General features: G+C 55.9%; 62 protein-coding genes and 1 tRNA gene (2 of these 63 cut by a window edge). 31 read left to right on the forward strand and 32 right to left on the reverse strand.

The window, feature by feature from the left end; all coding sequences use genetic code 11:
- Window positions 1-741 carry the 3' portion of a serine/threonine protein kinase gene (locus BGP77_RS06865; protein ID WP_108163970.1) on the forward strand. It extends 234 nt beyond the left edge of the window, so 741 of the gene's 975 nt are visible here — the last part of the coding sequence; the start codon falls outside the window, past its left edge; its stop codon occupies window positions 739-741.
- Window positions 742-2657: 1916 nt separating this feature from the next.
- Here BGP77_RS06865 and BGP77_RS06875 read toward each other — a convergent pair.
- The 10 genes from BGP77_RS06875 to glyA form a co-directional block, all read right to left on the reverse strand.
- Complete coding sequence (locus tag BGP77_RS06875; RefSeq protein WP_108163971.1) at window positions 2658-4406, reverse strand: PPC domain-containing protein; 1749 nt, start codon at window positions 4404-4406, stop codon at window positions 2658-2660.
- 135 nt (window positions 4407-4541) lie between these two features.
- Window positions 4542-4991, reverse strand: coding sequence for a transcription antitermination factor NusB (gene nusB / locus BGP77_RS06880; protein WP_108163972.1), 450 nt, complete (start codon window positions 4989-4991; stop codon window positions 4542-4544).
- Entirely contained in the window at window positions 4988-5482 is a 495-nt protein-coding gene (ribE, locus tag BGP77_RS06885) for a 6,7-dimethyl-8-ribityllumazine synthase (protein ID WP_108163973.1), read from the reverse strand. Before ribE ends, nusB begins: the two co-directional genes overlap by 4 nt.
- Before the next feature lie 53 nt (window positions 5483-5535).
- Window positions 5536-6657 carry a bifunctional 3,4-dihydroxy-2-butanone-4-phosphate synthase/GTP cyclohydrolase II gene (gene ribBA / locus BGP77_RS06890; protein WP_108163974.1) on the reverse strand — a complete coding sequence of 374 codons (1122 nt, stop codon included), beginning with the start codon at window positions 6655-6657 and terminating at the stop codon, window positions 5536-5538.
- Window positions 6658-6709: 52 nt separating this feature from the next.
- Window positions 6710-7831: a bifunctional diaminohydroxyphosphoribosylaminopyrimidine deaminase/5-amino-6-(5-phosphoribosylamino)uracil reductase RibD gene (gene ribD, locus BGP77_RS06895; RefSeq protein WP_233252319.1), complete on the reverse strand. Its 1122-nt coding sequence runs from the start codon at window positions 7829-7831 to the stop codon at window positions 6710-6712.
- Between the two features lie 2 nt (window positions 7832-7833).
- Window positions 7834-8292, reverse strand: coding sequence for a transcriptional regulator NrdR (gene nrdR / locus BGP77_RS06900; RefSeq protein WP_108163976.1), 459 nt, complete (start codon window positions 8290-8292; stop codon window positions 7834-7836).
- Window positions 8293-8701: 409 nt separating this feature from the next.
- Entirely contained in the window at window positions 8702-9022 is a 321-nt protein-coding gene (locus tag BGP77_RS06910) for a cytochrome c (RefSeq protein WP_108163978.1), read from the reverse strand.
- Between the two features lie 53 nt (window positions 9023-9075).
- A complete protein-coding gene (locus BGP77_RS06915) occupies window positions 9076-10461 on the reverse strand; it encodes an L-serine ammonia-lyase (RefSeq protein WP_108163979.1) in 1386 nt (461 codons plus the stop codon).
- A 108-nt stretch (window positions 10462-10569) separates the two neighbouring features.
- Window positions 10570-11487, reverse strand: a complete 918-nt coding sequence (locus BGP77_RS06920; protein ID WP_108163980.1) for a DMT family transporter — start codon at window positions 11485-11487, stop codon at window positions 10570-10572.
- A gap of 83 nt (window positions 11488-11570) precedes the next feature.
- Window positions 11571-12833, reverse strand: a complete 1263-nt coding sequence (gene glyA, locus BGP77_RS06925; protein ID WP_108163981.1) for a serine hydroxymethyltransferase — start codon at window positions 12831-12833, stop codon at window positions 11571-11573.
- A 302-nt stretch (window positions 12834-13135) separates the two neighbouring features.
- On the opposite strand from glyA, the gene ettA reads away from it, so the two are divergent.
- The 3 genes from ettA (at window position 13136) to BGP77_RS06940 (ending at window position 17454) form a co-directional block, all read left to right on the forward strand.
- A complete protein-coding gene (ettA, locus tag BGP77_RS06930; protein ID WP_108164388.1) occupies window positions 13136-14791 on the forward strand; it encodes an energy-dependent translational throttle protein EttA in 1656 nt (551 codons plus the stop codon).
- A gap of 17 nt (window positions 14792-14808) precedes the next feature.
- Window positions 14809-16731, forward strand: a complete 1923-nt coding sequence (locus BGP77_RS06935; protein ID WP_108163982.1) for a bifunctional diguanylate cyclase/phosphodiesterase — start codon at window positions 14809-14811, stop codon at window positions 16729-16731.
- Between the two features lie 300 nt (window positions 16732-17031).
- The gene (locus BGP77_RS06940; RefSeq protein ID WP_108163983.1) at window positions 17032-17454 is read left to right on the forward strand and encodes a BLUF domain-containing protein; all 423 of its coding nucleotides are present in this window, start codon (window positions 17032-17034) and stop codon (window positions 17452-17454) included.
- A 136-nt stretch (window positions 17455-17590) separates the two neighbouring features.
- Here BGP77_RS06940 and BGP77_RS06945 read toward each other — a convergent pair whose 3' ends face one another.
- Window positions 17591-18097: a lysozyme inhibitor LprI family protein gene (locus BGP77_RS06945; RefSeq protein ID WP_108163984.1), complete on the reverse strand. Its 507-nt coding sequence runs from the start codon at window positions 18095-18097 to the stop codon at window positions 17591-17593.
- 57 nt (window positions 18098-18154) lie between these two features.
- Here BGP77_RS06945 and BGP77_RS06950 point away from each other — a divergent pair, with 57 nt between their 5' ends.
- The 5 genes from BGP77_RS06950 (at window position 18155) to BGP77_RS06970 (ending at window position 21639) form a co-directional block, all read left to right on the forward strand.
- Window positions 18155-18730: an SMI1/KNR4 family protein gene (locus BGP77_RS06950; protein ID WP_158269300.1), complete on the forward strand. Its 576-nt coding sequence runs from the start codon at window positions 18155-18157 to the stop codon at window positions 18728-18730.
- Window positions 18731-18823: 93 nt separating this feature from the next.
- Window positions 18824-18908: transfer RNA gene (locus tag BGP77_RS06955), tRNA-Leu, on the forward strand.
- A gap of 127 nt (window positions 18909-19035) precedes the next feature.
- On the forward strand, window positions 19036-20115 hold the full coding sequence (locus BGP77_RS06960; RefSeq protein WP_108163986.1) for a carbohydrate kinase: 1080 nt from the start codon (window positions 19036-19038) through the stop codon (window positions 20113-20115).
- On the forward strand, window positions 20112-21026 hold the full coding sequence (locus BGP77_RS06965; protein WP_108163987.1) for a pseudouridine-5'-phosphate glycosidase: 915 nt from the start codon (window positions 20112-20114) through the stop codon (window positions 21024-21026). Before BGP77_RS06960 ends, BGP77_RS06965 begins: the two co-directional genes overlap by 4 nt.
- A 64-nt stretch (window positions 21027-21090) precedes the next feature.
- Window positions 21091-21639, forward strand: coding sequence for a hypothetical protein (locus tag BGP77_RS06970; RefSeq protein ID WP_108163988.1), 549 nt, complete (start codon window positions 21091-21093; stop codon window positions 21637-21639).
- A gap of 75 nt (window positions 21640-21714) precedes the next feature.
- Here BGP77_RS06970 and BGP77_RS06975 read toward each other — a convergent pair whose 3' ends face one another.
- From BGP77_RS06975 to BGP77_RS07000, 6 genes are all read right to left on the reverse strand, one after another.
- Window positions 21715-22299, reverse strand: a complete 585-nt coding sequence (locus BGP77_RS06975) for an outer membrane beta-barrel protein (RefSeq protein WP_158269301.1) — start codon at window positions 22297-22299, stop codon at window positions 21715-21717.
- Between the two features lie 460 nt (window positions 22300-22759).
- On the reverse strand, window positions 22760-23206 hold the full coding sequence (locus BGP77_RS06980) for a hypothetical protein (protein ID WP_108163990.1): 447 nt from the start codon (window positions 23204-23206) through the stop codon (window positions 22760-22762).
- A 120-nt stretch (window positions 23207-23326) separates the two neighbouring features.
- A complete protein-coding gene (locus BGP77_RS06985; RefSeq protein ID WP_108163991.1) occupies window positions 23327-23989 on the reverse strand; it encodes an aminodeoxychorismate/anthranilate synthase component II in 663 nt (220 codons plus the stop codon).
- A complete protein-coding gene (locus BGP77_RS06990) occupies window positions 23986-25377 on the reverse strand; it encodes an anthranilate synthase component I family protein (protein WP_108163992.1) in 1392 nt (463 codons plus the stop codon). Before BGP77_RS06990 ends, BGP77_RS06985 begins: the two co-directional genes overlap by 4 nt.
- Window positions 25378-25399: 22 nt before the next feature.
- The gene (locus BGP77_RS06995; RefSeq protein WP_108163993.1) at window positions 25400-25648 is read right to left on the reverse strand and encodes a Trp family transcriptional regulator; all 249 of its coding nucleotides are present in this window, start codon (window positions 25646-25648) and stop codon (window positions 25400-25402) included.
- Window positions 25649-25710: 62 nt separating this feature from the next.
- Entirely contained in the window at window positions 25711-26160 is a 450-nt protein-coding gene (locus BGP77_RS07000) for a GtrA family protein (RefSeq protein ID WP_158269302.1), read from the reverse strand.
- Between BGP77_RS07000 and BGP77_RS18045 the strand changes: the two genes are divergently transcribed.
- Together BGP77_RS18045 and BGP77_RS07005 are read left to right on the forward strand one after the other, a co-directional pair.
- Window positions 26159-26527 (forward strand): hypothetical protein, encoded by a 369-nt coding sequence (locus tag BGP77_RS18045; protein ID WP_158269303.1) that lies wholly within the window; start codon window positions 26159-26161, stop codon window positions 26525-26527. The genes BGP77_RS07000 and BGP77_RS18045 overlap by 2 nt on opposite strands.
- A 209-nt stretch (window positions 26528-26736) precedes the next feature.
- A complete protein-coding gene (locus BGP77_RS07005; protein WP_108163995.1) occupies window positions 26737-27141 on the forward strand; it encodes a cupin domain-containing protein in 405 nt (134 codons plus the stop codon).
- A gap of 11 nt (window positions 27142-27152) precedes the next feature.
- Here BGP77_RS07005 and BGP77_RS07010 read toward each other — a convergent pair whose 3' ends face one another.
- Complete coding sequence (locus tag BGP77_RS07010; protein WP_146171210.1) at window positions 27153-27929, reverse strand: MipA/OmpV family protein; 777 nt, start codon at window positions 27927-27929, stop codon at window positions 27153-27155.
- Window positions 27930-28187: 258 nt separating this feature from the next.
- Window positions 28188-28853: a TetR/AcrR family transcriptional regulator gene (locus BGP77_RS07015; protein ID WP_108163997.1), complete on the reverse strand. Its 666-nt coding sequence runs from the start codon at window positions 28851-28853 to the stop codon at window positions 28188-28190.
- A 75-nt stretch (window positions 28854-28928) separates the two neighbouring features.
- Here BGP77_RS07015 and BGP77_RS07020 point away from each other — a divergent pair, with 75 nt between their 5' ends.
- From BGP77_RS07020 to BGP77_RS07030, 3 genes are all read left to right on the forward strand, one after another.
- Window positions 28929-29852, forward strand: coding sequence for an SDR family NAD(P)-dependent oxidoreductase (locus tag BGP77_RS07020; protein ID WP_108163998.1), 924 nt, complete (start codon window positions 28929-28931; stop codon window positions 29850-29852).
- 28 nt (window positions 29853-29880) lie between these two features.
- Window positions 29881-30231 (forward strand): VOC family protein, encoded by a 351-nt coding sequence (locus tag BGP77_RS07025; protein WP_108163999.1) that lies wholly within the window; start codon window positions 29881-29883, stop codon window positions 30229-30231.
- 74 nt (window positions 30232-30305) lie between these two features.
- On the forward strand, window positions 30306-30851 hold the full coding sequence (locus BGP77_RS07030; protein ID WP_108164000.1) for a hypothetical protein: 546 nt from the start codon (window positions 30306-30308) through the stop codon (window positions 30849-30851).
- A gap of 4 nt (window positions 30852-30855) precedes the next feature.
- On the opposite strand, the gene BGP77_RS07035 is transcribed toward BGP77_RS07030, so the two are convergent.
- Window positions 30856-31845, reverse strand: coding sequence for an LLM class flavin-dependent oxidoreductase (locus BGP77_RS07035; RefSeq protein WP_108164001.1), 990 nt, complete (start codon window positions 31843-31845; stop codon window positions 30856-30858).
- Between the two features lie 139 nt (window positions 31846-31984).
- Here BGP77_RS07035 and BGP77_RS07040 point away from each other — a divergent pair, with 139 nt between their 5' ends.
- Window positions 31985-32605 (forward strand): LysE family translocator, encoded by a 621-nt coding sequence (locus tag BGP77_RS07040; RefSeq protein WP_370446830.1) that lies wholly within the window; start codon window positions 31985-31987, stop codon window positions 32603-32605.
- 12 nt (window positions 32606-32617) lie between these two features.
- Here the strand turns inward: BGP77_RS07040 and BGP77_RS07045 are convergent, their stop codons facing one another.
- Window positions 32618-33163 (reverse strand): thioredoxin, encoded by a 546-nt coding sequence (locus BGP77_RS07045; protein ID WP_108164002.1) that lies wholly within the window; start codon window positions 33161-33163, stop codon window positions 32618-32620.
- A 129-nt stretch (window positions 33164-33292) separates the two neighbouring features.
- Between BGP77_RS07045 and BGP77_RS07050 the strand changes: the two genes are divergently transcribed.
- Both BGP77_RS07050 and BGP77_RS07055 read left to right on the forward strand, forming a co-directional pair.
- Window positions 33293-33751 (forward strand): GNAT family N-acetyltransferase, encoded by a 459-nt coding sequence (locus BGP77_RS07050; RefSeq protein ID WP_158269304.1) that lies wholly within the window; start codon window positions 33293-33295, stop codon window positions 33749-33751.
- A 28-nt stretch (window positions 33752-33779) separates the two neighbouring features.
- Complete coding sequence (locus BGP77_RS07055; RefSeq protein WP_108164004.1) at window positions 33780-34049, forward strand: hypothetical protein; 270 nt, start codon at window positions 33780-33782, stop codon at window positions 34047-34049.
- A gap of 5 nt (window positions 34050-34054) precedes the next feature.
- On the opposite strand, the gene BGP77_RS07060 is transcribed toward BGP77_RS07055, so the two are convergent.
- Complete coding sequence (locus tag BGP77_RS07060) at window positions 34055-34471, reverse strand: DUF1761 domain-containing protein (protein ID WP_108164005.1); 417 nt, start codon at window positions 34469-34471, stop codon at window positions 34055-34057.
- Window positions 34472-34544: 73 nt separating this feature from the next.
- Window positions 34545-34946 (reverse strand): GFA family protein, encoded by a 402-nt coding sequence (locus BGP77_RS07065; protein WP_108164006.1) that lies wholly within the window; start codon window positions 34944-34946, stop codon window positions 34545-34547.
- A gap of 105 nt (window positions 34947-35051) precedes the next feature.
- Between BGP77_RS07065 and BGP77_RS07070 the strand changes: the two genes are divergently transcribed.
- The 9 genes from BGP77_RS07070 to BGP77_RS07110 all read left to right on the forward strand — a co-directional run bounded on the left by BGP77_RS07070 (window position 35052) and on the right by BGP77_RS07110 (window position 43388).
- Window positions 35052-36020, forward strand: a complete 969-nt coding sequence (locus BGP77_RS07070) for a YafY family protein (RefSeq protein WP_108164007.1) — start codon at window positions 35052-35054, stop codon at window positions 36018-36020.
- Window positions 36021-36257: 237 nt separating this feature from the next.
- Window positions 36258-37274: an isopenicillin N synthase family oxygenase gene (locus tag BGP77_RS07075; protein ID WP_108164008.1), complete on the forward strand. Its 1017-nt coding sequence runs from the start codon at window positions 36258-36260 to the stop codon at window positions 37272-37274.
- The gene (locus tag BGP77_RS07080; protein WP_108164009.1) at window positions 37275-37661 is read left to right on the forward strand and encodes a VOC family protein; all 387 of its coding nucleotides are present in this window, start codon (window positions 37275-37277) and stop codon (window positions 37659-37661) included.
- 31 nt (window positions 37662-37692) lie between these two features.
- Window positions 37693-38781: a BMP family ABC transporter substrate-binding protein gene (locus BGP77_RS07085; RefSeq protein WP_108164010.1), complete on the forward strand. Its 1089-nt coding sequence runs from the start codon at window positions 37693-37695 to the stop codon at window positions 38779-38781.
- A complete protein-coding gene (locus BGP77_RS07090) occupies window positions 38778-40304 on the forward strand; it encodes an ABC transporter ATP-binding protein (RefSeq protein WP_108164011.1) in 1527 nt (508 codons plus the stop codon). The genes BGP77_RS07085 and BGP77_RS07090 overlap by 4 nt, the downstream gene beginning before the upstream one ends.
- Entirely contained in the window at window positions 40297-41388 is a 1092-nt protein-coding gene (locus BGP77_RS07095; protein WP_108164012.1) for an ABC transporter permease, read from the forward strand. The genes BGP77_RS07090 and BGP77_RS07095 overlap by 8 nt, the downstream gene beginning before the upstream one ends.
- Window position 41389: 1 nt before the next feature.
- Complete coding sequence (locus tag BGP77_RS07100; protein ID WP_108164013.1) at window positions 41390-42316, forward strand: ABC transporter permease; 927 nt, start codon at window positions 41390-41392, stop codon at window positions 42314-42316.
- A 15-nt stretch (window positions 42317-42331) separates the two neighbouring features.
- Entirely contained in the window at window positions 42332-42967 is a 636-nt protein-coding gene (locus tag BGP77_RS07105; protein ID WP_108164014.1) for a cysteine hydrolase family protein, read from the forward strand.
- An 82-nt stretch (window positions 42968-43049) separates the two neighbouring features.
- Window positions 43050-43388, forward strand: a complete 339-nt coding sequence (locus tag BGP77_RS07110; RefSeq protein WP_108164015.1) for a zinc ribbon domain-containing protein YjdM — start codon at window positions 43050-43052, stop codon at window positions 43386-43388.
- Window positions 43389-43421: 33 nt separating this feature from the next.
- Here BGP77_RS07110 and BGP77_RS07115 read toward each other — a convergent pair whose 3' ends face one another.
- The 6 genes from BGP77_RS07115 to BGP77_RS07140 are packed head-to-tail and all read right to left on the reverse strand — an operon-like array spanning window position 43422 to window position 49222.
- Window positions 43422-43784 carry a Na+/H+ antiporter subunit G gene (locus BGP77_RS07115; protein WP_108164016.1) on the reverse strand — a complete coding sequence of 121 codons (363 nt, stop codon included), beginning with the start codon at window positions 43782-43784 and terminating at the stop codon, window positions 43422-43424.
- 21 nt (window positions 43785-43805) lie between these two features.
- Window positions 43806-44075: a K+/H+ antiporter subunit F gene (locus BGP77_RS07120; RefSeq protein WP_108164017.1), complete on the reverse strand. Its 270-nt coding sequence runs from the start codon at window positions 44073-44075 to the stop codon at window positions 43806-43808.
- Window positions 44069-44557 carry a Na+/H+ antiporter subunit E gene (locus tag BGP77_RS07125; protein WP_108164018.1) on the reverse strand — a complete coding sequence of 163 codons (489 nt, stop codon included), beginning with the start codon at window positions 44555-44557 and terminating at the stop codon, window positions 44069-44071. The genes BGP77_RS07120 and BGP77_RS07125 overlap by 7 nt, the downstream gene beginning before the upstream one ends.
- Entirely contained in the window at window positions 44557-46059 is a 1503-nt protein-coding gene (locus BGP77_RS07130) for a monovalent cation/H+ antiporter subunit D (protein WP_108164019.1), read from the reverse strand. Before BGP77_RS07130 ends, BGP77_RS07125 begins: the two co-directional genes overlap by 1 nt.
- On the reverse strand, window positions 46059-46424 hold the full coding sequence (locus BGP77_RS07135) for a Na+/H+ antiporter subunit C (RefSeq protein ID WP_108164020.1): 366 nt from the start codon (window positions 46422-46424) through the stop codon (window positions 46059-46061). The genes BGP77_RS07130 and BGP77_RS07135 overlap by 1 nt, the downstream gene beginning before the upstream one ends.
- Window positions 46424-49222, reverse strand: a complete 2799-nt coding sequence (locus BGP77_RS07140) for a monovalent cation/H+ antiporter subunit A (RefSeq protein WP_108164021.1) — start codon at window positions 49220-49222, stop codon at window positions 46424-46426. Before BGP77_RS07140 ends, BGP77_RS07135 begins: the two co-directional genes overlap by 1 nt.
- A 450-nt stretch (window positions 49223-49672) precedes the next feature.
- On the opposite strand from BGP77_RS07140, the gene BGP77_RS07145 reads away from it, so the two are divergent.
- The 4 genes from BGP77_RS07145 to eutC all read left to right on the forward strand — a co-directional run bounded on the left by BGP77_RS07145 (window position 49673) and on the right by eutC (window position 53457).
- Entirely contained in the window at window positions 49673-51010 is a 1338-nt protein-coding gene (locus BGP77_RS07145; RefSeq protein WP_199224209.1) for an ammonium transporter, read from the forward strand.
- Between the two features lie 11 nt (window positions 51011-51021).
- A complete protein-coding gene (locus BGP77_RS18050; RefSeq protein ID WP_158269305.1) occupies window positions 51022-51189 on the forward strand; it encodes a hypothetical protein in 168 nt (55 codons plus the stop codon).
- 64 nt (window positions 51190-51253) lie between these two features.
- On the forward strand, window positions 51254-52645 hold the full coding sequence (locus BGP77_RS07150) for an ethanolamine ammonia-lyase subunit EutB (protein WP_108164022.1): 1392 nt from the start codon (window positions 51254-51256) through the stop codon (window positions 52643-52645).
- Window positions 52645-53457 (forward strand): ethanolamine ammonia-lyase subunit EutC, encoded by an 813-nt coding sequence (eutC, locus tag BGP77_RS07155; RefSeq protein WP_108164023.1) that lies wholly within the window; start codon window positions 52645-52647, stop codon window positions 53455-53457. The genes BGP77_RS07150 and eutC overlap by 1 nt, the downstream gene beginning before the upstream one ends.
- Window positions 53458-53466: 9 nt before the next feature.
- Here eutC and BGP77_RS07160 read toward each other — a convergent pair whose 3' ends face one another.
- Both BGP77_RS07160 and BGP77_RS07165 read right to left on the reverse strand, forming a co-directional pair.
- Window positions 53467-53691 carry a DUF2798 domain-containing protein gene (locus tag BGP77_RS07160; protein ID WP_199224210.1) on the reverse strand — a complete coding sequence of 75 codons (225 nt, stop codon included), beginning with the start codon at window positions 53689-53691 and terminating at the stop codon, window positions 53467-53469.
- Between the two features lie 10 nt (window positions 53692-53701).
- Window positions 53702-54202 carry a DUF2938 domain-containing protein gene (locus tag BGP77_RS07165; protein ID WP_108164024.1) on the reverse strand — a complete coding sequence of 167 codons (501 nt, stop codon included), beginning with the start codon at window positions 54200-54202 and terminating at the stop codon, window positions 53702-53704.
- Window positions 54203-54273: 71 nt separating this feature from the next.
- Between BGP77_RS07165 and BGP77_RS07170 the strand changes: the two genes are divergently transcribed.
- A complete protein-coding gene (locus tag BGP77_RS07170) occupies window positions 54274-54705 on the forward strand; it encodes a helix-turn-helix domain-containing protein (RefSeq protein ID WP_108164025.1) in 432 nt (143 codons plus the stop codon).
- Here BGP77_RS07170 and BGP77_RS07175 read toward each other — a convergent pair whose 3' ends face one another.
- Window positions 54706-54933, reverse strand: the final stretch of a protein-coding gene (locus tag BGP77_RS07175; RefSeq protein ID WP_108164026.1) for an NADH:flavin oxidoreductase. Its footprint extends 1809 nt past the window's final position; only the last 228 of its 2037 coding nucleotides appear in the window; its start codon lies beyond the right edge, outside the window; it ends in the stop codon at window positions 54706-54708.

The following is a 54933-nucleotide window of genomic DNA, read 5'->3' on the forward strand; positions in this document are numbered from 1 at the left end:
GTGGCCGATGTGCCGGTGGTACCGGCGTTGAACATTGCAGGCGATGTCCTGCACGAGCGCGATGGGTTTTACTTTGCCTGCTTTCCAATGCGTGCCGGCCACGCCTTTGAATTGGATAATCCGGATCAGTTGTATCGCATCGGCCAGCATCTGGGACGCTTGCATAATGTTGGCGTGGTAGAGGCATTTGAGCATCGACCTCGGTTATCGCTGTTGGATCCACTGCAGCAGGCGCAGACCTTCTTTGCGGACAGTCCCTTGTTACCGGACGATTTGCGCGCCAACTACCTGGCCACGCTGGAGCCGCTGATCCGCCTGATACAGGATCGCTTCGAGCCGATTTACCGCGATATACCGGTCCACCGCATCCACGGTGATTTCCACGCGGGCAATATTCTCAGTCGCGGTGATCAATTGTTGATTGTCGACCTGGACGACACCGTGATGGGACCGGCGGCTCAGGATATTTGGAAGTTGTTGTCCGGCGACGTCAACGAGCAGCGGCTGCAATTGAGTGAGCTTGAAGAAGGGTACGAACAGTTCCGGCCATTTCCCAAATCGGATCTGGCGCTATTGGAGCCGTTGCGCACGGTGCACATGGTGCGGCATACCTTATGGATTGCGCAGCGCTGGCAAGACCCGGCGTTTCCGCGTGCCTTTTCCTGGTTCGACAGTGCGCGCTTTTGGAGTGACCACTTACTGGCGTTGCGCGAGCAGTGGTCCCTGTTGCAAGAAGCGTAAGAGTGACAGGCAGCGTAGGCGTTATCAGCAGGGCGACATGAGTCGCCCTTTTTTATGCGGCTTAGTCGTCCGCCAGAATTTCGATCAAGATAATGCCACTGTTGTGGTCGCTGCCCCATTCGCTGACTTCCAGCGTGAAGGTGCCCGGAATCAGGTCGACCTCAATCATCGAATGGGTACTGCCACCGTGATCATCGTTTTCCAGAACCAGACCGCGACCGCTGAGCCTTAAAATGGTATCGAGCGTATGCGAGCTGGCGCGGATGCGCACTGAGGCTGGGTCGTCGGCCACCAGCCAGTATTGCAAGGTTTGGCCGCGCTCGAATTCACCGTAGAACCGGTCGCCTGGCGTGACGATACCGTCGTTCTGAATGCGAATGGTATCAGCGCTGTTGGCGACGCTGATGGTATAGCGGCCATTACCACGATCGGCGGCCGATACGTCGAGTTGATAAGTGCCTGGCGCCAGATGCTCGCTGATGCGGGCACCGTTGCCCAGGCCACTGTCCGCATCCGTGCGGTTGATGACGCTGTTGCTCAGCGTCAGTTCCGGATCAAAATCGTCAGAAGTGACATCGACTGTCATTTCCGCCGGCTGTTCCAGAATCAGGTTGTAATGGTGGCTGGTCGAGTTCAGCTGACCCTCGATACGATCGCCGAGGTGAATCTCGCCGGGTTGCTCAAGTAAGGCATTTTTGACAGGGTGGGTTTCCATCCACAACTGGTAGCGCCCTGCGCGATACAAAGCGCCGAAATCGCGCGCCACCAGTTGGTAGTCACCGGCCGGTAACGTCGTGGTGATACTGGCGTCGCTGCCCGAACCGCTGTCGTCGTCGCGCACATCGACATCCGGTCCGGTGAGCACCAGATAGGCGTCGAAGTCGCTGCTGCGCAGGTCAATTTGTACCGAACTCGGTCTAGCCAGCGAGAAGTGATAAGCATCGTGGCTGCCTTGTGTCAGCAGGCCATTGATCACCTCGCGTTCCGGCAATTCACCGCCACTGCGGCTGCCAGCTGGCAGAGCGATGGTCTGGCTGTGGAGGTGGACTGCCTGGCCGGGGTTGCTGGTGAAGTCGGCGCAGTCGCTGCGGGCGCGCATGGCGTTAGGCCGTTCGTTGGGCAGCAGGACCAGCTGGTAATTGCCAGCGGCAAGGTAGGCGTGCAGTTGCAGTTCACTGCCTTCGCACGCCACGGCATCGGCTAAATCGCGCTGCTCTCCATCCCCGATAAAGGCGGTAAAACTGCCGCTGGTGTCGAACAGAGTCAGATCCAATTCCAGGCTTTCAGGAATGGGCAATTCAAACCGGTAGGCCAGGCTTGGATCCAGCTGTGATAGATACTCGGTATTCAGTATCAGGGTGTCATCCATTGCCAGCGGCTGGATATTCACCGGCTCCAACCGATAAGGGCCGTAGGCGTTGTCGGTGGCACCACTGACAATCACCGTCAGACAAGCATCGTCGGGTAATTGCACCAGCAGCAGGCCGTTATCGGTGTGGCGTTGACTGGAACCCAGCAGGTCGGATTCGATGCTGGTAACCGACAGCCGCGCTTTGAACGGGCCGTTAAAGCGATACAGCCCAACCTTGCCGGCATCGCCTTCACATATCAGATGGCGGTAGTAGCGCGTACCGTCGTTCTGATTGACCGGGCTGTGCGAGGTCAGTTCGCCACGCAAAACATCGCCCAGATGTTCCTGGGTTTCGGCCTGAACGGACGCCAGCACCAGGCTCAGTATCAACCATGGCAGGGAACGAGCCAGACGCCCGAACCGGAAGGCAGAAAAACGCTTCATGGAATGCATTTCCTTAACTCGGTTTGCGACCTAAGTGGACCGGCCGCACTGCAAACTGCGAATAGGAAGAGAGACAGCGGGAATAAAAAAGGCGGCCGAAGCCGCCTTTTTATCGAATGGCTTAAGAGGTAACAGCCGTTGCCTGAGTGATTTCCAGACGAATGGTGCCGTTGCTGCTGTTGCCAAAGTCGCGGACCTGGATGGTGTATTCACCCGGTGTCAGGAACTGCTCGATCAGCGAGTTGGTGCCGTCGCCGCCGTCATCATCTTCCAGGTTTAAACCGCCACCGCTCAGCGTCAGCACGGTATCGGCTGAGCCAGAGCTGGCGCTGATGCTGACGGTACGGGCGCTGTCGACGTTCAGGCGGTAGGTCAGCGGCTGGCCGTTGGTCATCTGACCGTAGACCACATCACCCGGTGCCACATCGCCGCTGTCTTGCAAACGGCCGACCGCTTCGGCCTGAGTCACGCTGATATCGAAGACGCCGCCAGACTCGCCGTAGGCCGATACCTGAATGCTGTAAGTACCCGGCTCCAGCAGGGTTTCGATGCGGGAGTTGGTGCCGTCGCCGCCATCGTCGTCGCTGAGGTTGACGTTGTTGCCAACCAGAGTGAGCAGAGTGTCAAAGTTGTCTGAACCAACATTGATGGTAATTTCGGAGCGCTCTTCAACCGTCAGGCTGTAGGTGTTGTCGGTGCCGCTGTGCAAGCCGGTCAACTGTTCGCCCGGAGCAATGTCACCTTCGTTGGTGAGGTCGCCGCTGAACGGTTCGATGCGTGCGCGCAGGTCGTATTGACCGCCGCTGCCAGAACCGAAGGATTGCACCAGTACGCGGTAGTCACCCGGACGCATGATGGAATCGATTTCGGAGTTGGTGCCGTTACCGGAGTCGTCGTTGCGCTGTTCACCATCGGGACCCTGAATTTCCAGGACGGTGTCGAAGTCAGATGACGCCAGGTTGATGGTCACTTGAGCCAGCTCGTCGATTGTTAAGCGGTACTCGTTATCGCGACCGTTACCCAGCACGCCGATGATTTCGTCGCCATTGGACAGCGGACCGCCATTGCGCATGCCTTCGGGCATTAAGCTGGCCGTGGTCTTCAAGAAGAACGCCTGGCCATTGGTGGTGGCAACGGCAGCACACTCGTCCACAGGCAGATCGCTCGACGGGCGCTGGCCGGGAATCAACGAGACTTCATAATCGCCCGGTTCAAGGTAGGTGGTCATGCGCAATTCATTATCGCCACAGGCTAACGCCTGATCGCGGAAGTCGTCGTTGCTGATGCTCAGACCAAGACGGCCGCTGGCGTCGACCAGTTGCATCTCCAGCTCGGTGGCATCGTCAACGCTCAGCGGGAAACTCAGGCGCTTATTGGCATCGGTTGCAGCCAGAATGGACTGGCCAGGTTCCAGGCGACGGGTAGAGCTTTCAGCGCTGACGGCATTCAATTGGTAAGGGCCATAAGCATTGCTGTTCTGGCCGCTGACAATCAGCGTCACGCATTGATCCGCCGGCGGGTCGATCAGTACCAGACCGCCGTCGCCGCTGGTGGCTTTATTGCCCGCACCAATCAGGCTGTAATTTTCATCGATCAGTGACAGGCGAGCGCTGAACGGACCCTGAAACTCATACAAGGCAATGTCATCGCCATTGCCAGCACAGAAACGGTGGCTGGAATAACGGGTGCCATCGTTCAGGTTGACCGGGCTTGCCGAGGTCAGTTCACCGCGCAGGTTTTCGCCCAGCGCTGAGACCGGAACGTCTTCAGCAAATGCCTGGGAAGCAAAGGCGCTCAGAGTGGCGACCAGACTCAGACGGGTTAAAGGGCGAAGCGCCCTGAGGTGAGCTGCGCTCAGACGGCTGATCATGAATTACATCTCCTTCGGGGGTAGGTCGCAGCCAGGTCCGACCTGGCTACACAGCAAGCAAGCGACTATAGGGAGCCCGTCATGTTAGGTAAAGTCGGACATTGCGCTTCGTGAGCGGGATCAGACTTTTGGTTTTTAATGCTTGCGTCCGGCCTGAACTTCCGGTTGGCGTAAATGCTGTGCGAGCTTGTCCAGTACGCCATTCACATAGCGATGCCCTTCACTGGCTCCAAAGACTTTGGACAGCTCAACACCTTCATTAATGATCACCTTGTACGGTACGTCCAACCGGTGAACCATTTCATAGCTGCCCATTCGCAGTATAGCCAGTTCTACCGGAGTCATTTCCCGGGTGGGGCGATCGGTAAAACGTTCGATCTGGGAATCGAGTTCCGCCTTGGTGGTGGCGACACCGCGCAGGATTTCAGTGAAGTATTCACCGTCGACCTTAGTCATATCGTGGTCGGTGTTGAACTCGGCTTCGATCTGGTTGATCGGCGATGACGACACCTGCCATTGATACAACGCCTGTACCGCCAGTCGACGGGCTTTGCGGCGAGCCGCCATGGATGGACGATCGCTCATTCGCTGACCTCGATCTGCTTGAACAGGTTCACCATTTCCAGCGCCACCTGAGCGGCTTCGGCGCCTTTGTTGCCGGCTTTGGTGCCAGCGCGTTCAATGGCTTGCTCGATGGAATCGACGGTCAGTACACCGAAGATGACCGGCACGTCAGTGGTCAGGGAAACCGAGCTCAAACCACCAGCGGCTTCGCCAGCCACGAAATCGAAGTGCGGTGTGCCGCCGCGAATCACGGCGCCGAGTGCGACGATGGCGTCGTAGCGGTCGGTTGCTGCCAGCTTCTGACAGACCAGCGGCAGTTCATAAGCGCCCGGGGCGCGCACGATGGTGATCTGATCGTCTTTAATGCCGTGGCGTTTCAATGCATCGACGGCGCCGTCGAGCAGGCTTTCGACCACGAAGCTGTTCCAGCGGCCGACGACAATGGCGTATTGCGCGGCGTTGGGCGAAAAGTCGCCTTCCAGAGTTTTGAGCGAAGAGGTGAGTGTCGACATCGTCCTATCCTGTTGGTGGAGCCGTGGCTCCAGGCAAAAATTAACGTGGCCGGTCAGTCGCCGGCCGCAGCGATATATTCTGTCACTTCCAGATCGAAGCCGGAAATGCCACCGAATTTGATGGGCGAACTCAGCAAGCGCATCTTGCCGATGCCCAGCTCGCGCAGAATCTGCGAGCCGGTACCGATGGTGTTGTAGGTCCCGTATTTATCCACTTTGGGGTTGCGACGACTGGGCTCGCCTTTGCATTGTGCTAACTCGGTCAGCACATCCGGCGCCTGTTGGACGTCCAGCAAGACCACGCAGCCAGCGCCTTCTTCGGCGACGCGCTTGAGCGACGCATCCAGCGTCCAGCCGTGGCCACGCGGTGGTGCGACCCCCAATAAGTCGCGCAGTGTCTGGGCCACGTGCACCCGCACCAGCGTCGGTTCGTTGGGATCGAACGGGCCACCCAGCGTCAGTGCTAAATGCGTACCGCCGGTCACGCCATCGCGAAACACCTGAACCTCAAATGGACCGTTACGGGTTTCCAGACGATTGGTTTCAACGCGCTCGATGGTGCGCTCGTTCAGTATTCGGTAGTGGATCAGATCGGCGATGGTACCGATGCGCAGACCGTGTTCTTTGGCGAACACTTCCAGGTCGGGACGGCGCGCCATCTCGCCATCCTCTTTCATGATTTCGACGATGGCCGCAGCGGGAATCAAACCGGCCATGCGCGCCAGATCGCAGCCGGCTTCGGTATGACCGGCGCGGCTCAATACACCGCCGGGCTGGGCGCGTAATGGAAAGATATGGCCCGGTTGAACGATGTCTTCCGCTTTGCTGTTCGGGTCGACCGCAACACGAATGGTGCGTGCCCGGTCAGCGGCGGAGATGCCAGTGGTGACACCCTGCGCGGCTTCGATGGAAATGGTGAAGGGCGTGCCAAAGGCTGAGCCGTTGTCCTTTTTCACCATGGGTTCCAGCCCGAGGAAATCGCAGCGCTCACCCGAGAGCGTCAGGCAAATCAGACCGCGCGCTTTGGAGGCCATAAAGTTGATGATCTCGGGCGTCACTTTTTCCGCCGCGACGATCAGGTCACCTTCGTTTTCACGATCTTCATCATCCATCAGGATGACCGGTTTTCCCTGGCGAATGTCGTCGATGATGTCTGCAATACTGTCCAGTGCCACAGCGGGACCTCGTCGTTGTAAAAGAGCGACCGCCGTGCGGCCAAACTCGCTGTCAAGTTAGGGTAGCGCTCGGGCTTTTCAAGCGCGGTTGCAGCCGCCAGCACAGGTCAGTGCCGAGGCTGAGTCGTTCGATGACGTTAAATTGCTGGCCATCGCTCAATTGCGTTAAAGCGGTGGCGTATAAAGGGCGGATGGCCGAGCCCAGAAAAACCGGCGCCTGATACAACCGCACTTCATCGACCCAGCCCCCATCGAGCAAGCTGGCGGCCAAAGTGGCACCCGCTTCGGTCCAGATTTCATTGTAGCTTTGTTCGCCCAGCCAGGTCATAACCGCATTGAGGTCGAGCTGGCCGTGATGGTTTAAGGGTATTTCGTGCAGCCGGGCACCCGCATCGAGCAGTGCTTGTTGCGCGGCCTGATTATCGTTCGGGCCGTGCAGCAGCCAGGTTTTGCCTTCGAGACTGAGCATCTTCGCGGTGCTTGGTGTGCGCAGGTGAGTGTCGAGCACAATGCGGTCAGGCTGGCGCGGGTGGTTGTCCAGACGCACGGTCAGCGACGGGTCGTCGGCCAGGACGGTGCCGATGCCGGTGAGGATAGCGCAGCTGCGCGCTCGCCCGTGTTGGACGTGAGTACGCGATTCTGCGCTGGTAATCCATTGGCTGGCGCCGTTGGCCAGAGCTGTTGCGCCATCAAGGCTGGCGGCTAATTTCAGGGTCAGCCAGGGTTGCCCGGTCCGCATGCGTTTGAGAAAGCCAAGGTTCAGCGCTTCGGCGTCGGCCGCCAGTACATCGCTGCGGGTCTCAATGCCCGTGGCTTCCAAGCGTGCCAGACCACGGCCGGCAACATTCGGATTCGGATCTTGCATTGCGGCAACGACCCGGCTGACGCCTGCCTTGATTAACGCATCGGCGCAGGGTGGCGTACGACCTTGATGACTGCAGGGTTCGAGCGTGACATAAGCCGTAGCGCCGCGCGCTTTATCGCCAGCAGCAGCCAGTGCATGAACCTCGGCGTGCGGCTCCCCCGCCCGTTGATGAAACCCTTCGCCGACCACTTCGCCATCGCGCACCAGCACACAGCCGACGCGTGGATTGGGGCTGGTGGTGGTCAGGCCGTGTGCGGCAAGTTGCAGAGCGCGGGCCATCCAAAGGGTGTCATGACGATAATCGGGCACGGTCAGGGCTTCTTGCTTTCCAGCCGGTCGATCTCACTGCGAAACTCGCTGAGATCTTGAAAGGAACGATACACAGAGGCGAAGCGTACATAGGCGACCTGATCGATATCGCGCAGTTCATCCATCACCGCTTCACCGACGCGACGCGACGGCAGTTCGCGCTCACCGGTCGCGCGTAAGGCCTGCTTAATACGGGCAATGGCGGCTTCCACGTCTTCGACACTGACGGGGCGCTTTTCCAGCGCGCGCTGCAGGCCGGCGCGCAGTTTGATTTCATCAAAGGCTTCGCGGTTGCCGTTCTGCTTGATCAAGCGCGGCATTAACAATTCAGCACTTTCATAGGTGGTGTAGCGCTCGCCGCATTCCAGGCATTCACGACGCCGACGCACTTGCTCGCCTTCGGCGACCAGACGCGAATCGATCACCTTGGTGTCTTGGGCTTTACAGAAAGGGCAATGCATGGCGGTAGCGCTGACTCAAATACGTGAATTAGGGGGCAGACTTTAGAACGGCGTCAGTGTACTGGGAATGCACAGTTTTGGCGATCAATTCACCCCTTTTACCGTCTTGACTTTTGCCAAGTCCGCCAGGAATCGGGCTTGGCGGCTGATGATTATTCACATGGCGGGCGTGCACCGTCTCAGTGCTTATCGGTGGTTGCCGATGGGTCGATCAAAGTATGAGCAATTCAGCAACTCTATGATTTCATTGGCTTTTTTATTGCTGTTCATTTTTTGATCAATAAATTGCAACAACAGTGTCATGCCGATAAGGCGTTGCTATAAAGAGGCTGTGCACAATTTTATCCACAGATTCTGTGGATGGATGCAGCCAAGCGGCATCCCAAGCGGAGTCGTCGGCTGAAGACGGTCAGCGACCAGGATTCAGGCTGGCGTAGTAGGCGGCCAGGTTGCGGATGTCAGCCTCAGACAGCCCCGCCGCCAGACTCCACATAACGGCGGCGTTGCCACCCTGTCGGTCGCGGCTTTTATACGCCTCCAGTGCGGACACCAGATAGGCTTCTTTCTGACCTGCGAGGTTGGGGTAGACCGGGGCATTGGAAATACCGGCAACACCGTGGCACCCCACGCATAACCGCGATTTATCGCGTCCGGCATCGATATCACCGTCTGCCAGGGCGGCCTGAGCGAACAAAACGAAGCAAAGGATAGACAGAATACGAGCGATCATGAGGATTCCTGGCGCGGTGGAGGACGGCGTTAAGCTTAATGCTCGAACGCCATTCAGCAAACCACCACGTTCACCGCCAGGCCGCCGAGGGCGGTTTCTTTGTATTTGGCGGTCATGTCCTCACCGGTCTGGCGCATGGTTTCGATGACCTGATCCAGCGACACCCGGTGGTCGCCCGGTTCGCGCAAAGCCAGACGCGCGGCCTGAATCGCTTTAACAGCGCCAAAGGCGTTGCGCTCAATACACGGCACTTGTACCAGACCGCCCACCGGGTCACAGGTCATGCCCAGATGATGCTCCATGGCAATTTCCGCGGCGTGTTCGGCTTGTGCCGGGCTGCCACCGAGCACCGCCGCCAACCCGGCTGCAGCCATGGAAGACGCGACGCCAATCTCGCCTTGGCAGCCCATCTCAGCGGCTGAAATAGAAGCATTGCGTTTGTAAAGCCAGCCGATGGCCGCGCAGGTCAGCAGGAAGTCGGTTTCCGCTGGTCGATCGAGCGTGGGCAGATGGAAACGGATATAAGCCAGCACGGCGGGAATAACACCCGCCGAACCGTTGGTTGGCGCGGTCACGACACGTCCCCCGGCGGCGTTTTCTTCATTGACTGCCAGGGCGTAAACGCTGACCCAATCGATTAACGCCAGCTCATCGGTGGCGGGTGTTTCCTGCAGCGCTTTCACCATGCGAGCGGCGCGGCGTTGCACGTCCAGGCCGCCTGGGAGGGTGCCGGTCAGCGTCATGCCTCGGTCGAGACAGGCGAACATGGCCTCAACGATCAGCTCGCACCAGCCAGCCAGATCGGTGTCACTGCCGCCCAAACCGAGTTCGTTATCACGCACCAATTGCGCAATGCTCAGTTGATGCTGATCGCACTGAGCCAGCAATTCGGTGGCATTGAAAAAGGGGTAGGGCCGGCTGTCCGGGAATTCTTCGAGCAAATCACGGTGCGCCGAATCGCGTGCCAGTTCATTGGCAATGGCACCGCCGCCGACCGAATACCAGGTTTCGCTGAGCAGTACGATGCCGTTGGCGTCTTCGGCCGTGAAGCGCATGCCGTTGGGGTGTTCGGGCAGGAAGACTTCTTTAAACAGACGCACGCTCTCATCGAGATCGAAACGCACATCGTGCTGACCGGCCAGTGGCAGGCGTTGTTCGGTGCGCACTGTCAGGAAGGTCTGATCGGCGTCTTGCGGATCGACGGTAGCCGCATCCAGACCACAGAAACCCAGGACCACGGCCTTATCAGTCGCGTGACCAACTCCGGTCAGCGCCAGCGAACCGTAGAGGTCGGCGCGCAGTTGTTGGACCTGGTCCAGCAAGCCTTTTTCCTGCAGGTGCAAGACAAAGCGCTCGGCCGCACGCATGGGCCCGAGGGTATGCGACGACGATGGGCCGAGCCCGACCTTGAACAGATCTTGTACGGAATAGGGTTGCATCAGCGGCATCCGTGAGACGGTGATGCCTATTGTTGATGGCGCTGCCGGACTTGTCGATTCGCAGGCTCACCGCAAAGCGAACCGCGAGTGTAGCGTTGGCTTGCCAGTTCAGCCGGTGATCGGTGGCGGCGCTTCGGGCGGGACTGATCGCTGGCGTTTTTCCTGACTGAGATACACACCGAGGAAGACCAGCGCAATGGCGAACCATTGCCAGAGATTGACGCGTTCGCCGAGCAGTAGCATCGAAAACAGCAGAGTGAAGGCGGGGAGCAAATTGGTGTAACCGGCCGAGACGGAGGCTTTCAAGTAGGTCAGCGAGTAATTGTACAAGCCATAAGCGCCCAGCGTGGCGACCAGCCCGAGGTAGACAATAGTGCCAAAGGTGGACAGAGAAATGGTTTCCGGCCAGTCGGCCAGCAATGCCAGTGGCAGGAAAAACACCGCACCGACACACGCCTGGAAGGCGGTAATAAAGAAGGCGGAATAGCGTTTGGTCAGATGCTTGACCATCAGGGTGTACCCCACCGCCGCCACCATGGCGAGCAACTCCAACGTATTGCCGAGCACGGCATTGGGCGCCTGATCATCGTCCTCACCCGCCAGCGTCATTAACACCACGCCAACGACGGCAATGGCAAAGCCGATCCATTGCCGGGGCGAGGTGCGCTCTTTCAACAAAAAATAAGCCGCCACGGCGACCATCAATGGCAGCATGGCGGTGATCATGCCGGCCTGGCCGGCGCTGGTGTATTGCAGCGCCTGAGCTTCGAAAATGAAGTACAGGCAAGGCTCGAACAGCGCCATACCGGCGAGCAGTTTCCAGTCGCCTTTTTGATAATGAAAGCCGTGGCGTAACCAGGGCCAGACCACCAAAAATGCCAAGGCGCCAACGCACATGCGCAGGAAGACGACGATCATCGGCGACAACTCGGTGACCGCCAGTTTCAGCGCAATAAAGGAAGAGCCCCACAGCAGCATGGCGAGCAACAACGCCAGGTGAGCGCGCAGAGTGACATTATCCGGCATGGCACGACCTCATTTTTGACCCTGTTAAACAACAAAACCCCCTGCCGCAGCGCGACAGGGGGCTGGCGCTAATCCTGCCTTGCTCAGCGGTAAACCGGCAGCTTGGCGCAGATGCCCAGTACTTTCTGTTTGACCGCTTCGATCACGCTGTCGCTGTCGCCGTTTTCCAGCGAATCCAGCACGTCGCAAATCCAGCCGGCCAGTTCACTCGATTCGGCTTCGGTGAAACCGCGACGGGTGATCGCCGGGGTGCCGATGCGCAAGCCAGAAGTGACAAAGGGTGAACGCGGATCGTTCGGTACCGCGTTTTTGTTGACCGTGATGTTGGCACGACCCAAAGCCGCATCAGCGTCTTTACCGGTGTATTCCTTGCCGATCAGATCGACCAGGAACAAGTGATCGTCGGTGCCGCCGGAAACAATGTTGATGCCGCGTTCGATAAAGCTCGCCGCCATTGCTTGAGCGTTTTTCACCACTTGGGTTTGGTACGCCTTGAAGTTCGGATCCATGGCTTCTTTAAAGCACACGGCCTTGGCGGCGATGACGTGCATCAGCGGGCCGCCCTGGCTTTCCGGGAAGACCGCGAAATTGAGCTTTTTGTTCAGCTCTTCATTTTCTTCGGCCAGGATCAGACCACCACGCGGACCGCCCAGGGTTTTGTGAGTGGTGGTGGTGGTGACGTGCGCGTGCGGCACCGGGCTTGGGTAAACGCCCGCAGCAATCAGACCGGCGACGTGCGCCATATCGACCAGCAGGTAAGCGCCCACTTCGTCGGCAATCTTCCGAAAACGCGCCCAGTCGACCACGCGCGAATACGCGGAGAAACCAGCGACGATCATCTTCGGTTTGTGCTCGCGCGCCAGTTGTTCAACCTGCTCGTAATCGATTTCGCCGGTTTCTGGGTTCAGACCGTATTGCACGGCGTTATAGATGCGGCCAGAGAACGACACCGAAGCACCGTGGGTCAGGTGACCACCGTGCGCCAGGCTCATGCCCAGAACGGTATCGCCGGGTTCGCACAGCGCCATGTAAACGGCGGCATTGGCCTGGGAGCCGGAATGCGGTTGAACGTTAGCGTAACCGGCACCGAACAGCTTCTTGGCGCGTTCGATGGCCAGATTTTCGACCACATCAACGTGCTCGCACCCGCCGTAATAGCGCTTGCCCGGATACCCTTCGGCGTACTTATTGGTCAGCTGAGAACCCTGCGCCTGCATCACGCGCGGTGAGGTGTAGTTCTCGGAGGCGATCAGTTCAATGTGCTCTTCCTGACGCGCGCGCTCAGCTTCCATTGCCGCCCACAGGTCGGCATCGTAATCGGCGATGTTTTGAGTCTTCTCGAACATGGGCAAATTCCTCAGGCAGGTTGGCGTTGGCCAGCTAACGAAATGGGATCAATGCTGTTGACCGAAACTGACCGCAAGATCAGCTTTGGCTCAGCCGCAGCGGGCATTTCGCGAAGGGGCGTTATTGTACATAACAGACGCCGTTTTCCCACCGCCAAAACGCGGCCAGCCTTCCCATAGTCAGGGCTTTTCTCTACCCTAGTCGCTCATTATGGATACCCCGGCGAGCCGCTGTTCAATTCGCTCGCTGTTTGGCATCCGCCGCACTTCCTCATTTATTACATCAAGGCAAAGGTGCACTGGTGGCTCAATACGTATTTACCATGAACCGCGTGGGCAAGGTGGTTCCGCCCAAAACTGAAATTCTGAAGGACATTTCACTGTCCTTCTTTCCTGGCGCCAAAATCGGTGTGCTCGGTCTTAACGGTGCCGGTAAGTCGACGCTGCTGCGCATCATGGCCGGTGTCGACAAAGACTACATCGGTGAAGCCCGGCCTCAGCCGGATCTGAACATCGGCTATCTGCCGCAGGAGCCGGAACTGGACGACAGCAAAACCGTGCGCGAAAGCGTTGAAGAAGCGTTGTCGCATCTGTCCGAAGCACAGGCCAAGCTGGAGCAAATCTACGCCGCTTACGCCGAGCCGGATGCCGATTTCGACAAGCTCGCCGCCGAACAGCAGGAACTGGAAAATCTGCTCGCCGCGGCGGATGGCCATAACCTGGAAAACCGTTTGGAGCAGGCCGCCGATGCGCTGCGGCTGCCACCCTGGGATGCCAAGGTTGAACATCTGTCCGGTGGTGAACGCCGCCGGGTGGCGCTGTGTCGTTTGCTGCTGTCGAACCCCGATATGCTGTTGCTCGACGAACCGACCAACCATTTGGATGCCGAATCCGTCGCCTGGCTCGAACGCTTCCTGCACGAATTCTCCGGCACCGTGGTGGCCATTACCCACGATCGCTACTTCCTCGATAACGTCGCCGGCTGGATTCTGGAACTCGACCGCGGCCACGGCATTCCGTTCGAAGGCAACTACAGCAACTGGCTGGAGCAGAAAGAAAAACGCCTGGAGATGGAAGCCAAGCAACAGCAATCGCACGAAAAAGCCATCAAGGCGGAGCTGGAATGGGTGCGCCAGAATGCCAAAGGGCGTCAGGCTAAATCCAAGGCGCGTCTGCGTCAGTTCGACGAGATGAATTCGCGCGAATTCCAGGAACGCAACGAGACCAACGAAATCTACATCCCACCGGGCCCGCGTCTGGGCGATGTGGTGATTCAGGCCGACGGCGTGTCCAAGTCGTTCAACGGCACCTTGTTGTATGAAGATTTGAGTTTCTCGTTACCGCCGGGCGCCATTGTCGGCATCATCGGGGGTAACGGTGCCGGTAAGTCGACGCTGTTTAAAATGATCGCCGGTATGGAACAGCCGGACGCCGGTTCGATCAAAGTCGGTGAGACGGTTGATCTGGCTTACGTCGGTCAGATGCGCGAACTGGATGGTTCCAAAACGGTCTGGGAGGAAGTCTCCGACGGTCAGGATATTCTCAGTGTTAACGGTTATGAAATTCCGTCGCGCGCCTACATTGGCCGCTTCAATTTCAAAGGCTCGTCGCAGCAGAAATACGTTAAGCAACTGTCCGGTGGTGAGCGCAACCGACTCAACCTGGCCAAGCTGCTGAAAGAAGGCGGCAACGTCCTGATGCTCGACGAACCGACCAACGATCTGGATGTTGAAACCTTGCGTGCACTGGAAGAAGCCTTGCTGGCCTTCCCGGGTGCGGCGATGGTGATTTCGCACGATCGCTGGTTCCTCGACCGGGTGGCGACGCACATATTGGCGTTTGAAGGCGACTCCAAAGCCGTCTTCTTCGAAGGCAACTTCACCGAGTACGATGCGGATTATCGCAAGCGGACCGGCAACGAAGGTCCTAAGCGCATTAAATACAAACGCATTCAGTAACGGGGTGGCGCGTCCGAATGACGTCCGAAGGTAAGGCCGATCGAGAACAGCGTCGCGCTCTAGTGCAGCGAATGAGAAAACTCAGTCTGTTGGCGTTTGCCGCCGGTCTGGCGGTGGCCTTGGGACTGTGTTTTTTTACGCTGCGACAGGATCTGATCGCCACCGCCGCGGGTGTTGTGGTGTTGCTGTTGGCGATCGCCGCCGTCTCTCAGGTTCGAACCTTATTGGATTCATCCAGGCTGGATAATGTGGCCGCGACAAACCCAGCGGCGTCATTGTCTTTGCAAACCTTTGAATGGCTGCCTTATCCCGCCTGGTTGAAAGATCGGGCGGGGCGTTATCTGGCGGCGAATGCCGCATTCCGCACGAACTGGTGCAACGGCGCCGACCCGAGCGGGCGCAGCGATGCCGATGTTTTGCACAGCGCCTTGGTTGAGGTGTTTGAAGACAGCGACGCGGCTGTCTGGGCCAATCGGCAGGTTCAGTTGAACGAGCTGAAAATGGAAGCCCCGAATCAGGGTGTGCATTGGTTTCGGCTGGAGTGGCACCCCTGGCTGGATGCCGAGGGTGAAACCGTGGCGGTACTGGGGGTTGCCTTCGACATCACGCCTTACAAGATGGCGGATGCGCAATTGCGCGCTGATCAGTGGCTCGATCCGCTGACGGGCTTTGCCAATCAGCCGGGGTTGCGCAGCTTTATGGAGCAGCTTGACGATGAAGAGGCAACCAACCTCTGGTGCCTGCACATCGACATCGATCATTTCAAAGTGCTGAACGATTCCATGGGCGGTGAAGCCGGCGATCAATTGTTGCGACAGTTGGGCGCGCGTTTGTCGGAACAAAGTGATCAGGGCGATTTCCTGGCGCGTGTCGCCGCCGATGAATTTGTCGTCTTCTGGCAAGGCCCGCATCAGGACGATCAAGGCGAAGACAACCGAGAGCAACGCCTTAGCGATCTACATGTACAACTGACGCAGCCGTTCAATCTCGGTGGCGCCAGCTATTCGTTTACGGTGTCGATCGGCGTAGCGCGTTCGCCGCGTCATGGTGACAGTGCAGGCGAGTTGCATCGTAATGCCGGAGTGGCGTTGTTCAATGCCAAGAAACTCGGTCGCAATCAGGTGCACTGGTATCATGCTGGTTATGAAGACCAGGCGCAGCGCCGATTGAACAAAGCGCAGACGTTAACGCGTGCCTTGCAGCAGCACGATATGGAAATCCATTTGCAGCCGCGCATCGATTGCCGTACCGGTGAGATTCAGGCGCTGGAAAGTCTGGTGCGGCTGCAAAACGAAGGCGGCGATCTGATTTACCCTGGCCACTTTATCGACCTGGCCGAACACAACGGTTCCATCCGTGAACTCGACCGCTGGGTGCTGGAACAGACCTTGATGTTAATCGCCCGCCAACTGGGCGAGGGTGCGCAGCCGGTCACGCTAGGCGTTAATTTCAGCGTGCAGAGCGTTAACCGCGACACGCTGCATTATTTACGCGCCTGGCATGAACGGCATCCGGAAGTGTTGCGTTATCTGGAAGTGGAAGTCACTGAACATCAGCTGCCGGACCAGAACGCCGATTTCCGCGAACTACTGGAAGCCTTCTGTGAGCTGGGTATTACTCTGGCGCTGGATGATTTCGGTACCGGCTACGCTAATTTATCGCGCCTGCCCGACCTGCCGTTCCAGGTGGTCAAACTCGACCGCACCTTTATTCACGACCTGCCGCAATCCGATAAACAAATGGCCGTGGTGCGTGCCGTGGTCGATCTGTGTCAGTCGTTATCGATACAGGTCGTCGCCGAAGGTGTGGAAACCGAAGCTGAACTCAATGCCGTAACCGGTCTGGGTTGTAACCTGATTCAGGGTTTTGTTTATGCCCGCCCGCGGCCGCTGGGTGAAGCGATTGAATGGTTTGAGCAACGGCGCTTATCGCGACAGTAATTCAATGACCTGATACCGCTTACTGCCCATTGGCTGTGACCCAGGTGCAGCCGCAACGGTTGTGATTGTCTACACTGTTACTGTGAAAGAGTTGCTGCGATGGCCGCGAGCCTCTGGCTAGAGATAAACGACCGTACGACGGCGCTATCGGATTCGTCCCGAATCTTAATGGGAATCCGTAAAAAAGAGACCAAAAGATACGATTAATCCGAGTCACTGCGATATGTCGGTTGTGCCTAAAACCGATGCACAGCGGCCGTGGGAAATTCTATTTCAATCAATTAACAGGGAGGCCACACTATGCTGTACGAATTACTGTATACAAGCATCGCACCAGCCGGTTTATCTGAAACTGAACTTTTTCAAATATTAGAAAAAGCCAGAGCTAAAAACCAAGCTGCCGGGATAACAGGCATGCTGGTTTATCACAATCGAGAAATAATGCAGATTTTAGAGGGCGAAGAAATGGCAATTAAAGCCCTTTTTGACGCTGTCTTTAAGGACGAGCGGCATACCAGTGTCGAAGTTTTTTATCAGGGATATATTGATCAAAGAGCTTTTTCGGATTGGTCTATGGCATTCAAAATGCTTGATGAAGACACCGTTAAAGAACTGTTCGTTGGGTATGAAGATTTTGATCCCGGCAAAACCCCGTTAAATGTGATTGCTTCCAGCCTCAATCGAGGTAAGAAAACGTTTTTAGACCTGCGTAACTCACTATAGATAACGATTTTCTACGGTTTGTGTCCACGATCGGCATCACCGATATCGAATGAACGCCGCTAAGCGGCGTGAAAGATCAGTCAGCGATGTCTAACCCGACATGCGATAGAACGTATGACTGTTATATTGCCAGTGGTTATTGAGGCTCTGGTAATACGGGCGGCGTACTGTCGGCAAACGTTAAATAATTCTCCCAAAGCTCATGAGTTCTTTGTTCCGTGAGCCGAATTCCGCAGCTGATTGCCATGGCGTCTCTGATGGTGCCACGCCGCCATTTTGTATGAACAGCGTCGCAGTTCGATGTTCGATAGGTGTCCCAATCTTTTTGCGCCACATTAATTGATTGAATCAACTCTGGGTCATGGGCGTAGCGATCTAAGCTGGCTTGAAGATAGTTGTTCATTTCCGTGCGGGCGACCGTAAAGTTGCTCGACAGACATTCGTTCATATCAATGGTGTTAATAGCATCGCTGCAATCTTCAGCAAGGGTGACTGCTGATACGGTGAGTAATAAACCAGCTAAAACGGCGGTGAAAAGATTGTTCATAATTTCCTCAAAAAACACAGGATGCTCTACTGTAGGTGCCTTTTTCATAAGCGTTCTGCGCGATGGCAAGGGCGGACTGATGATGGCCGGTAACAAGCCCGGTTGCTCCTTGAATAACAACGCTTTATCCGGAAAAGAGTAGTAAGAAGTTCTTTGACCTTGATCCAGAATAAAGCACAGCAGGCCGTTTTTCTTGGCGAGGCCGCCGATATACCGGCACAGAACGCCAAGCTTAAAGACTTGTATTTTTTAGCCAATGACGAGCGTCCGGATGCTGCGGCATTCACAGCTCTTGAAACAAAGCTGGGGCATCGGTTTCCTGAGCTGTTTCTCGATTTTATTAGTCAATGTGGAGGCTTTAATGCAGGGCATGATTTCAGCTACCCCTGTGCCTTAAACGACATGAGAAAATCGTTGCGGCTAATCTTTGATGTCGCTGCTGTCAGAGAATTAGGAAAGGTTACATTCACTCTGTTTGACGGCATGTACCTGCCAGCAACACGAAGCGGTAACAGCGAGATGAACACGCTGCGGGATTGCTTTTCTAGGGGCGATTATGACAACGCACTGGAGGGACGTGACTGGGAGAAGCAGGTTCCCTTCGCCAGTGATAATAGTGACCTGCTTTGTCTTGATTTTAATGCCCCGGCAGAGCCCTCAGTCGTTTATTTGAGCTACGATGGTGTTGAAATTCTGCCCGCCCCTTTTCCAGCTTCAGTGAGCTGTTGATCGCGCTGGACTATTGAGGCGGCCTGATACGGCGGGCATAAAACGACAGTTGCCCCGGGCGCCGGAAATCATTAGTATCCTCCGTCCTTCCATGCGGACGTGGTGGAATTGGTAGACACGCCAGATTTAGGTTCTGGTGCCGCAAGGTGTGAGAGTTCGAGTCTCTCCGTCCGCACCATCTGATCGAATCCCTCCTTCTCTTCACCAACAGTGGTTGTTGCTCAGTGCTGGTTATCCTGTGCTTGTCAGTCGTGCGCCTATGAGGCAGACTTAACAAAAGTTATAAGATAAACAGATGTTAGTTTATGACGCCATCCATCGAAACCCGTTTGCTCGATGCCATTCGCCAGAACCCGCTGGCCAGTCAGCAACAGCTGGCCGATCAACTGGGGCTCAGCCGCGAGTCGGTCGCCGGCCATATCATGCGTCTGACGCGCCAGGGCAAGATATTGGGCAAGGGCTATCTGCTGCCGGAAGGCGAGCAGATGGTCGTTCTGGGCGGTGCCAATGTTGATCTGACCGGTCAATCGAGTGCGGCTTTTCTACCCGCCGATTCCAACCCGGGTTCACTGCGTCAGAGTGCTGGTGGCGTGGGGCGGAACATCGCTGAGAATCTGGCCCGGCTCGGGCACAACGTCAGTTTGATCAGTCTGATTGGCCGTGATCCGGGGGGCGACTGGCTGAGTGAACGCATTCGTCTGGCGGGCATAGGCATCGATGGTCTGCTGCGTGATCCGGATTTACCGACCAGCACCTATCTGGCGATGAACGATGCCAACGGCCAGTTGGTTGGCGCTATTGCCGATATGGGCATTATTGATGCGCTGACGCCACAGCGTCTGGCACCGCTGCAATCGCGGCTGGTGGCTGCCGATACTCTGGTGGTTGAAGCCAATCTGTCGGCCGAGACGCTGGCTTGGGTCGGTACCCTGCCATTGCGTGGCCGACTCTATGCTGACGCGGTTTCCGCCACGAAAGCGCCGCGGCTGCGGCCGTTGTTGTCAAAGTTGCGCGCGTTAAAGGTGAACCGCAGTGAAGCGGCCGCCATTCTGAATGCAACCAATCTGGATGATGATCAACTGCTGTCCCGACTGCATGAGGCCGGTGTGGATCAACTGGTACTGAGCCTGGGGAGTGATGGTGTGCTGTTATCGCGCGCCGAAGATCGACATCAACAGGCGCCCTATCGAGTCGAGCTTCACAATGATACCGGCGCCGGTGATGCTCTCTTTGCCGGCATTCTGCACGCTGCATTAAGCGGCGGTGATCTGGCCGCTCAGGCCGCCTTTGGTCTGGGTTGCGCTGGCCTGACGTTGGAAACCGATGGCGCCAATCATCCCGATTTAACCGAAACCTCTGTCCAACAATGGATCGAAAACCGATGAATTCTTATCTTGATATCAGCCCTGAAGTCGCGGCCGCTCTGGCCGATGGCAAGCCCGTCGTCGCGCTGGAAAGCACCATCATCTCGCACGGCATGCCGTGGCCGCAGAACTACGAAACCGCCTGTCAGGTGGAGCAGATTATTCGCGATGCCGGGGCTGTTCCGGCCACCATCGCCATTCTTGATGGCCGTTTGAAAGCGGGGCTGTCGGACGCTGAAATTCAGGTGCTGGCGAAAGCGGGTCAGGACGTTGCGAAATGCTCGCGGCGTGATTTGCCCTACGTCATTGCCCGTGGACAGCACGGCGCCACGACCGTCGCTGCAACCATGATTATCGCCGACCTCGCCGGTATTCGTGTCTTCGCCACAGGTGGTATTGGTGGTGTGCATCGCGGTGCGCAACAGAGCTTCGATATTTCCGCCGACTTACAAGAGCTGGCGCATACCTCGGTCGCGGTGATTTGTGCCGGCGCCAAATCCATTCTGGATCTGGCACTGACGCGCGAGTATCTGGAAACCCAGGGCGTACCAGTGCTTGGTTACCAGACCGAAACGCTGCCGGCGTTCTATACCCGTGACAGTGATGAAACAGTCGACTACCGGCTCGACAGCGATGCTGAGATCGCCGATTTCCTGGCGGCGAAATGGGCGCTGGGGCTCGATGGCGGCGTGGTCATCGCCAACCCCATTCCGTCCGAGTTTGCCATGGAGAAATCGGCCATCGATGCCGCCATCGAGCAGGCGTTGAGCGAAGCTCAGGAGCAGGGCATTGCCGGTAAAGCCTCCACTCCCTTCCTGCTGGCGCGGGTGGCGGAACTGACCGGCGGGGACAGCCTGGCCAGCAACATTCAGCTGGTGTTTAACAACGCTCGCCTGGCTGCTGGCATCGCCCGACAATTGTCCAACCGATAGAACTTTCGTCTTTGCTGCCACTCCCTATACTGAGTTGACTGAATTTGGATAGGGAGCAGGCAGCATGAAAAAACGTTGGATTGGATTGGGCTTGATCAGCCTGTTGATGACCGGTTGCGCCAGTTTGGGTTCAAGCCCGGTCAGCGAACCCAGTATCACCATGCCGCTGTTTCCTGGCTGGTTCGATGACCGCAAGGTGTATTACATCACTACCGACGCCTCGCCGGTCGCGGCCGCCATCGACAAGAACGCCAACTTCGCCCCTCGATTGAACGATGCGTTACCACCTCGCCCCAAACCGCCGGAACTCAAGACGGTCATCGAGCGCATTTACGGTTTTCCTGAGGGCGACCAGCCCGCTATTTTACCGTCAGCGCCTGATCCTATTGGTGCCACCAGCGTCAACCGACCCTACAGTCCTATTTGGCAGATTTATGAAGTGCGCTGGATCGCAACATCTGAACGCCGCGAGCTGACATCAGAATCGGCTCTTTTTGACGCCGAAGCCAATGGTTGGGTTAGCATTACAGCTACTGAGATGGTGGTGAACTGCGCCGTGGTGGCCGATGCCGAGGGCAATCATTTGCCGGGCAGTATGATTCAAGGTTTATAGATTTGGTCGCGTCAGTTTTTCGCACTGAACAATAAAAAACGGGAGCCATCTGGCTCCCGTTTTTTATGATGCGGATTAAAGTTTCAGTTCAACTTTCAGCCCCAGAGAGCTGGTGGTGTAAGTGGTGTCGCTGTCATCATCATCTTCGGTTTCAGCCATGGTATAAACCGCACCCATTTGCAGGTGCTTGTTGAATTCATAGCCAGCGCCGACGAGGATGCCTTTACCACTGGACTCAATATCGAAGCTGTTATCTTCCACATTGAAACCGGCCATACCGGCAGTCACTTCAAAGTAGGGTGAGCCTGCGGTTGGACTGGTGTAATGGGTGTAACCCAGGCCGATCAGTGTGGTCTGCGCGTCTTCAAACTCGATGTTCGTATCTTCCGTTTCATAGTCAAAATCGGAAGAGCGTGCGTGCACGTACAGAGCGTTTCGATCGTTTAACATAAAGCCCGCTTTCAGAGAGCGCAGCAAGCCGGACGTCGCCTCAGTTTCAACCTCGCCCAGAGAACCATCGGACGTTAAATTATTGGCGCCAATACCGGCACCGCCAGACAAATAGAGCGGGGTACGATCAGCCAGTGCAATACCGCTAGTTCCTAAAAGAACTGTTGCCAAACCGGCTGTACAAATTTTCTGGGTCTTGGTCTGTGTCATGATCATTATCCCTTTCTGTAGTCTCAATCACTTCGACATGAAGCGATCATGGAGCGAGACGGTACAGACCGAATTAGGGGGTACACAGTGAAGTAGATCACAGGAAGTCTGAATTAGACGCGGGATGTGATGGGGTTGCCGGTAAAGTTTGCTGACATTACGGACAATAGAATGACTGACTACAGTTTCTTTACTGTTTATTGCTTCAGCTTTTGATGCCTATTCGACACTGAAGAGTAGGTGCTATTGATGTATTTCTTAATGATGAGCCATACACGCTTAATGGCTGAATCAAAAAATGTGTTTCAAAACATCGATTGCTACTGGATCTTAAGCTCAAATTTGACAGCGACAGTCACGTGATGAAGATCCCAATTTGAACGGTCATTGCTATAGTTATAGTAGTTTTCCAGTGTCACCCCTGCCTGCATAAAATTATTGAACTCGTATCCAGCTCCGACTAAAAAGTACTGCCCTGGGCAGCTTGCATAAAAGGAGAATTGTTGTTGCTTGTGCTTGCTGATTCGATTGCAACGAAAGCTGCTCTACCAATACTTGCTTCTATATAAGGGGAGCCGATAGTTGGGTTGGCAAAGTAGGTATATCCTAAACCGCTGAATCCTGTAAATGCTGCGAACTCATCTCTTGATGAGGTTTCCTGGAAACTAAAAAGTGAGTTTTGGAAGTGTAGATAGACGGCATGTTGATGGCTAATGATGCCACCTAGCTTTAGCTGAAAGGCTCCGCCCCAACTGGCATCCAAATCAACATTTTCTTCTTCGTTAACGTAAATTAGTTTGTTTCCCCCAAGACCAAAGCCGGCGCTTAAGAGAATTCCGTCGCGGTCAGCATAGGCAAGTCCAGAGGTCATCAGGATCGCTACAGCAACCAAGATTTTTTTTCTCATAGGGATTTCCAGAAATATACAATTCGGGGTGAATTGAATGCAGTTACAAAGTTATAAGAAAAAATATGTGTCAGCAATCATTGACGATTTGATAAGTGTCATATCTGTCCGCCATCGGTGTCAGGCGGACAGAATAAAGTTCTCCAGCATTTCCTTGCCACCCTCGGTCGCAAACGATTCAGGATGAAACTGAATGCCGTGGATCGGGTAGTCGCGATGTTGCACACCCATCAATTCGAAGTCGCCGGCTTGTTGCAATGCACTGCGATCCTCAAACTGATCTGCTGTTAAATCACCAACCGCAGCGGTCACTCGTAAACATTCGGGCAAAGATGCTGCTTCTGCAATCAACGAGTGATAGCGCATTACCGCCAGCTGGTCGGGGACATTTGCAAAAACCGATTCGCCGGCATGAGTCACCGGGCTGATTTTGCCGTGCATAGGCAGCGGGGCGAGCACCACTTTGCCGCCGAAGCAATGCACGATGCCTTGCATGCCTAAACAGACTCCCAGCAGTGGAATCGTTGGACCCAGTTCGGTAATCACTGAAGCACAAACACCAAAATATTTTTCGTCATCCGGTGAACCCGGCCCGGGAGAAATTATGATGCGGTCCGGATTCAGGTCACGCACTTCGGCCAGGCTGATTTCATCATTGCGCTTAACCAGCACTTCGAACGCATCCAGCCGACCACGACGCTTCGCCGTGGAGAGAATTTCACCGATGTATTGATACAGATTGTAGGTGAAGGAGTCGTAGTTATCGATGATCAAAACCTTCATTCGAGTTCTCCTTCCATAAAAGGCGCCAACGCCATTCGGGTGCCGGCAAATTTGCGGCGAATTTCTTCGTATTCATCTTCAGCATTGCTGTCGTAAACATTGCCGCCACAGGTCTGAACATAGGCACGGCTGCCATTGGCAAATACGGTGCGAATTGGAATGGCAAAGGTGCAGTCGCCGTTAAACGAGAAATGTCCTACGCCGCCGCCGTAAGGTCCGCGGCCGTCGGTTTCCAGCTCGTCGATGATTTTCATGGCTTCAATTTTAGGCGCACCGGTTAAAGTGCCGGCTGGGAAGTTGCTGGCGAGCGCGCTGAACATATCCTCGTCTTCATCAATGATGCCGACGATCTCGCTGGCAATATGTTGTACATGGCTGAAGCGTTTGATGTCCATTAGCGAACGGACTTTAACCGTGCCAAAGCGAGCAACGCGACCGATGTCATTGCGGTGCAGGTCAACGATCATATTGTGCTCGGCAATTTCTTTCGGATCGTTTAACAAGGTCCTTGCAAACTGGGTGTCTTCCTGTTCGGTTTCGCCGCGCTTAGTGGTGCCGGCCAATGGAAAAGTCTCCATTTCACCCTGGCGCAGTCGGAACAGCATTTCAGGGCTGGCGCCGATGAGTTTCTGTTCGCCAAATTTCACATAGTACATTTGCGGAGAGGGATTCACCTCACGCAGTTTCTCGTAAATATTGATGGTGTCGCCATCAAGTTTTAGGCGTTTTTTGAAACCGACTTCGCATTGGAAAATTTTGCCATTGATGATGTCGTTCTTAACTTTCGCAACGGCTTTGGCGTGTTCGGACTGGCTCATGGTGTCGCCTTCGAACTCGATCCGCAGTGGTCCATTGCCTTCATAATCGGTGTCGATTAAGGCCTCGAGAAAACCGATGCGACTATCGCCGTAATGAAAGTAGATAACCTCACCGGTCATCTTGTCGAGAATTAAGCCGTCTTTATAAAGGCCAAAGCGGAAGGTATCGAAATCGTCGTTGTGTTTTAGCGACAGGCTGGGTTCAAAATACTGCATGGCATCGTAACCCAGATAGCCCGTCAGGCCACCCGCGTAGCGCCGAGAGATTATGTTCTGCGGCATGATGTCGCGCAGTAACTGGTAGGGGTTGTCGCTGTCGTAGTCTTGGCGCTGACCGTCACGCTCTTCAATGGTCAGTGTTCTGCCGTTGGCGTAGATCACAAATTCCGGATCGAAACCGATGGTTGAGTAGCGTGAGATATGGCTGTCTTCACCCAGGGATTCGAGCATGTAACAAATGTCGAATCGCTTTTCTAACTTCTTGAACAATTCAAAAAAATCGCAGTCAGCTGCCAGCTTCACATAGTGAGGTTTGCGCGGCAGCCGAAACGGTTGAGGGCGCTCGGACATAATGGGAATTCCTGGTCTGTGTTCAGTGAGTGTCGTCGTTCAGCGCGCGGGCGCCGCGAGAGACAGTGGCGATGCCGACACCCAGTGTTTCGGCAATCTTGCGTTGAGGCACACCGGCGCGCAGCATTTTGAAGATCTGCAGTCGTTTGCTGATCTCAATGTATTCTGCCGGTGTAAGCAGACTGTCCAGGGCCGCGTCCAGAGATTGGGCGTCATCGATGGCCAGCAAGTGCTCCAGCAGCTCGGCTTTGTAGTCAGTGGATGTACTCATGTACTAGTACGATATTTATTTTGGCCGCGCTGTCAAGCACTGAGTTTTTTGGGCCTAGCCGATCAGTCTTGGTGGCGACGGAAAATGAGTTTATGAGAGAGGGTGTAGTTGAAGCACATGCCGGCCACGCCACCGAGCCAAACGCCCAAAAGCGGCAGCCAGAAATCCCAAAAGGCTGGCAGCTGCAGGTGGTGCCCGATCACCAGCACCAGGCTGAAAACGCCATAGTTGATGAGTCCACCCGTGGAGTGGACACCGTAATAATGCGCCAGCTCGACCGACAGACGATGGACTCGTCGATGATTGTGAAAGGTGAAATGTCGGTTCAGGAAATAGCCGGTGGTCATGGCGCAAAAATAAGAGCACAGGCGCGAGAAGAAGACGTTCCACCCCAAACCTTCGTGTAAGGCGTAGAGCCCACCGGCGTCGATGATCGAGATGGTGCTGGCGACCAGAGCGTAACGGGTAAAGGTGACGGCATGATGAGTGGAATGCCGCAGACGATTCAGCATGGCAGCATCGAAAACAGGACAACAGTGGCGCACTCTACCGGTAACCGGCGAAGCTGACCAGTATCGATCACTGGCCTTAAGTTTATCGACGGTGGCCATCGGCGAACATCAAAAAGCCTCCAGGCGTAACGCTGGAGGCTTGTCACCTGAACCGAAGTTCAAGTCAGTCGGCCGCGGTCTGGTTCTGAGCCTGATTCATCAGAAGTTCCCGCAGGTCATTGCGGATGGACTCAGGCTCACCGCGGATGTCAGCTGCCGAATCAGTGTGATATCGATCAGCCAAGACGGCGTTGTTGGATGCACCAAGCGGTCGGGTATAGGAGACAGAGAGGAAGGGATGTCATCCGTTGCGTTAGAGCATCCTTGAGCTGAGGTTACAAACCTGCGAGTTTGCAGCTGAGAAGATTAGTGAAAGCGCTGGTTTTTGCCCGTTTTAATATGTCAAAACTGAGTAGTGATGTGAACTGCATCACCTATCTAAACCGCTTGAGCCGGGGATAGGCCTGCGATCAACCGACCGATGCGCGGCAAAACTGGAAAGCAATCATGCCGACTCAACGAACAGGACCATCCACTATGGCCGCGAATCCTTACAGTTTTGACCAGACCGCCGTCCGTCTGGGCGTCGATGCCCGTGCCGAAACACTGGCGCTGGATGAACACTTCTGGCCGCGATTAATGAGTGGCGAGCTGGGTGATTTTCACCATGAATTTTTGATCACCCAGGCCCGATCAATAGGGCGCTGGTCGCAGGCTGAGATGCACCCCTGCGGTGAAGAGATTGTCTGTTTGCTCGACGGTGCCGTGGATTTTGTTCTGCAACACAGCAACGGCGATGAAACGATTACCTTGCGTGAGCCCGGGGCCTTTGTTGTCGTTCCGCGTGGCGTTTGGCATTACGCAGAATCCAGCGAGGCGTGTCGGCTGCTGTTTATCACGGCCGGTGAAAACACCCAGCATCGGCCGGCACCTCAAGAGTGAACGCCGCTGGGTTAGCGGCCGCGTTCACCCAGCCACTGATAACTGACGCTGAACACCATCACCTGACGGTCACGATCATTGAGGATCTCAGTGGCCGGACTGTCGGCCGCATCCCCGAAATAGCGGCTGTAGCTGTACACCACAACGGCCGACCAACGTGGCTTGAACTGATAGACCGAAACCACGCCAAGACTGGCGTCCTGCCAGCCAGCATCGGCATCAAAGGGTTGTGTGCCGGCGCGATTGGCCTGGGTCGCGTCGAGTGAGAAAAAACGATCAGCGTAGTCGTCACCAAAATAGCTGAGGCTGGCATTGCTGATCAGCGTCCAGCGTTCTGTGGCCGGTAAGACCCAACCGAGTTTGATTTGGCCATAAGGCGACTCATGCCCTCCCGGCCAAGTGGTCACGGCTTCAGCGCCGGCGGTAATCACACCCGGTAGTGGCACGCCGATGACACGCCAGGGAATGCCGCTGCCTACGGACACGCCCATCTCGGCTGACGCGGGGATGTCCGGGAGGTTGGCTTCATCGCGGCCACCGCTGTAACGCAGCAACGGTCCCAGACTGACTAAACGGCTCGGTACCAGATCTGCACTGATCCCAGGCCCCTGAGAGGAAACCGAATATCCCCCCGCTTGATAGCGAAAGGAGGGCGCCGGAAAAACCTGCCAATCGTCGTCGTTATCCAGTGGAGGCAAAATGGCCGCGCCCAGACCCACGGATAAATCGGCGGCCGCAACGCTGCCCACCCACAAACACACACTCATCAAACACAGTCGAACGACCACCACAGATCTCCTGGTGCACTCTTGAATAGGCAGTGGCTGCCTCGGGAAAACAGCCACTTTATCATAACGGTATGGCGCGACGATGACCGTTTGTCGCGCGCATGGCGCGTCCGTCGCGCCGCCCGGCGTATGGGCGGGAATCCGTTACCTGTTGAAGGGCGGTGACAGCCGGTCGTCATCGCCAAGCCAGCGGTTATACGGAGGTTGTCGGTTCATCGGTTTACCGGATCAGCCAATGGTTTGCCGGCGAAGACTGCGTCACTGTGAATCGTTCACTGTGTGAGGTTGTGGCTTCGTTTCGCCCAACAGTTGTTGCAGATAACCCAAGAGCAACTGTTTCAGCTCAACGCGCAAAGCGGCCACATTTTCCGGGGTGGGTTCGTGGCCAGTAAGCAAGGTTTGCATGGGTCCAATCAGGCAGGTGGTGACGACAAAGACCGCCATCGATTGCGCTTCAAGAGAGGCCTTTCGCGAGGCCAGCATATTATGGATTGCCCTGGCGCAGCGTTCCGTGGTTTGGGCCGCCTGTTCATCACGGCCTAACGCCATGGGCAGCTGATACAGCGCGCGTGATAACCCCACCTGATCGAGTTTTGCATCCATAAAACCATCCACCAGCTGTGCCGCCATGGTGGCGGTGTCCTGACCTTTACCAGCGATGCAGGCTTGCTCCATAGCCTCACCAATATGGTCAAGATGGCGCCCCATCACCGCCGCCAATAACGCTTCTTTGTTTGGGAAATACTGATACAGGCTGCCCACTGACACACCGGCGCGTTCGGCCACGCGCGTGGTCGTCAGGCGCGAATATCCATCGCGCAGTAAAACCTGAACGGTGGCATCGAAAATCACCGTCAGTGTGTGTGCAGAACGCGCCTGAACCGGCAGTTTTCGGGCTTTCAGCTGGGGTGGGGTTGCGCTCATGGAATGCGAATTTAAAAGCTGAAGGATGCTTCATATTATGACGTCACCTGCTCAGCAACAAGGCATACCTTGATCATGACAACCTATCTGATTACCGGCGCGACCTCCGGCCTGGGGCGACAGCTCGCTGAACAGCTGCTGCCTGAGGCCAGTGAATTAATTTTGCCCGTGCGCGATGTGGACCGTGGACAACAACTGGTGCTTGAACTGCAGAGCAAAGGCGCAGCGCGCATTAGCACGCCGGAACTCGATTTGGCGTCTTTGCCATCGGTCACCGACTTTTTGGCGCAAGCCGAAACGAATCTGCCCGCGCTGGATGGTGTGATGTTCAATGCGGGTATTCAGGCATCGGGTCAATTGCATCGTACGGAGGATGGCTTGGAAAGTACCTTCGCGGTGAATCACCTGGCCCATCATCAGTTGTATCAGGGATTGGTCAGTCACCTTAAAACCGGTGCGCGTATCGGTTGGACCAGCAGTGGCACCCACGACATTAACAATCGCACCGCACGGCAAGCGGGGTTTCGGGGGGCTTCCGGAACCGCCGTTAAAGACGTAGCGATCGGCGATTACCCCAACCTGGACGGTGCCGCGGCCTGCCGGGCGGCGTATGCAACGTCCAAGCTGTATAACCTGATGTCGGCCCGTCACTTCGCCGCACGGGATTCGCACCGGCATTACTTTTCATTTGATCCAGGGCTGATGCCCGGTACGGGCCTTGCCCGTGAGCACGGAGCCGTCGCTCGATGGGCCTGGAAATGGGTGATGCCATCGTTGGCACGGCTGGGTGTGTTTGCTGACAGCAACACGGCGCAACGCTCCGGTGCGTTGCTGGCGGGCTATCTCAGCGGCGCTGAACCGCTCCCCAATCCCGGGGCTTATATGCACTGGAGTGGCCGGGAATTATCGCCTTGGTTTCCTGTTGAGGAAGTGTCATTAAGCGCCGATTTATTTGCCACCAGTGACGCTTTACTGGCGCAGTTGAATGGGGCAACTTAACGGTTGGTCGCTTGCTTAGGAACAGCCGATGAACACGCACGAATCCATAAATTATCTGGAATTTCCCGCTTTCGATTTAGCCGCCACCAAGGCATTTTTCAGTGCCGCCTTTGACTGGAGCTTTGTCGATTACGGTCCAAGCTATACCGCCTTTACCGGTGGTGGAATGGACGGCGGGTTTTATCAATCCGATCTGCAAGCCAGGGCTGCGCTGGGCTCGGTTTTGGTGGTGCTATACAGCCAGGATTTGGCAGCAACTCAAGCCAAAGTCGAGGCCGCCGGTGGGGTTATTTTGCAGGACGTTTATGAGTTTCCGGGAGGGCGCCGTTTTCATTTTGCCGAGCCCAGTGGCAATGAATTCGCCGTCTGGTCGGAGTAAAGCTAACCGGCGCCAGAGCTGGCACACCTCTTGTTATGGAATCCGCAGAGGCTTGCTAAAACCGAGGTGTCAGCATGAATGTGTCGGGCTCGCTCACGCAATGGGCGGAACAATTTATCCAAACCGTGGATACCCGGCGGCAAGAAGCTGCCGGTGTGATTGATCCCATCGAACGAACCGAGCAGCAGGCGGCCATGGAAACGGCCATGCTCTCCGGTGCGGCATCGAAGAACCATCTGGCGCGGTTGGTTTTTGGTGGCGACAGCCAGATTCAGCAATGGGCCAGTCAAGGTTTGTCGCTGGCGGATGAAACCCTGTCGGCGGCTGAAGAAGCCTTGAGTCAAGCCATGGCTGAACACGAAGCCAATGGCTCGGTGCCGTCGAAAGCCTTGTTCAATGCCTACCAACTGATTGCCGACAATCAGGAAGCGCCGGACTGGCTGAGTGAAGAGCAGCAGCAGGTGTTGGCCAATATGACCGATGAAGAAGCCAAGGCCGCCTTCGAAAACGGCGACCTGTACTACCTGACGGAAGTCGCTCAGGGCACTGGCAAGTCAGGCATCGATGCGTATCAGTCGATGCAAAAGCCGCTCAGTCTGATTGATCAGCTGTTCGGTTAAAGGGTCACAAACCCTGCATTGCCTCTGCGCCGATGCTGTAGGATTTCAGCCGGGCGGCGTGATCAAAGATCGGCCCGGTCAGAATGACCTCATCCACCTGAGTGCGACTGATAAAGGCCGCCAACCAGCGTCGCACACTCTGCGGTGATCCCACCGCAGATTCCACCAGAGCGTGCTCCACCTGCATGCGTTCCATTGGCGAACCGATGCTGTCCAGGTCATCGACCGGTGGCGGCATTTTGCCCGGTGTGCCCCGACGCAGCGCGACAAACTGTTGCATCATCGATGTCTTCAGACGTTCGCCTTCGGCGTCGGTATCGGCGGCGAACAGGTTGGCCGCCGCCGCACAGTAAGGTTTGTCCAGATACGTCGAAGGCTCGAAGCGTTCGCGATAAATCGCCAGCGCCTGGTCGAGCATATCCGGCGCGAAATGCGATGCAAAAGCAAAAGGCAAACCCAGAGTCGCCGCCAGTTGCGCCGAATACAGACTGGAGCCAAGCAGCCAGATGGGAATGCGCGTGCCGGCTCCAGGAACGGCTTTGATGCGCTGGCCTTCCTGCAGCGGTTCCAGATAGGCCAGCAATTCCTGAACGTCATCGGGAAAACGATCGGCGGCCGACATCGGATCGCGACGCATGGCCTGCATGGTGGCGCCATCGGTGCCCGGAGCGCGCCCCAGTCCCAGATCGACCCGGTCCGGGTACAGCTCGGCCAGGGTGCCGTATTGCTCGGCGATCACCAGCGGTGAATGGTTGGGCAGCATGACACCGCCAGAGCCGATGCGAATGCGTTCGGTGCCTTCGGCGACAAAGCAGAGCGCCACCGAGGTAGCGGCGCTGGCGATGCCGGTCATGTTGTGATGTTCCGCCATCCAAAAGCGGGTGTAGCCAAGCTGCTCGACGTGACGCGCTAAATCACGACTGTTGTGCAACGCCTGGCGGACGTCGGAACCTTCGGTGATGGGCGCAAGATCGAGCACGGAAAAGGCGGTCATAGAAACTCCAAAACTGGGCGATGGGCGAATCCCTCTATAAGATAGGGACCGAACTTGGCCCTGTTATGGGGTCATCAATGGGGAGCGCAAGCAGTGTCAGAAGTCACCTGTGACACGCTGCGTCTATGAAAGTGAGACGATGATGATCAGCTTGGAATTTCTATTAACGTCCCTGGTTGTGGTACTGATTCCTGGCACTGGCGTGCTGTATACCGTTGCCACCGGGCTGTTTGTCAGCCGTCGTGCCAGTTTTTATGCCGCCGCTGGTTGCACCTTGGGCATCGTGCCACCGCTGTTGGCCAGCGTACTCGGCCTGGCGGTGATTTTTCACACCAGCGTACTGGCCTTTCAGATCATCAAATACGCCGGGGTGATTTATCTGCTGTATCTGGCCTGGTCGATGTGGCGCTCGAGCGGCCCGATGAGCGTCGCGGACGGTGGCCATGAAAAAGGTGCCTTGTCCGTGGCGTTGAAAGGCTTGCTGATCAACATCCTCAACCCGAAGCTGTCCATTTTCTTCCTCGCCTTTATGCCGCAATTCGTGCACCCCGAAGCGGGCCAGCCCCTGATGCAAATGCTGTTGCTCGGCGGTGTCTTTATGCTGATGACACTGGTGGTGTTTATCGGTTATGGATTGCTTGCTAACCAATTCCGACAATGGGTCACTCAATCCCAGCGCGCGGGTGTGGTGCTGCAAAAACTCTTTGCCGGCAGCTTTGCAGCACTGGGATTAAAACTGGCGATGACTGAGCACAGCTGAGGCGACAATCGGTTAGCTCAAGAGTTGGTTGGCCCAGTCTTCCACTGCGTCACCACTGCCCAATGACGGCTGAACCAGGCCATCAACCATAAAGGTCGGTGACACATGGATACCGTTTTGACGCGCATATTTGCCGTGGTGTTTGATCAGTTTGTCCAGCTCAACCTGCTCAAAAGCAGCGGTTAATTTGACACCACTGTACTGTTCAATGCGCAGGATAATGTCGTTGGGCGTGGCGTCTCGATTGGGTCCGGTGCAGTGGTTGTCGAACTCAAACGCTTCGCGGTGATCAGCAACGGCCTGCATCACCGCTTTTGCTTTATCGCGTCCGTTTTCAAGCGTCGACGCGGCCAGAATACAACGCACGATCACCCCGGAATACAAATGCCAGGGTTGCGAATGCAACCAGATCTGAATGCGAATCTGGTCGGCACCGGCTGCATTGAGTAAGGCATCCAGTTTGTTGAAGGCTTTTACTGAAAACGGGCAGGTGGGTTCGAGAAAGACCTCAAACAAACGAGCGCCGGATCCCCAAATCAAAGGTGCTCCATGAACCATGTTATCTTCCAACAGTTGTTATCGATTAAGGATGGTGCGCCACTGTGCTGGCCGGGTAAAGCATTTCGTTTGGTGCGCCGATTGCACTAGATTAGCATCACGGTATGAATGCGTATGGGACAGTGCGGGATGTTAAGACAGCCTCAACCCGAGGAAATGGACCGGCTATATCAAATGGGCTACGACGCCTGGGGGGATGGTGACGATATGGCCACGCACCTGCGCGATTGCCGCACCAGTGAGAAATACGCGTCGGGCGAGTGGTTTGTTTGGGATCACCAGGGCCAGGCGGTGGCGTCTTTGATTGTCTTCCACGATCGTTATCGATTACCGGGCGGTTGCTATGGCATTGCTGCGGTTGCTACGGATCCTGACTATCGACGGCAAGGCTATGCGTCCGATCTGGTGAATGCTGTGGTTGCATGGCTGATCGAACGCAATCAAGCCAGAGCCGTCTACCTGCACAGTGACATTGATCCGCTGTTCTATCGACGATTGGGTTTTGAATGTGTGGCTACTGGAAGTTGTTGCATGGTGCGAATAATCCATCCCGACTTTTCGCAGGGCGACATTCCTGACTACTTTTAATGCAGATAATTAAAACGTTGGACTGACGATGAAGTTTGTCGTAATCGCTTTATTGATGGCACTCGGCTTGTATTTATCAGCGGCCAGTCAGGCCGAACGCGCGTACGATTTTTGTGTGCAGGCAAAAGGGTTGCCCAGCAGCGCCATCGAAGCGCGACTGGGCAAACATTATGAAGTGCGTGATGGGTTACACCGGTACGACCCAACCTGGATTTACTCGATGATGTACAACAACGATATCGCGGTTCAGTACAACCGCCAGTGGCGAGCGATGCGTGTGCGTTGCGGCGAACCTTAATGCCGTCACTGCAATCCGTACAAAATAAAACACGCCATGGTAAAGCCCACTAAGTGATAGCTGCCGGTAATCAGGCTATAAAATATCGGTTTTGGAATGTTTGGGTTAATCGCGATATTCACGGTATTCGCCACTAGAAATCCCAGCCCGATGACCATTGCAAAGGCGAATGTTTCACCGGCGCTGTTGATGGTTAGCCTTTGCATTAACAAGTCAGCCGCCACGGTTACCACCAGGCTACAAACAGCTGGGCCGATGATAAAAATCGGTGCGTTCGCGGGCGTTGCATCCGGACCTCGCCCCAAGGCTTTTTGATAAGCATTTTTAAAAAACACAGTGAACCAGAGCGCGCCTAATACAAAATAAGGGGCAAAGGCGGCGAGCACCGCCAAGACGTTTAATGAATACAGTGCATTGGTCATTTAAGTGTTCCTTTTGGGGAAGATGAACCGATTCGAATAACGGTGTTGTCTAGATTTAAAGCGCTTGTAATCTCTACAGGTATTGCGTCACCGCCGGTTCCTCAAACCAGTTATCGTGACGACCATCGCAGTAACGCACCGCCATGTGCGCCAGTTGTTCAGGCTCGAGTGAATCCAGGCAAGCCAGGTTAACGGTGACAAAGTCGCCGCCCAGGACATCGAGCGTACCGCGACCAAAAGGTCGTACCCCGCAGTGTTTGCAAAACAAATGATTCATCACCTCGCCAAAGCGATAGCTGCTGAGCGCTTCAGCACCGGCCAACAGCCGGAATTGATCGGGTTTCAGGTTGACGTTCCAGGCGCGTGTCTTAGTGCAGATGGAGCAGTTGCATTTGCCGCTGCCTTCATGCAAATCAATGTCCGCTTCGATTCTGACAGCGCCGCAATGGCAACTGCCGGTGTGCGTGGTTTTCATGACGATGGCTCCGCTGAGTGAGAGGAGCTCAGAGGTTAGAACGCATTTAGGCTGGTATACGCCCTAATTCGATGCGAATCTGGACACCCGATTCTGGAGACTGCTATGACCCGTCCAACCACGCGTGTGTTGACCTTGCTGGAACTGTTGCAGACGCATCGCCGTCTCAGTGGCAGCGAGCTGGCGCGCCGCCTGGAGGTCGACGGTCGTACCGTGCGTCGTTACATCCAGGCGCTGGAAGAGATGGGTGTGCCAGTGGTGGCGGAGCGCGGTCGGGACGGCGGCTATTCACTGGTCGCAGGTTTTAAATTGCCACCGATGATGTTCACCGACGAAGAAACGCTCGCTGTCGCGCTCGGGTTGGTGGCGGCCTCCGGCTTGGGACTGGCAGAAAACGATGTGGCGGTTGCCAGCGTGCGCGCCAAATTGGAACGGGTCATGCCCGACGGCTTGAAACGACGGGTGCGCGCTATTGGTGAAACCACGCAGATGGCGCGGACGCCGGCGCGAACCGAAATTGATGAGGGCGTTTTTATCACGCTGACGGAAACGTCGCTGGCTCAGCAACGGGTGCGTCTGACTTACTGCAGTGTCGATGGCGAGGTGTCTGAGCGCGAGCTCGACCCCTACGGCTTAGTGTTCCGAGCCGGATACTGGTATGTCAGTGGTTATTGCCATCTGCGTCAGGACCTGCGTTCATTTCGGCTGGATCGGGTAACCCGTATCGCAGCGTTGCCTCACAGTTTTTTGCGCCCGGCCGATTTCGATGCGGCGCGTTATCTATCCGACAGTTTGACGGGTTTATTTGCCGGTCACGAAAATCTTTGGGATGTCGAGATCGAACTGCACACTCAGTCGCACAATGTGTCCCGTCAATTGGGGTGGTTTGGCGGTGTTTATATTCCTATCCAGAACGGTTTGTTGCTGCGCACCCGGACGCCCAATCTTGACTGGCTGGCTGTCACACTGTGCGGTTTATCGGTGGACTTTACGATTCTGCAACCGTTGGAATTGCGCACGGCGATCACCCAGCACGCGGAACATCTGTTGCGTCTGGTTAATCCGGCTGAATAAAGGCGTTCTGACGCATCGCGGATCTTTGCCCTCAATTCGTGCTTTCGTTCAGACCAGAAGCTCTAATTTGGACCATTTGATCCACATCAATCTTTCCTACAAAAATAACTCCTTGTTTTTATTGCAATTTATTTATTGGCACGCTTACTGCTCTGCCCAGTTTCGAGCGAGCACTCAGCCAAAAGGGATGGGTTGCATGGCCTCGCTGTGAACTGAAGTCATTCGAGGGCAAACAGCATGACGAAGTTAGAGCAGGTACCCACCATTGATTTGGCGCCGTATTTTGATGGCTCCGACGCAGGCAAACAGCAGGTCGCTCAAGCGGTTGATCAGGCCTGTAAAGACATTGGTTTTCTGGTCATCGTTAATCATGGCATTGATGAAAAACTGGTGGAACGCGTCTATCAATTAAGCCGTGATTTTTTCAATCAACCCATGGCCGAAAAACGCCAAGTGGATCGACCGCGTGCCGACATGGTCCGTGGTTACAGTGCGGTGGCTGAAGAGAGTTTATCGTACTCACTCGAAGAAGCAGCGCCGGGTGATTTAAAAGAAAGCTTCTCCATTGGGCCGGTCGATGTGCCCGACGATGAATACCACAGCCTGGATGTTGCCGGGCCTCATTTTGCGCCCAATGTCTGGCCGCAGAACATTCCCGGTTTTGAACAGGCGTACGCCGACTATTTTGCGGCGATGAGTGACTTGGCGCGTTCATTGATGCGCATTTTTGCGTTGTCGTTAAAACTCGATGAGTTCTTTTTCGATGACAAAATCGACAAAGAAATTTCCATGCTGCGCACGCTCAGCTATCCCAATGTGGGCGATAAAATCGAACCCGGTCAGATGCGTGCGGGTGCGCACAGCGACTACGGCAGCCTGACCATTGTACGCCCGGACGATTCCCCAGGTGGCCTGCAAGCCTGCAATGCCAAAGGTGAATGGGTCGATGTGCCCTACGTCGAAGGCGGCTTTGCGGTCAATATCGGCGACCTGATGATGCGCTGGACCAACGATCAGTGGATATCGACCTTGCACCGGGTGGTTAATCCACCGCTCGATGCCGATGCAGAACATCCGCGTCAGTCGATCGTGTTTTTTCATCAGCCAAACTACGACGCCATCATCGAGTGCCTGCCCAGTTGTCTGGATGAAAACGGCCAGGCCAAGTACCCGCCCGTCAGTTCCGGTGATCATCTGAAATCCAAATTCGTCAAACAGACCACCTTTGGTGGCAGTAAAACCGAGGTGGCCTGAATGAGCACGCTGTCGTACGTCAATGTCTTTGCCAAAGACATCGAAGCGCAAAATGTTTTTTATCGGGATTTGTTTGGTTTTAAAGAAATTCCGGAAATTCGCTCACCGATTTTTCGTGGCCTGGATACGGGTAAATCCTGCATTGGTTTTAATGCGCTGGATGCGTATGAACTGCTGCAACTGGATGAGTATTCCGACACCCAGGGCTGTAAATTCCTGCTCAATATTGATGTCGATTCCAAGGAAGAAGTCGATCAGTACGTGCCTAAAGCGGTGGCTGCCGGCGCAACGGTTATCAAGGAGCCTTATGAAACCTACTACCACTGGTACCAGGCTGTTTTGCTGGACCCGGAAGGTAATGTTTTCCGAATCAACTACATGATGTAGCCAACACAAACCGCTCCCAAAGGACGTTCTCATGAAACACTTTGCAATCCGCGCCTCTATGGTGCTGGCAGGCCTCATTGGCCTGGCCAATGTCAGCTTTGCCGAAGGCTTTACTCTGAGTGAAGAACCGAAAATTGCCATGCTGTATATCTCGCCAACAAACGACGGTGGCTGGACACAGGCGTTCGACGAAGCCCGCCAGAAACTCGAAGACGAACTTGATGTCAGCATTCAGTACGTGGAAAGCGTGCCGGAAACCGCATCGGCCATTCGCCCGGCTGTTGCCCGTCTGATTCAGCGCGGCGCTAACATCATCATCGGAACCGCCTTCGGTTATTCCGACACCTTTGCGGCTCTGGCTGAAGAGTATCCGGATGTGGCCTTTTTGAACGGCTCGGGCACGACCAACGCCGACAATTTACTGGCCTTCTACGGCCGGACTTATGAAAGTCAGTACCTGTGTGGCATGGCTGCCGGTGCGGCGTCACCAACAGGCAAGCTGGGCTTTGTCGCGGCTAACCCTTTCGGTCAGGTCAACTGGACCATCAACGCTTACGCCATGGGCGCGCGTGAAATGAACCCGGATGCAACCGTGACCGTTGTTTACACCGGTGCCTGGAATGATCCGACCAAAGAACGCGCCGCGACTCAGGCATTGATCGACCAGGGTGCCGATGTGATTGGTCAGCACGTTGATACGCCGACGCCGCAATTGGTGGCGCAGGAAAATGGCGTGTACGGGACCGGCCATCATCGCGATTTCCGCGAGTTCGCACCCGAAGCGACCGTCTGTTCTTCCGTCTGGGTGTGGGATCGTTTCCTGAAAGACGAACTGGAAAAAATCATCGCCGGTAACTGGGAACCGAATCCATATGGCGCGCTGTTGTCGATGGAAGAAGGCGGCACCGATATCGCCTGCTGTGGTCCTGGTGTTGATGCCGAAGAAGAAGCCAAGATTATGGCCGCTCGTGAATTGCTGCTGAATGGCGAACTCGACATCTACGCCGGTCCGCTGTCTGATCAAAATGGCAATGTGATTGCCGCCGAAGGTGAGACGGTTTCCGATGGCGATCTGTGGCAAATGGATTGGTTTGTCGACGGAGTGATTACTCAGCAATGAAGCCAGAAAACGCGATCCAGCTGACCGGCGTCAGCAAAACCTTCGATGGCTTTCGTGCCTTGGTCGACGCTGACTTTACCGCCAAATGGGGTGAAGTCCACGCGCTGCTGGGGGAGAACGGTGCGGGTAAATCATCGCTGATGAACATCGCAGCGGGGCTTTATGGCCCGGAAGGCGGATCGCTGTTTATTGATGACAATGCCGTCGAGTTGAAAGGGCCCAAGCAGGCGGCCCGACTCGGCATTGGCATGGTGCACCAGCATTTCAAGCTGGTCACCCCCTTTACTGTGGCTGAGAACATTCTGCTCAATCTTGGCCACCAATTACGCAGCGGCTGGCATCGTCAGCGGTTGCGCCAGGTGTCGGACGATATCCGCGCCATGGCAAAAAAATTGGGTTTTCACATCGACCCCGATGCACGCATCAGCCGCCTGTCGATTGCCGAACAACAACGGGTGGAAATCGTCAAAGTACTGCTTGCCGGCGCCAAGGTGCTGATTCTCGATGAACCAACGGCGGTGCTGACGGAAGATGAAGCCGAGCGTTTGTTAACGACGGTGCAAGGGTTGGCGCGTGAAGGCGCGGCGGTGATTCTGGTCACGCATAAGATGAACGATGTGCTGCGGTACGCCGATCAGGTCACCATCATGCGCGCCGGTCAAACCATCGCCCGTTTGAAACCGGATTCGGTGTCGGTCGATGAGTTGGTGAAACTCACCGTCGGTGAATCGGCCGAGCGCAGTGAACCCGTCATGAACGCGGCGGAACCCGGTGACGCCCTATTGTCTGTGCGTCAGTTAGTCAGCCAGGTGAGTGACGGCCATCCGCCGTTAAACGGCGTTGATTTAACACTGCACCGAGGTGAGATCTATGGCATTGCCGGTGTCGGGGGGAATGGCCAAAGTGAACTGGCCAATGTGCTGATGGGCTTGCCCGAAGCCGTTACCGGAGAGGTGGAGTTGATCGGTGAGGGTTCGTTGTCTGACCTCAGTGCCTTGCAACGACGCCAGCTCGGTATTGCCTCCATTCCGGCGGACCGCTATGGCGCCGCGTTGGCAGGCCCTTTGTCGATTGCGGATAACTTTGCCCTGGGTGACATTCACTCCGGGCGTTATGGGCCGCCGTGGTGGTTACGTCAGCGCGCGATTGAAAACGCATCCGATGCCGCCGTTTTGCAGTTTGATGTACAGGGCGTGCGCTCGCAAAAACAAAAGGCAGCCTTGTTGTCGGGTGGCAACGCTCAGAAGTTGGTGATTGCTCGCGAATTCAGTCGCCCTCCTAACCTTGTGCTCGCTCACAGCCCCAGTCGCGGACTCGATGTGAAAGCCACTCTGGCGGTGCGTGAACGCTTAAAAGCGGCGCGCGATCAAGGCGCGGCGGTGTTGTTGATCAGCGAAGATCTGGATGAAGTTCTGACGCTGGCCGATCGCATTGGTGTGATGTCTGCCGGTCGCATTGTGGCCGAATTTTCTCAGCCGGCCGATCGTCAGGCCATTGGTCAGGCCATGGTGAATCATGTCTGAATACGCAGTAAAACGTCCGTTATTAAGTTACAAATTTTCCCTGGAAATTCGCCAGCAAATGGCCTGGTATTGGCAGGCGATTATTCTCGCCGCGTCCTTGCTGATCGGCCTGTTAATTTCCGGCGCTATTCTGGTTGCTGCCGGTGTTCCCGCTGGTGAATTGCTTAATGAATTTGTGCTCTACACCTTGCTCGATGTGCAAAGTCTGCAATCGGTTATTTTTCAGGCATCACCGTTAATTCTGGTGGGTCTTGCGGGTTGTCTGGCGTTTCGTGCACGGTTTTGGAATCTGGGTTTAGAAGGCCAGATGATCTTTGGCGCCATCGGCGCGACCGCAATAACCATGTGGGAAGTGGGCCATCCTGCCATGCGCTTACCGCTGATGATCATTGCCGCTTTGGTCTGTGGTTTATTGTGGGCCGTGGTCCCTGTTTTGTTGCGTTTAAAACTGGGCGTGAATGAAATTGTATCGACACTGATGCTCAATTACGTCGCCATCAATTTCTTGCTGCACCTGATGTACGGGGCTTGGAAAGACCCCAAAGACGCCTTCCCCTATTCGCCCAAATACGAAGCCTTCGAATTATTACCCGATGTCTTTGGTGGTCTCAGTTTATCGATTCCACTGGCGCTTGTTATTGCCGTTGTGGTGTTCTGGTTTGTCAGTTTGTCGCGTGCCGGTTTGTATTTGCGCTTTGTCGATCAGAGCCCGCGCGTGGCGCGAGCGCTGGGTGTACCGACGGCGCGCATTATTTTAATAACGGTGTTGTTCTCTGGTGCCTTGGCCGGCTTGGCCGGGCTGATGGTGGCCGCTGGGCAGGAAGGTCGGCTGACGCATTCGTTTTATGTTGGCTACGGTTTCTCCGGCATTCTGATTGCATTTCTGGCGCGCAATAATCCCATCGCAGCGACCTGCGCGGCGCTGTTGATTGCGACCTTGTTTGTCGGTGGTCGAAGTCTGCAGGTGTTTTATCAAATTCCGTTTGCCATGGTTCAGTTGATTCAGGCGGTGCTGGTGATCTGTGTGGCGTCGTCGGATTTCTTTATTCGTCATCGCATTCGTCGTATTCAGGGAGGCGATTAACATGGCTTTAATCAGCAGTTGGCTGGGTAATACGCCAGAGTTCGCGGTGCCCTTTGCGTTGGCCGCCTTAGGGCTCATCATCACCGAAAAATCCGGCGTGCTGGCGCTCGGTGCCGAAGGTTTAATGTTGGTCGGCGCCGTCATGGGTATTGGCGCTTATCTGAGCATAGAAAACACTCCCTTGGCGTTGATCGCGGCCATGGTATCGGCCAGCGTCGTGTCGTTGTTGTTTGCCTTAATGGTGTTGGTCATGCGCATCAACCAGGTGATTTCCGGTCTGGTATTGGTGTTCTTCTGTCAGGGTTTAAGCACCTGGATTGGCAGTCAGTTTGGCTGGGTCAACCGGCCGGTGCCCGGCCTTAGTGAATTCGCGGTTTGGGGATTGGCCGACATTCCCATCCTGGGTCGGGTGTTTATTCAAAACGCAGTGGTGTATGCCACGCCGCTGATTTTTTTACTCAGTGTCTGGGCGTTGTATCGAACCACCGCCGGGTTGCGGTTACGGGCGGTGGGTGAGAACCCACAGGCTGGCGATGCGGCGGGCATTCCGGTGCTTGGTTATCGACTGGCGGCCATCGTGATCGGTGCGGCGCTGATCGGTTTGGCCGGTGCTTTTATTTCCGTACTCAGCACTAAATTATGGATCGCCAACATGACCGGCGGTCGTGGTTGGATTGCCGTGGCGTTGGTGATTTTTGCGCGTTGGTCGCCATGGAAAGCGCTCGCGGGTGCGTTGCTTTTTGGCTGCATCGAAGCCTTGATTCCGCAGTTGGCTGCCTCGGGCATTAAGCTGTCGCAGTACTTTGTGTTTATGGCGCCTTATCTGATTACACTCGGCGTGATGATCTGGGTGGCAGTCAGTAAGCGTGACAGCAGCAGTCAGCCGGGTGCGTTGGGCAGTCCGTTTATTCGCGAAGAACGCACCTAGTCGAGCGATACAAGCATGCCTCTGTTACGTCAGCCCTGGCCCATTCGTCGTGAACGCACAGCATTGATTGTTGTCGATATGCAGCGCGTGTTCTGCGAGTCGGACGGGGCGCTCTATGTGCCTGCCACGGAATCCATTATTGCGCCGATCAAGACGTTGGCACAGCAATGTCGCCAGCACGGTTTACCGGTGATTTATCTGCGTCATGTGTTGCGCGGCGATGGCAGTGACAGCGGCCGGATGCGTGATCTGTATCCAGATGTGGATCAGGTGTTGGCACGCAATCATCCGCAGGTTGAGATCATCAACGAACTCCGCCCGCAGCCCGGTGACATTACGGTTGATAAATTGTTCTACAGCGGTTTTCACAACACCGATCTCGATACCATTTTGCGCGCGCGGGATATCGATACCTTGCTGATCTGTGGCACCGTCACCAATGTCTGTTGCGATACCACCCTTCGCGATGCGGTGCATCGTGAATACAAAGTGATTGCGCTCAGTGATGCCATGGCCGCCATGCCGTATCCGGATTTGGGGTTTGGCGCGGTATCGGCGGAGGAAGTTCAGAAGGTGGCGCTGACGACATTCGCGTATGAGTTTGGCGAAGTGGCGGCCACGGCGTCCGTGTTGTCGCGCATCGCGTCGTGAAGCTCAACTGACATTAATCAAACCACGCGCTTTGGCCTGAGGTATAGTAGCGCGCCTTACTCCAGCCAGTGCGAGACTCGATGTGAGCGATACACCTGCCTGCCCGCAATGCCAGGGCCAATACAGCTATGAAGACCGGGGCCTGTGGGTCTGCCCAGAATGCGGCCACGAATGGTCGGCTGCCGAAGCGGCGGCGGAAAACGACGCCGCGGTTATTACCGACGCCAACGGTCAACCGCTGGCCGACGGCGATACCGTGACCGTGATCAAAGACCTGAAAGTGAAAGGCTCATCGTCGGTGGTGAAGGTGGGAACCAAGGTGAAAAGCATCCGCCTGGTCGATGGCGACCACGACATCGATTGTAAGATCGATGGTATCGGTGCGATGAAACTGAAATCGGAATTCGTGAAGAAAGCCTGATGTTGCCTCGCCGTCCGTGGCGAGGTGATCGGTTTATTGCGTGGGGTTTTCCCGATCTTTGGCCGTTGCCGTGAGATCCGCATTGCGGGTGCGTTCCAGTGGCGGGCTGTCTTGATGCAGCGCCGCCTTGGCCAGCATGTGGGCGGTGATCGGTGCGGTGATCAATAGGAACAGCGTGATCACCAACTCCTTCACGCTTAGACCATTCTGGTCAAAGCTGAAATAAATACAGGACGCGATCAAAACGCCACCGATGCCCAGCGTTGAGGCTTTGGTGGGCGCGTGCAAGCGGGTGAAAAAATCCGGCAGTCGGGCCAGACCGATGGAGCCGACCAACAGGAAAATCGAACCCAACAGCAGCAGCGCTACCACGATCCATTCGGTTACAGCATTCATGGTGCTCTTCCGTCCTTTGCGTTATTCGATGATGTCGCCGCGCAACAAATATTTACACAGCGCTGCGGTGCTGACAAAGCCCAGCATAGCAATCAGCAAGGCGCCTTCGAAGTACAGCGGTGAGCCGAAGAACAGCCCCAGCAAGACAATCAGTGCGATGGAATTAATGTACATGGTGTCGAGCGCCAGAATGCGATCGAGCACGCTCGGCCCCTGGATCAGACGGTACAGATTCAACAGCAGCGCCAAACCGACCAGGGCGCAACAGATCAGAATGATCAGTGTCAGCATCCGAACATCTCCTTGAGCGGTTTTTCGTAGCGTTGCTTGATGGTGGCGATGGTCTTGGCTTCGTCGTCAAGATTCAACACATGCACATAGAGGTGACGGCGATCTTTGCTCACCTCAACGCTGACCGTGCCGGGCGTCAGTGAAATACTCGACGCCAGCAAAGTCACCGGCAGGTGTTCGGTGGTGTCGAGCGGAATCACAATAAAACCCGGGTTCAGTTTGCGCAGCGGACCGAGCACCTGAATCGCCACTTCAACGTTCGACAGCACAATATCCCAGAGCAGCATCAGCACATAACGCGCAGCCAATACCGGTTTGCGCAGGGTTGGGTGCGTTTTCTGCAACGGCGTCGTCAGCTTTGGAATGACCACCGCGAGAATGGCCGCCAACAGGATTTGGCCCGGTGCGATGGAGTTGTTCAACAGCAACCAGACCACGAACAGAATCAGCGTCAGGAAGGGATGGGGCAACAGGCGTTTCATCAGCGACCTCCTTCCAGCAGCGGTTGCACATCCGGATAAATGGCTTCCATCTGAGCGACGGCGCCAGCGGCAAATTCGGTCGCCGAGCCACCAAAAATCACCAACAGCGGCGACGCCAGCAGCAACAGAATGATGGCGGCTAACTGCACCGGCGCGGCTTTTTCATCGCTGGGTTTGGAGCCCGACAGGTGCCAGAACAGGTTGGTGCCAGCACGGGACAAGGCCACCATCACTGCCAGACTGCTGAGCAGAATGGTGCTCCATACCCAAGCCATGGTAACGACGGTATCAGCCGCCTGCAGCAGTAACGCTTTGCCGATAAAACCGGACAGTGGCGGTAGGCCGACCACGGTAACGGCTGCGACTAAAAACAGCGCACCCAGAATCGGCGCCTGCGCCATCGGTCGGCTGACCACAAAACGGTCTGAGGCCTGGCCGCGCTGTGTGGCAATCAGATCTGCCAGCAAGAACAAGGCGCCAGTGACCAGGGTGGTGTGTACCAGATAATACAGCCCGGCGATAAACGCCTGAGGGTTCAGCAGCACGATGGCCAGCAACAAGGTGCCGGCGGAAATCAGCACCAGGTTGGCGATCAGCAGTCGCAGGGTCGGTGCGGCTAAGGCGCCAATCGATGCCACCACAATGGTGCCAATGGCCAGCGGCCAGATCCACGGCACGGCGACAAAAGCCAGCTCGCCGGCACCGGCACCGAAGACCACGGTGTGAATGCGGAAGATGGCGTAAATGCCCACCTTGGTCATGATGGCGAAGAGCGCCGCCACTGGCGCGCTGGCGACCGAATAGGTGCGTGGCAGCCAGAAATGCAACGGCAGCATGGCGGTTTTCAGACCGAAGACCAGTAGCAACAGCAAGACACCGGCTTGCGCCAGAATGCGCATGCTGGGCGACAGGTCGGCCACGCGCACGGCCATGTCGGCCATGTTCAATGTGCCCAGCGTGCCGTAAAGAATGCCCAGCGCGAACAGAAAGAAGGCCGAACCGATCAGGTTCAGGGTGACGTAATGCACGCTCGCCTGGGTCTTCTGTTTGCCCCCGCCGTGAATCAACAAGGCGTAAGACGCGATCAGCAACACTTCGAAGAAGACGAAGAGGTTGAAGATATCGCCGGTCAGAAAAGCACCGTTAATGCCCATCAACTGGTACATGAACAGCGAATGGAAATACTTGCCTTTGTTGTCGTCGCCAGCCAGTGAATAGAGCAGCGCGCCGAACGCCAACACCGAGGTGAGCAACACCAGCAGCGCCGAGAGACGGTCGGCCACCAGAATGATGCCAAAGGGTGGACGCCAGTCACCCAGCACGTAGATCTGGCTTTGAATCAGGCTTTGTTGCAGCAGTAAAAAGGCCGCGACGATTAACACCAGCAGACTGATCACGCTGGTGGTGCGCTGACGGCGAATGCCGCCACCGAGCGGCGGCAGCAACATCAAAGTGCCCATCAACAGCGGAATCAGAATGGGCAGGATCGGCAGATGAGACATCAACGCTTCTCCTTATCAGCCGCCGCACTGGCGGTTTCTTCGGCGGGCGGATTGGTGCCGTCAACGTGATCGTTACCCAGATCGGCGCGGGCGCGAATGGCCAGGATGACCACAAAGGCGGTCATCGCAAAACCGATCACAATGGCGGTTAACACCAGCGCTTGCGGTAACGGATCGGCGTAGCTGCCATTGCCCAGAATCGGCGCGCCGTTAATGGTTAAACGACCGCTGGAAAATAAGAAGAGGTTGACCGCGTAGGACAACAAGGTGATGCCGACGACCACCGGAAAGGTGCGTCCGCGCAAGGTCAGAAAGACGCCGCAGGCGGTCATCAGGCCGACGCAAAAAGCGAATACCGCTTCCATTATTGATGCTCCGTCTCGCGGGCTCGCTCACCGGTGGTGAGCTGGCCCAGGTTGGCAAGGATCAGCAGGGTGGCACCGACCACGGTCAGGTAGACGCCCAGATCGAACGCCATGGCGCTGGCGACTTCAAACTTGCCGACAATGGGCCAGTAGAGGTAGTCGTGCCACGACGTCAGGAACGGCCGATCCCATATCCAGGCGCCCAGACCGGTCAGTACGGCAATCAATAAACCGCTGCCAATGACCTTCTGGTAATCCACCTTGAGCCGGTCTTTCACCCAGTCGACACCGTGCGCGATGTACTGCTGAATCAAGGCAATGGAGGTGATCAGGCCGGCGATAAAGCCGCCGCCGGGCAGGTTGTGACCGCGCAGGAAAATATACGCCGACACCAGCAGCGCCAGCGGCAGCAAGCCTTGGGAGATCACCGCCAGCATCATCGGATGCTTGTCTTCGGCCCAGGGGCGACCGCTGGAATCGCCGGTCGGTTTGAACAGGCGCATGCGCGAAATCAGCTTGTAGATACCCAGTGCGGCGATGCCCAATACGGTGATTTCACCGAGCGTATCGAAGCCCCGGAAGTCGACCAGAATAACGTTCACCACGTTGGTACCACCGCCGCCTTCTTTGGCGTTGGCGAGGAAATAATCGGAAATACTGTCCAGCGGACGCGTTAGCAACGCGTAGTTGAGCGTGCCGATCACACCACCGATCAGCGCCGCGATCGACAGATCACGCGCCACGCGTCGGGGTGTCGATTCCTTGGGCGTGTTCTGCGGCAGGAAGTAAAGCGCCAGCAACAGCAGAATGATGGTCACCACCTCGACCGAGAGCTGCGTCAGTGCCAAATCCGGCGCCGAGAACAACGCGAACGCCAGCGAGACAATCAGCCCTACTACCGACAACATCAGCAGCGCAACCAATCGCTGGCGATGCCAGATGATGGTCGCCAGCGAACAGAACGCCAGCAAAGCCGCGCCAGACAGCATGACCGCATCGACCGGAATCTGCGGTTTCAGACCGGCCGTGGCGTTCAGGTTAAACAGCGGCGCGGCCATCAGAATCAGCGCCAGTATCACCAGGAAGAAGGTGTAGCGTTGCAGCGAGCCGTTATCGATCCAGTTGATCAGCGTCGCGCAGCGTTTCATCAAGCCTTTGATAAAGCCGTCGAACAGCAGGCTGGCGTTGGCTTCCGGGAACTGCGCCTGAAACTGGAACAATTTATGACGGTTCACATAAACATAAGCGCCACCGGCCATGGCCAGCGCACTCATCAGCAACGGCAGGTTAAAGCCGTGCCAAATATAAAGCCCGTAGTAAGGCAGCTTCTCGCCACCAATCACCGCCAACGATGCCGACGCCAGTAGATCGCCCACCAACAGCGCTGGCCAGATGCCGATCAGCAGACACAGCGCCACCAGCACTTCCACCGGCACGCGCATATAACGCGGCGGTTCGTGTGGGGTTTTGGGCAGATCGACCGGCTCGCCATTGAAGAACACATCGTGAATAAAACGCAACGAGTAGGCCACCGAGAAACCAGCGCCGATGGTCGCCAGTACCGGAATCATCCAGCTCAGGGAACCGAGCGAGCTTTGGTGCAGCGTCTCAGCAAAAAACATTTCCTTAGACAGGAAGCCATTCAGCAACGGCACCCCGGCCATGGCCGCCGCCGCGACCATCGCCAGCGTCGCCGTGTACGGCATGTATTTCCATAGGCCGTTTAACTGGCGCATATCGCGCGAGCCGGATTCGTGATCAATGATGCCCGCCGCCATAAAGAGCGAGGCTTTAAAGGCGGCGTGGTTGATGATGTGGAACACCGCTGCGACAGCCGCGAGATCGGACCCCATGCCGAGCAACAGCGTAATCAGACCCAGATGGCTGATAGTGGAATAGGCCAGCAAGCCTTTCAGATCGTGTTTCAGCAAGGCGGTATAAGCGCCGAGCAGCATGGTCAGCAGGCCGGTCAAACTGACCACCAGGAACCACAGCTCGGTACCGGCCAGCACCGGATAAAACCGCGCCATCAAAAAGATGCCGGCTTTGACCATGGTGGCCGAATGCAGATAAGCGCTGACTGGCGTTGGCGCCGACATCGCGTGCGGCAGCCAGAAATGAAACGGGAATTGCGCCGACTTGGTAAAAGCACCGAGCAACACCAGCGCAATGATGATGGGGTAGGCGGCGTGATTGCGCAGCAGATCACCACTGGCCAGTACGTCGCCCAGCTCGTAACTGCCGACGATCTTGCCAATCAAGAGCACACCGGCGAGCAACGCCAGGCCGCCCATGCCGGTGACGGTCAACGCCATGCGCGCCCCTTTGCGCGCTTCGGTTTTGTGATGCCAGAAGCTGATCAACAGGAAAGACGACAGGCTGGTCAGTTCCCAGAACACCCACATCTGAATCAGGTTATGCGACACCACAATGCCGAGCATGGCGGTCATAAACAGAATCAGATAGGCGTAGAAGCGGCCCATAGAATCCTGTTCGGACAGGTAATAACGGGCGTAGAGAATGATCAGCAGGCCAATGCCCAGCACCAGAATGGCGAACAGCAGCGCCAGTCCATCGAGATGCACCGAGACCGACAAGCCCAGCAACGGCACCCAGTCGATGGTCGACACCAGCGTCTGCCCATCGAAGACCGCCGGCAGGTTGGACAACACCAACGCCAGCGCCGCCGCGGGCAGTAAGGCGGTGAAAAAAGCACAGGCACTACGACCAAAGTGAATGGTCAGCGGCGGAACCACTGTGCCGATCAGGGTTAACAGTGGTATCCAAAGCAAATTCATCGAACGCAGGCTCCAAAGCATAGGGCGGTGACCGCTATCGGCGTGAAGCGCCTCTAACAGTGACCGGTATCGTTCAGTGTTCAACGGCCAATGAGAATAGCCAACCCCTAGAGAGGCGTCCAGATTGGTGAACGCTTTCACAAAGTGGGGTCTGGGTACTAAGGCCAGTGCGAGTACGTTAATAACTGGCTTGCTCCGGGTTATCACACCCATAGCCTTTACACACGGAGCTTCGTGGAAATGCACCTCGACGGCGCTTGACGGCTTCGTTACGGGTTCACCCTAGTGCCAAAGTAGACGGTTCAACCTCAACCTTTATTCACGAAAACAAATTAAGTGTTTGCTTTTTAACCGCTTTTTAATCCAGGGCGCGGTTATTGCTTTGATCGGTGGTCGGTCGTAAGCAATGACGGTGCGGTGCACGCCGTTCTTTCACAAAAGGAACTCGGTATGACGGAAATGGCACTGACCCCGGAACAATTACAGGCGATGATCGAAATGTCCGGCACCATCAATATGGAGGTTTTTTATTGGTGGTGTACAGGGCTGATGGTCATCATTCACGCAGGTTTTCTGGCGTATGAAATGGGCGCGTCACGGCTGAAAAATGCCTTGGCGTCGGGCGTGAAAAATATCCTCGCCTTTGCCTTTATTATTCCGACGTTTTTCTTCTTTGGCTGGTGGATTTATCTGGCCATGTACGGCGGCTTTATTCCCGACTTTGAAGCCGGTGCCGGTGGCGTTCCCTGGCTGTCGGCCATGGGCCCGAACATAATGGATAATGGCACCGGTATTTTCTGGGGCGCCTTTGTTCTCTTTGCCGCCACGACTGCCTCGATTTTTTCCGGCGCGGTGATCGAACGCATTCGCATGAGTTCCTTTATTATCTTGGCGATAGTGCTCGGCTCTGGGGTGTGGATTCTCGGTGCGTCCTGGGGGTGGCACGGTGATGGCTGGCTGACCACCAAATGGGGTTTCCACGATTTCGGTGCCGCCGGTTGTGTGCACATGGTGGCCGGTTTCTTTGCCCTGGGTGTGATCATCAACCTCGGCCCTCGTATCGGGCGCTTTGCCGCGGACGGTACACCGATCGTCATCAAAGGCCACAGTGCACCGATGAGCATCATCGGACTGATGTTGATCATCGTAGGGTTCTTCGGCTTCCTCGGTGGCTGCATCATCTACAACACGGGCGCGCAGTGGACGACCATTTTTGGCACGCCAACCACGTTGTCAGCGGTCAGCTTTAATACCTTGATGGCATTCTCTGGCGGTATTATTGGTGCCTACTTTATTACCCGTCAGCCGTTCTGGATGATGTCCGGTGCACTGGCCGGTATTTTCTCGGCCGCTCCTGGCCTGGATCTGTACTACCCGCCGCTGGCATTTTTGCTGGGCATTATCGGTGGCGTGGTTACGCCGCTGGCTGACAAATTCATCACCTCAAAGTTTAAACTGGATGACGCCGTCGGCGCTTTTTCGGTGCACGGCGTGGGAGGTCTGATCGGCGTGGTCAGCCTGGGTATTTTCTCGGGGTATCCGAACGTGAACGGCCCGGATGTCAGCTTTTTTGGTCAACTGGCGAGTGCCGGTGTGATGGCTGCACTGGGCTTTATTCCCGGCTATGTGCTGTCGTTGATCATGGCCAAATTTGGTGTGCTGCGGGTACCGCCGAAAGCTGAAATTGCAGGGCTTGATCTGGTAGAAGTACCGCTGGAAGCCTATCCCGAAGCCGTGCCGGCTTCCAAACCTGATAACAGCGGCACTGGTGCTGCTGTCACTGCTTAAGGAGAGTCATCATGGCCAGTCCTATCACCACGTGGGAAGGCGCAGAAGCGGTCTTCACCTTTGCCGACAAACCCGCAGTTGTGTTTGGTATTTTTGTACTGTCGGTGATCGTGACTGTTGGCGTCATCATCTCGACCTACAAACACGAAAACCACAGCTATATTGATTATCAGGAATAAAGCAGTACCGATTAAAATGCCGGAGTTCGACTCCGGCGTTTTGCGTTAATCAAGGCAGGAAAGTATGGCGTCCTATTCGTTTGACTGTTACGGCAACCGCTGGCACTTCGAAGATTTAAAAACCTTGCTGGCAAAAGCCACACCCTTGCGTTCAGGCGATCAACTCGCGGGTGTTGCTGCTGAATCGGCGGAGCAACGCGTGGCCGCGCAAATGGCGCTGGCAGATGTGCCGTTAAAGACGTTTCTCAACGACTTGGTCATTCCTTATGAACGTGACGAAGTCAGTCGTCTGATTGTCGATACACACGATGCTGTCGCAATGGCACCGGTGGCGTCGTTAACCGTCGGGGAGTTCCGCAATTGGCTGTTGTCCGATGCGGCCAATGCCACCAGCCTGCGCAAACTGGCACCAGGATTAACGCCGGAAATGGTCTCCGCCGTCAGTAAAATTATGCGCGTGCAAGATTTGATTTTAGTGGCACAGAAGTGCGAAGTCGTGACCGCCTTTCGCAATACCATTGGCCTGTCCGGCCGCATGGCGACGCGTCTGCAACCGAACCACCCAACCGACGATCCAGCGGGCATTGCCGCCAGCGTGCTTGATGGTTTGTTGTACGGCAATGGCGATGCGGTGATCGGAATTAATCCCGCCACTGACAGTCCGCAAGCGGTCATGACGTTGATGAAAATGCTCGACGATGTGATCCAGCATTATGACATTCCCGCCCAGTCCTGTGTGCTTACTCACGTCAGTACGCACCTTCAGGCGATGCAAAAAGGTGCCCCGGTTGATCTGGTGTTTCAGTCCATCGCCGGTACTGAAAAAGCCAATAAAAGTTTTGGTATTGATCTGGCGTTATTAGCCGAAGCGCATCAGGCCGCACTGGCATTAAAACGTGGCACGGTTGGCAACAACGTCATGTATTTTGAAACCGGACAGGGCAGCGCCTTGTCTGCTAATGCGCACCACGATGTCGACCAGCAAACCTGTGAAGTGCGTGCCTATGCCGTGGCGCGCGCCTTCGATCCATTGCTTGTCAATACGGTCGTCGGGTTTATTGGCCCGGAGTATTTATTTAACGGTAAGCAGATCATCCGTGCCGGCCTGGAGGATCACTTCTGCGGCAAGCTGCTCGGCCTGCCGATGGGGTGTGATATTTGTTACACCAACCACGCCGATGCCGATCAGGACGACATGGACATGCTGTTGACGCAACTGGCGGTGGCGGGCGTGAATTTTATTATGGGCATTCCCGGCAGCGACGACATCATGCTCAATTATCAGACCACCAGCTTTCACGATGCGCTCTACGTGCGTGATGTGTTAGGCAAGCAACCCGCGCCGGAATTCGACGCCTGGTTACAGCGCATGGGCATTTTTTCCGAGTCAGGGCGGCTGTCAGTAGGCGATCAATTACCCGCCGCCTTTCAGAACACTCTGGGGCACCATTTTTAATGGCCGACCAACCAAAAACCGTACAGGAAAACCGCTGGCAGCGACTGCGCGAATACACTGACGCGCGCATTGGTCTGGGCCGCAGTGGCATCAGTTTGCCGACGCAACACCACCTGGATTTTCAACTGGCGCATGCTGCTGCGCGCGATGCGGTAAAACGCCCCATCGACTGGCGCGAACTGGATGCAGTGATGCAAGCGTCGGGTGTTCCAGCTCTGGCGTTGCACAGTCAGGCAGAGGATCGAAATCAGTATTTGCAACGTCCGGACCTGGGCCGAAAACTCAATGCCGATTCGGCGCAACAACTGATGCGCTGGCGTGAACAACACGGCGCACCGCAGGTCGTCATCGTTATTGCCGATGGATTGTCGTCGACAGCCGTTGAGGTACAGGCCCCGAAGATGGTGCAACAATTATTGCCCGATATCGCTCAGTTAAATGTGCAGACGGCGTTGCTGTGCCGTGTCGATCAGGGTCGGGTTGCCATTGGTGATGACATTGCTGAACGCACCGGTGCCGATCATCTCGTCCTGTTGGTCGGCGAACGCCCAGGCCTGAGTTCGCCCGACAGTCTGGGCATTTATTACACCTTTCACGCCGGCCAAGACAGCAGCGATGCCGACCGCAATTGCGTGTCGAACATTCGACCGGCCGGCCTCGCCTTTGCCGAAGCCAGCCGCCGATTGTGTTGGCTAATGCGTGAGGCGGCCAAGCTGGGTTATTCCGGAGTAAAGCTTAAGGACGACTCCGCCAGTGACATTCTGGAAGCGCCGACGCACAACAACTTTCTGGTGCCCAAAGCCGACGGCTGACGCACCGCTTCATACGGTGATTGCAGCCACCAGTCGCCTGACTAAGGGGGCCACCACCGCAACGGTGGGGAACGCAATGGGCCAGGTGGTCAGGCAACTGTTCAGCCATTGTCGCCCAAAGGTTGCGCTAAAACCTTGTGACATCAGCAACACAAAAGCAGTGACCACGCAGACCATAATGGCCGATAAAATGGCGCTGAATAGCCAGGGTGAATAGCGCGCGGGAATACGCATCGGTCACTCCTTAAAGGGATAATGGGTGGCGAAAAAGCTGAATCAGCACGGCACTGCCGTAGAGCCCGAAACCGAACAGCAGGTGAGTGATCAGGCTGTGCAGCCGAGCAGAATTCGGGTGCGCTGTTTTCGCCGCGGCAATGCCCAAGCCCATGCCCGGCTGCATCAAAAGAAACGGCGCCATCACTGTCACCAGGCCGACCACTAACGCGGGGAGCAAGGTGGGCTTTGTTAGCCAATGCTCGCCCTGCCAAGCGATCAGCGCTGCAGCAAAGCTGACCCCAATGGCGTAATGAGCGCACCAACCTAGCCAGGCTTCACCGGGCACCGCCGGGGCTTGCTGTATATTGGGCGATTGCAATCGTCCGGCAGGAATGCCCGCCATCCAGCGCCAAACCAGACCAAAGTCTGGCTTGGTCACGCCCAGCCACTGGGCGCGGACCAAACTCCACAGATCAATGAACGCCGTTGCCGCCACGCCCATCAGTAAGGTGCTTAACCAAAGATTCATAAAAACGCCTGTTTATTTGTTGGTGAGAGGTTAGGCTACAACCTCAAGTTAACTTTAGGTCAAGCGCGAAGATGGACATTGGCGAGGTTTCGCAACGCAGTGGACTGACGGTGTCGACATTGCGGTATTACGAGGAGAAAGGACTGATCCGCTCGATTGGGCGGAATGGCTTGCGTCGTCAATTCAACGCTAACGTGGTTGAACGCCTGGCGTTGATCCGTTTGGGTCGGTCGGCGGGTTTATCGCTAGATGACATCGCTCCCATGCTCGGCGTGCCGGGTACGCCCAACATCGATCGACAACGGCTGGCTGATCAGGCCGATCAGCTTGATCAAACCATCAAACAATTAACGGCGATGCGCGATGGGTTGCGTCACGCCGTGAATTGTCAGGCTCCGAGCTACATGGAATGTCCTTCGTTCCAGCGGTTATTAAAAGGGGCGACGGTGACGGCCGTGCGCCAGCAAAAACGGACCAAACCGTCGACCCGACGCCGTGGATAATTACAGGTCTTTCACCAACCTCAAGGCGTCATAAATGGCTGCATGAGTATTGCGCGACGACACTGCATCGCCAATACGAAACAACTGAAAGGTGCCCGTATCGTTGCGAATCACTTCCTGTGATTCACCGGCAATCAAGGCGTCGTAATTCACTTCGCCGCCATTGGATGAGTGCGGTTTTAAGTCGAAATACAGATCATCCAGCGGGCGGTTACCGTAGTTCACCAC

Source organism: Saccharospirillum sp. MSK14-1 (assembly GCF_003054965.1).
In the GTDB taxonomy this organism is placed as follows: Bacteria; Pseudomonadota; Gammaproteobacteria; order Pseudomonadales; family Natronospirillaceae; genus Saccharospirillum.

Coding starts and splice junctions, on each gene's coding strand:
- BGP77_RS07080 (WP_108164009.1), top strand. CDS start 37,275: ATGAGCACGCTGTCGTACGTCAATGTCTTTGCCAAAGACATCGAAGCG.
- BGP77_RS07005 (WP_108163995.1), top strand. CDS start 26,737: ATGGCCGCGAATCCTTACAGTTTTGACCAGACCGCCGTCCGTCTGGGC.
- BGP77_RS07070 (WP_108164007.1), top strand. CDS start 35,052: ATGACCCGTCCAACCACGCGTGTGTTGACCTTGCTGGAACTGTTGCAG.
- nrdR (WP_108163976.1), bottom strand. CDS start 8,292: ATGCATTGCCCTTTCTGTAAAGCCCAAGACACCAAGGTGATCGATTCG.
- BGP77_RS07090 (WP_108164011.1), top strand. CDS start 38,778: ATGAAGCCAGAAAACGCGATCCAGCTGACCGGCGTCAGCAAAACCTTC.
- BGP77_RS07060 (WP_108164005.1), bottom strand. CDS start 34,471: ATGACCAATGCACTGTATTCATTAAACGTCTTGGCGGTGCTCGCCGCC.
- BGP77_RS07020 (WP_108163998.1), top strand. CDS start 28,929: ATGACAACCTATCTGATTACCGGCGCGACCTCCGGCCTGGGGCGACAG.
- BGP77_RS07115 (WP_108164016.1), bottom strand. CDS start 43,784: ATGAATGCTGTAACCGAATGGATCGTGGTAGCGCTGCTGCTGTTGGGT.
- BGP77_RS07105 (WP_108164014.1), top strand. CDS start 42,332: ATGCCTCTGTTACGTCAGCCCTGGCCCATTCGTCGTGAACGCACAGCA.
- BGP77_RS07100 (WP_108164013.1), top strand. CDS start 41,390: ATGGCTTTAATCAGCAGTTGGCTGGGTAATACGCCAGAGTTCGCGGTG.
- BGP77_RS07120 (WP_108164017.1), bottom strand. CDS start 44,075: ATGCTGACACTGATCATTCTGATCTGTTGCGCCCTGGTCGGTTTGGCG.
- BGP77_RS07030 (WP_108164000.1), top strand. CDS start 30,306: ATGAATGTGTCGGGCTCGCTCACGCAATGGGCGGAACAATTTATCCAA.
- BGP77_RS07015 (WP_108163997.1), bottom strand. CDS start 28,853: ATGAGCGCAACCCCACCCCAGCTGAAAGCCCGAAAACTGCCGGTTCAG.
- eutC (WP_108164023.1), top strand. CDS start 52,645: ATGGCCGACCAACCAAAAACCGTACAGGAAAACCGCTGGCAGCGACTG.
- BGP77_RS06940 (WP_108163983.1), top strand. CDS start 17,032: ATGCTGTACGAATTACTGTATACAAGCATCGCACCAGCCGGTTTATCT.
- BGP77_RS18045 (WP_158269303.1), top strand. CDS start 26,159: ATGGCAGCATCGAAAACAGGACAACAGTGGCGCACTCTACCGGTAACC.
- BGP77_RS18050 (WP_158269305.1), top strand. CDS start 51,022: ATGGCCAGTCCTATCACCACGTGGGAAGGCGCAGAAGCGGTCTTCACC.
- BGP77_RS07050 (WP_158269304.1), top strand. CDS start 33,293: ATGTTAAGACAGCCTCAACCCGAGGAAATGGACCGGCTATATCAAATG.
- nusB (WP_108163972.1), bottom strand. CDS start 4,991: ATGAGCGATCGTCCATCCATGGCGGCTCGCCGCAAAGCCCGTCGACTG.
- BGP77_RS07165 (WP_108164024.1), bottom strand. CDS start 54,202: ATGAATCTTTGGTTAAGCACCTTACTGATGGGCGTGGCGGCAACGGCG.
- BGP77_RS06920 (WP_108163980.1), bottom strand. CDS start 11,487: ATGCCGGATAATGTCACTCTGCGCGCTCACCTGGCGTTGTTGCTCGCC.
- BGP77_RS07075 (WP_108164008.1), top strand. CDS start 36,258: ATGACGAAGTTAGAGCAGGTACCCACCATTGATTTGGCGCCGTATTTT.
- BGP77_RS06960 (WP_108163986.1), top strand. CDS start 19,036: ATGACGCCATCCATCGAAACCCGTTTGCTCGATGCCATTCGCCAGAAC.
- BGP77_RS07025 (WP_108163999.1), top strand. CDS start 29,881: ATGAACACGCACGAATCCATAAATTATCTGGAATTTCCCGCTTTCGAT.
- glyA (WP_108163981.1), bottom strand. CDS start 12,833: ATGTTCGAGAAGACTCAAAACATCGCCGATTACGATGCCGACCTGTGG.
- BGP77_RS06990 (WP_108163992.1), bottom strand. CDS start 25,377: ATGTCCGAGCGCCCTCAACCGTTTCGGCTGCCGCGCAAACCTCACTAT.
- BGP77_RS07145 (WP_199224209.1), top strand. CDS start 49,673: ATGACGGAAATGGCACTGACCCCGGAACAATTACAGGCGATGATCGAA.
- BGP77_RS07160 (WP_199224210.1), bottom strand. CDS start 53,691: ATGCGTATTCCCGCGCGCTATTCACCCTGGCTATTCAGCGCCATTTTA.
- BGP77_RS07150 (WP_108164022.1), top strand. CDS start 51,254: ATGGCGTCCTATTCGTTTGACTGTTACGGCAACCGCTGGCACTTCGAA.
- BGP77_RS07055 (WP_108164004.1), top strand. CDS start 33,780: ATGAAGTTTGTCGTAATCGCTTTATTGATGGCACTCGGCTTGTATTTA.
- BGP77_RS07135 (WP_108164020.1), bottom strand. CDS start 46,424: ATGGAAGCGGTATTCGCTTTTTGCGTCGGCCTGATGACCGCCTGCGGC.
- BGP77_RS06980 (WP_108163990.1), bottom strand. CDS start 23,206: ATGAGAAAAAAAATCTTGGTTGCTGTAGCGATCCTGATGACCTCTGGA.
- BGP77_RS07125 (WP_108164018.1), bottom strand. CDS start 44,557: ATGAAACGCCTGTTGCCCCATCCCTTCCTGACGCTGATTCTGTTCGTG.
- BGP77_RS06965 (WP_108163987.1), top strand. CDS start 20,112: ATGAATTCTTATCTTGATATCAGCCCTGAAGTCGCGGCCGCTCTGGCC.
- BGP77_RS07140 (WP_108164021.1), bottom strand. CDS start 49,222: ATGAATTTGCTTTGGATACCACTGTTAACCCTGATCGGCACAGTGGTT.
- BGP77_RS07040 (WP_370446830.1), top strand. CDS start 31,985: ATGATGATCAGCTTGGAATTTCTATTAACGTCCCTGGTTGTGGTACTG.
- BGP77_RS07170 (WP_108164025.1), top strand. CDS start 54,274: ATGGACATTGGCGAGGTTTCGCAACGCAGTGGACTGACGGTGTCGACA.
- BGP77_RS06915 (WP_108163979.1), bottom strand. CDS start 10,461: ATGCAACCCTATTCCGTACAAGATCTGTTCAAGGTCGGGCTCGGCCCA.
- BGP77_RS07085 (WP_108164010.1), top strand. CDS start 37,693: ATGAAACACTTTGCAATCCGCGCCTCTATGGTGCTGGCAGGCCTCATT.
- BGP77_RS06970 (WP_108163988.1), top strand. CDS start 21,091: ATGAAAAAACGTTGGATTGGATTGGGCTTGATCAGCCTGTTGATGACC.
- BGP77_RS06975 (WP_158269301.1), bottom strand. CDS start 22,299: ATGACACAGACCAAGACCCAGAAAATTTGTACAGCCGGTTTGGCAACA.
- BGP77_RS06995 (WP_108163993.1), bottom strand. CDS start 25,648: ATGAGTACATCCACTGACTACAAAGCCGAGCTGCTGGAGCACTTGCTG.
- BGP77_RS06910 (WP_108163978.1), bottom strand. CDS start 9,022: ATGATCGCTCGTATTCTGTCTATCCTTTGCTTCGTTTTGTTCGCTCAG.
- BGP77_RS07065 (WP_108164006.1), bottom strand. CDS start 34,946: ATGAAAACCACGCACACCGGCAGTTGCCATTGCGGCGCTGTCAGAATC.
- BGP77_RS07130 (WP_108164019.1), bottom strand. CDS start 46,059: ATGTCTCATCTGCCGATCCTGCCCATTCTGATTCCGCTGTTGATGGGC.
- BGP77_RS06985 (WP_108163991.1), bottom strand. CDS start 23,989: ATGAAGGTTTTGATCATCGATAACTACGACTCCTTCACCTACAATCTG.
- BGP77_RS06935 (WP_108163982.1), top strand. CDS start 14,809: ATGACGTCCGAAGGTAAGGCCGATCGAGAACAGCGTCGCGCTCTAGTG.
- BGP77_RS07095 (WP_108164012.1), top strand. CDS start 40,297: ATGTCTGAATACGCAGTAAAACGTCCGTTATTAAGTTACAAATTTTCC.
- BGP77_RS07045 (WP_108164002.1), bottom strand. CDS start 33,163: ATGGTTCATGGAGCACCTTTGATTTGGGGATCCGGCGCTCGTTTGTTT.
- BGP77_RS06875 (WP_108163971.1), bottom strand. CDS start 4,406: ATGATCAGCCGTCTGAGCGCAGCTCACCTCAGGGCGCTTCGCCCTTTA.
- BGP77_RS07035 (WP_108164001.1), bottom strand. CDS start 31,845: ATGACCGCCTTTTCCGTGCTCGATCTTGCGCCCATCACCGAAGGTTCC.
- ribE (WP_108163973.1), bottom strand. CDS start 5,482: ATGTCGACACTCACCTCTTCGCTCAAAACTCTGGAAGGCGACTTTTCG.
- BGP77_RS07000 (WP_158269302.1), bottom strand. CDS start 26,160: ATGCTGAATCGTCTGCGGCATTCCACTCATCATGCCGTCACCTTTACC.